This is a genomic window from Niallia sp. Kr1 (assembly GCF_050389805.1).
GTDB lineage: Bacteria > Bacillota > Bacilli > Bacillales > Cytobacillaceae > Bacillus_BD.
In genome coordinates this window covers 1,572,501-1,630,171 of record NZ_CP130945.1, presented here as the reverse complement: position 1 = coordinate 1,630,171, position 57,671 = coordinate 1,572,501, and the positions used below count along the sequence as shown (strand labels likewise).

Sequence of the window (57,671 nt, the reverse complement as noted above, 5' to 3'; positions counted from 1 at the left end):
TTCAATAAAAATAGCAATCTCTTTAATATTTTGTTCGATCGACACTTTCCATTCTACATACGTTTGATTCCATTCATTTTGCAGGTCCGTCATAGATCCATGCTCGTCTGCGATTTCTTGCTGCTGTTTGACCAAGGCTTCTTTCTGTTTTTCTTTTTCTTGCTTCACTCGAATATTTTCTAGATGAAGCGTCTTTTCACGGTAATACGCCTCTAAGGTTTCGAGGTCTTTTTTCAGCTCGCCGATTTTCCGCTTTGTCTTATCCTGCTTTTCTCTAGACTGTAGCTGTACTTCCTTTTCATTTTCCTGTTGAGTCACAATTTCCTGCAATTGCGCTTGCTTAGAAAGGAGTGAATTCTGTTCTTGATTCAAGGTCTTTTCGATATCACTGGAAAGCTCACTTGATAGAAACCGGTCGATTTCTTTTAAAATCCGACGGTAGGATGTTTCTGTTTTTTCCATTTCCATCAAGGTTTCTTTCTTGTCATCAATTCGTTTTTCAATCTCAATTTTCCAATCGTTGAATTGATGTTTATCCCCTAACAGATTTTGTTCGGTTCCATTCAAGATCACAAAGGAGGATGCATGAGGGTCGCTATTAATGTCTTCCCGCTTAAAAATCGGAACGGGACTGTTAAACATTCTTCCAGAAAGAAGCTGCACATTAATTTTTTGCCATTGCTGTCCGCTCACGACTAATCCATAAGGTAAAAGCGGATTTTCCTGTAAGGCTCTAACCATTTCTTCTGCTGGTAAGGATTGGAGAAATTGTGTTCCGTAAAACACATCAATGCCGGTCTTCTCATCAATCCATTCCTTTAATTCCTTCACATCTTTGTTGGCAATCCAAAAAGGCTCATCGTTTAAGGAATGGTCCAACTGAACTTCCCAAAGCTCTTTTTTAATTTGTTCCGCTGACTCTTTATTGTTAGCTAGTAATTCTTCCATTTGAATCGCATATTTAGAGAGAATCGCATGCGTGAACGGTCCTGTCACGTGATCGAGGAACCCCTGAAGCCGATCTACTAGTTTGTCCTCTTTTTGCTGTTGTTTTTCATGGGCTGCCTTTAACCCTTCGCATTTTTCTTCTGAAAATTGAATCGCTTGAAGGACAGTCCCATGTGAAGTGGCCAGTTCATTTTGACGTTCACGTGATTCCTTCATTTTTGCCTGCAACTCTTCTAAGATAGCCTTTTTCTCTTCGATTTGTTTGGAGAGACTACTGATAAAGCCGTCGAAATCATAGGTTAAGCGGTCACCAAATTCTTTAATGAGGGCTTCTTCCTTTGTTTGGAAATGATGGATTTGCGTATAAAGGGAATCAATTTCCGTTCCAAGCTGTGCTATTTCGGTTGTCTTTTGTTTCTCTTGCTTCGCCAACCCGTTTGCTTTTTTCTTTAAATACGCTTGGTAGCCCCAATAGTTTTTTACGACTTCCTGCAAGGCAAGGGCAGACTCCTTCCACAGCTCCCTTGCTTCTTTTTTAATTTCATCCATTCGCTGATTGGTTTGCTCCAATCCACTATTTTGCTCCAATGTCGTCATCTGTTGAGAAAGAGACCGTATCGTTTGTTCGTTCTCATGCCACTCTTTTAATAAAAGCTGAAAGGAAAGATCATCTTTTCGTTCTTGCTTTTCCTTCACAATCTCCTGAAAAGACGTATGTTTTTTTCTTTCTTCTATTAATTTCTTCTCCCAATCTAGTACTTCTCTATGTGCCTTCGCATACTCTAGATTGTCTTTTTGAAAGCGCAAATCTGCTTGTTTTAGCACTAATTGTTCCATTTCTTTTTCTAAACTTAAGAGGGTTTCTTCTTCTGATTTTTTCAAATGCTGTAAAGCACCCAGCAGCTGTCTTCCAGCCTTTATACTGTCGTCCACAATTTCTTTATGCTGTACACCCTTTTCGATATGCTCTTCAAATGGAACAATATCCTCTAAAAATTCCTTATGCGCCTGCTCTCTTTTTAATAGAATTGGCAGATCCTTGGCGATACTAGCCTGACTCTTAAAAATTTCAACTAGATCGTTCTTCTGATGCTCAGTTCGATGCAGAACTTGACTGACTGTCGGTATGATTCGTTTTTGAAAAAGAGAATGATCATCCTCAGCGCCCTCAAAATATTTCCCGACTCCGCCTTCGTCCTTATTGATTTCCTTCATAATATCCCAGTCTTTACGGTTAATTCCGTATGTATCCAAAATCCGATAATGTTTCTTCGTATCTCGGTAAACATCATAACCGTTCCATTTTAAGTAGTCCTTCAAGTTCTCCGTATCAGCAACCTCATCATTTTCATAAAGAGGAATATGCTCAAGCGCGGCCTCTTCTCTACTCTCAAATTCTCTTGTATAAAAGGTAATATTAGGCAAGATTTTCGCTTCTTGCTCCAATGTTTTCCCTTCCGTACCGTTTTCTTCATTCATGGAAATCCGCTGCTCGGCTGAGAACATACCACCCGTAACCAAATGCCTTCGGTCACCACCATCTAATTCCCATTGCATGACCACATGGAAGGTATAAGGAATAAATTGCTCTTTATTATTGAAAAAGAACTGCTGATAATAGCGGTTGTTTTGCTTTCCCCAAGACGTCCCAGGTTTCAAAATTTGGAAGATCGTTTGGAGAAAAACTCCCTTTCCGCCTCCATTCATCATCGAAATCAGACCATTGGTAGAGGTCTCTTCATTATGAAAATTAAACGTCGTATCTTTATATTGCTTTTGCATGCCATCATACTTCAGGCCGACTATTCTAATTCGATGGATCTTCGGCATGCTCATCCTCCTCTATGGTCATCAGTTTTTTAAACATTTCATACCGATCGTAATCATGATACAGATATTCAATCCGCTCAAATAGCTCTTGTTTGGGAATCGCTTTTGGAATATCATCCCGATCCAGTACGACAATCAGCCCTTCCGTTTCTAATATTCGCATTGCACTGGCAATCAAGCCGATTCGAGTCCGACGATTGCCTTTTTTAATCCCGTAATCGTCTGAATCCACCTCCATGTATTTCCAGGTGGTGACGACATCCTTCATATCAATTCGTTCTTCTTCTCCAAAATTCGACTTACTCTTCAACATTGAATCCCAGTTCATGATGCATTCATTTACCTGACGTTCTAATGCATAGTAGCTGATGCCTTCCCGTTTCGTACGGATTTTGGCCGCTTGGTTTTGGTCAATGGCTGCTAAAAAAGCCATGATCACAACACTGATAAGATGAAAATGTTTTTTCGTCTCGACTTGCTTATGCTTGTCTTTCATATGGGTAAAATTGGTCGCAAAAACGGAGCCGGTTGGCTGGACGACCAAGTGAATCCGTTTCGGCGATTCAATGATAAACGTGCCCGATTCATCCGCTAATAAAAGGACCGTCTGTCTTACTTCAGGATCAAAGTAGGTTTGAAAGTGTTCACTGTTTTCGTCGATGACTTTTTCTTTTAAGAGTGAAAAATAAACCGCTGATGCTTTTTTGATACTGTCTGCATTCATTCCTTCTCCTCCTTTATACATATTTTAAATGGGGTTATTTTCATGCGTTGCCAACGGAAAGGCTCCGCTTTATGATCAAATTTCGTATAAATTTTCAATCCTTCAAACATTTGAAATTGAGGGTATTCCTTCATCAATTTATAGAGAAGGATTTCTCGTTCATCACTTAAGGTTTCTTCCTGCCGATGCAGCACTTGTACCTTCAACGGCTTTTTATCAAACATCATCCATAAATCGATCGTTTCGGATTCTTCCACCCACAAATCCTGAACCTCTAATGGCAGCGTTTCTAAATCGACCAGGGAGAACTCTCCGTATGTTTGTAAGTATTGAAACACATAGCTCCATGCCTGAATGACCGAATCCCAATTCGTTATCCGCTTCCTTGTTATTTCTTCTTCTGCCTCTTCTTCGATGACTGGCTCTGTCTGTTGGTGTTCGTCGAATTCCTGTTCACCCCAAATCCAATCTAACGGCAAAATGAATTCATTTTTAGGAGAAAATAATGGTGATAGGACTTTTTCAACGATTTCAAAATCCCTAACGCCCTCCTTCATGAACCAATTTTCATAAAGATGCTCTCGAAACGAAACCAGACTCGTTTCCCAGAACAAGGAGGGGTTCTCTGCTTTCAACTTCATTTCATAAGAAATATTTTGAATAACCAGCTTCGCAAACCGATCGTGCAGCTGCCTTGTATGACCTATCTTTTCTTGAAGTAACATCAATTCCTTCTGAATTTCATCCTCTTCTTCATTTCTTCGTTTCGTTTTTTCAATCATACTGGTGATCGTACGGAAGTGATTTTTTTCTTCTTCAAATTGCTTCTCAATTTCACTACGATTGTCGGCCCGTTGCCATTCTTCTTCAATCAATAAAATTTTGGGATTGTTGATCATTTCCTTTTGAAATGTAAATTCCTTTGCCATTAAGCGGTTGACCCGTGAAATGAGGTTATCGAGGTTTCGAGTGGCTTTTCTAAAATTACCGTTTTTAATGAGCTGCATGCTATAAAGCTGTTCAATCGTAATAGAGAATTCCTCCGCCATTTCTCTACTCATAAAAATCATTTCCTGGGCGATATCTGTTAATTTGTATACAATCGTGCTGCCCATCTCTAAATTGGTATATAATTCATCCATCGTGACATAGCGGAACACTTGCGTCTCCCATGATTGTTTGATTTCATCATAATACAAGGCTTCAAACGGTTTGCTATACTCTTCCTTTCCTTGATAGAGAAGCCCGCTTGTAATCCGTTCAATTTGCTTGTCGTCTGCTAAAAGCTTCATTTGTTTAATAGTATCTTCTACCATGTAGCGAATATCTGTTTTTCTTCGATGATCATCGTCATTTAATTCTCTGTAGAAGATCATGAGTAGCACTTGCATGAGAATCGTTTGAAGATGTGGCTTTAACTCACCTACCTCCATTCCCCTTCCAAGCTCAAACAGTGGATTTAATCGTTGCATTCGCTCGGCGAATCCTTCCCATGATTCATTCACATCCATTTCCTCCATGTTTCAATTGTTAGGACCTCTTGAGGAATCCGTTTATTTTCTTGCCATAACTGTTGTAATAAGACCTGTTCTTCTTCCGTAAACCATTGGAAGAAGCCGTCACGGTATTTAGCATTCTGTGTTTGACCGTGTTTCTGGTCATTCCTTTGGTCAAAGCATTGGAGCATTTTGCGATAAATTTTCAATGCAGGTTGGATACAGCACTCCTGATATTTTTCAATCAAGCGAATAAGAATTCCGTACCCTTCTGCATCCAGATCGCCAGCATAATAGAAAAGATAGTTTTTGGCCGGAAACATTTGGAAGAAAAAGGAAAAACTCTTTTCGATTTTCATTCCTTCCCCATAAATAATCAGCTCAGGTTCGTAATCGAGTTGGTTTTGTTCCAATAGTTTAATAGCCGTATGGAAAAAAGATAGATTCTCGACAATCAAAACCCGCTGAATATCCTTGATTTCTTTCCCCTGTTTCATCCAAAAGACAAACGGCTCTCCGTAATGCGTCATGTTCAGCTTGTCTTCGCTTACCCCAATTCGGGTTAAAAACCCCTTTCCTTCAGGAAATTCGTCACTGTCTAGTAAGAACTTTTCATGACCAAACAGCTCAAGACTTCTTTCTTCGATCGACACCTTTTCGCGATCTTGTCCCGACTTTAGAAATTCATATATATTCTCGATCCGTTGCCATTCCTCTTGGGTCTGCCACTCCGGATGTTTTTCATAATAGGAAAAGTCAAACACATCACTTAACTTCATCATCTCAAGCCGGTCCCACTTGACTTCCTGCATCTTTACATTGACCCAATAAAATAATGGGAGGCTAGGCGTTCGCCCATTGTATTGATGATTTTGAATCGGCGTCAGCAGCCCTTCCTCTTGCAGAACTCCAATGGCTTGATAAAACAACGAATATCCATCCATCTCAAAATAATCATCCACAAGCCTACGTAACTGCAATTCTAAATCATTTATATTAATCTTCCTCTTTTGTTGCGGATGTTGAATATCCTCAATAAACCCTCTTACTCTCGTCTCAATCACATCGATTGTAATCACCTGCTTCTGAAACAGGGGGACGGTTCTCCTGTTTCATTCCTATTTACAATTCTATCATAAGAAAAAAATAATTTATTGAAACACGAGAACCGTCCCCGTGTTTCCCCGTGTTTCGTTTTGTCTATCTATTTATTATAAACTAGTTATATTATTGTTGGATAATGATTTTTACAAAAAAAGTCAGTCCCCCCGCTGCGTTACTGCTTAGCAGACAAGGGGACTGACCCTATTTTATTAATGGCAACGGTTATAGCCAATGTTTCGGGTATTGTCTTTTCGGAAATAGATTATTATACAGCATCGATATAAAAACGAGTAGAATGGATCCAATGACAATTGGTACTAGATAGCCCCAACCTACCTCAAAGTTTATCGCTACTAAAGCACTTGCTGCTGCAGGAGGATGAATGGTATCGGTAAGTGACATGAAAAGTAGTACAACCACTAAAGAGATGACCAGGATAAACAAACTTTTCCCAAAAACGTCCCAAATCACAAGTCCTGTTACAGTGGATAAAATATGCCCCCCAATTACTTGTCTAGGCTGTGATAGCGGTCCCTGATGCGCAATAAATACGAGCACACAGCTTGCCCCTAAAGGACCGATTGCCATCGGATAATGAAAGAACACCGCTAATAAACAGAGAATGCTAACAGCTAGAAATACGCCTGTGGCAGAAATCAGTGAATCCTTATAGTCAAATCTCGTTTCGCTTCTCGTTTCTCCCTTCATTTTATTTAGATATTGAAAGAACCCTTCATAAGAGCTGTTTTTTATATTTTCATTTGATTTTTCTAACGTATTCATTTTCTTCCCCTTATATATCCCCGTTCAATCAAGAGAGGTTTCTACTATATACATATTATATAGTATATAATATAGGAAAACTATGAATATTTAAACACCTTTTTATTAGGATACCAGATTCAAAAACAGGATCCGTCCCCATCACTTTTTATTTTTTAACAAAGTGGAGGATTGATCCCATTACTATTCTTCAAAAATGGTCTAACTACCTTCCTGAATTTTGTTTACCTCTTTAAGCGTATATTTTACTATTTTGTTGAGTTAAACTGTATTTCTCCATTTTGTCTATCATCGATGTCCAAAATTAGGCTGTTATTTAATCCCCTCTCCCCATCAAACAAAGCCGTTTCCCATCTACTGGTCGCTTTTTCATTTTATACTTTAGTAGTATAATAATGTCGAATCCAAAAGACATATAAAAGAGTTGATTCTATGTTTGATTTACTGTTATTGATGATTGAACGCTTAGGCATCATTGTGATGATTGCCTTTATCTTAACAAGACTCTCCTTTTTCAGAAAGATGGCGCTTTCCGATAAACTTAATAAACGTCAACAATTATTCGCCATGATCTTTTTTGGCGTTTTCGGGATCATCGGAACGTATTCCGGCTTTACCTTTAATTCAGATTCCTTATCATTTGAACGGTGGAAAACCGATCTTTTATCCGATGAAGCAATTGCGAACTTTCGAGTAATTGGGGTGGTGATGGCTGGAATATTAGGTGGCTACAAGATCGGGCTTGGTGCCGGAATAATAGCCGGTACCCATCGTTTGTTGCTCGGAGGATATACAGCTTTTAGCTGTGGCATTGCCACGATCATTGCTGGTTTCCTTGCCGGAGTTTTTTACCGAAAAGATAGTAAGTGGTCATTGTCGAAGACGTTTGTAATTACAGCCTTGGCTGAAGTCATTCAAATGATTCTTATCCTACTTGTTTCTAGACCTTTTGACAAAGTGGTCCATTTAGTCGAGATCATTGGTTTACCTATGGTGATTGCCAATGGATTTGGTGGGGCATTGTTTATGTTAATTATTCAAAACGTCTTCCAACAAGAAGAGAAAATCAGTGCGAATCAGGCGCAACTCACTTTACGAATTGCGGGTAAAACACTGGCTCACTTACGAAAAGGCTTGAATGAACGTTCTGCTATCGAAGTATGCGACATTTTACATCGTGAAACCGGTGCGGTTGCGGTTTCCATCACCAATAAAGTTGACATATTAGCTCATGTTGGATTAGGTGATGACCACCATAAACAAAAAAATCCCATTCAAACCGAAATCACAAAAGAGGCCCTTCAAACTGGAAATTTGGTTATGGCTTCCGGAAAAAAGATTCACTGCCAGCAAGAAGACTGTCCACTTCACTCCGTTGTTGTGGCACCTTTAAAACCAGGAGGAACAACGATCGGAACACTGAAGTTTTATTTTCAATCGAAAAGGGAAATCAGTCCTATTGTGAAAGAAACCGTATCGGGTCTAAGCAATCTTTTAAGTAATCAACTTGAACTTGCAGCGGCTCATCAAACGCTTCAATTAGCAAAGGAAGCAGAGATCAAAGCACTTCAAGCTCAAATGAACCCACACTTTTTGTTTAATTCATTAAATACGATTGTTTCCTTAATTCGGACCAATCCCATGAAAGCTCGAAAATTATTGGTATCCCTTTCCCATTTTCTACGACAAAATGTTACCTCCACAACGGTTACAGTGACAACGGTTGAACAAGAATTAAAGCATTTAAAGGCGTTTCTTGATATTGCAGAAACTCGGTTTCAAGATCGATTGTACGTTCATTACAAAATCGATGATACCACCCTACATGCGAAAATTCCGCCATTTACGTTACAGCCGATTGTAGAGAATGCGATGAAGCATGGGTTAAAGAACAAAAAAACAGATTGTCATATAACCATTACAATTCAATCAAAAGAAAACCATATTTCCGTCTCCGTTTCTGATAATGGAATCGGGATCACCTCAGAGCGATTGGATGAAATCGGCAAAGGAATTACCGATTCAGAATCAGGTACTGGTTTGGCCTTATACAATATCAATCAAAGACTTTGCAAGATGTATGGAAAAGATGCCGCACTTATGATTGATAGCATCTACCGTGAAGGGACAAATGTTCATTTTACAATTCCAAAATAATGAATGGGAGGATTCATCATGCAACCAACAATTAGCACCATCGTTGTAGATGACGAACCGTATAACAGAGAAGAACTAATCTACTTACTTCAAGCCTATTCGTCTATCCAAATTGTTGGGGAGGCAGATTCAGGAGAAGCCTGTGTGATGCAAGCCATTCAAAAGCAGCCAGATCTTATCTTTTTGGATGTTGAAATGCCTGCCATGAATGGATTACAGGTAGCTGAGATTTTAAATGAATTAAAAAAGCCTCCTTTAATCGTATTTGCGACTGCTTTTCCTGAATTTGCTGTCCAGGCATTTCGATATGAAGCGATTGATTATCTCTTAAAACCATATGATGAAGACCAACTCCACCAAACAATTCAGCGAATTGAAAAAAGAATATTCCCTACTGATGATGCCGATCGGGATCTCGGGACCGCTAACAAACTTGGCGTCGAAAATGACGGAGAAGTGGTATATTTAGATCCAAATGACATTCTCTATATTTATAGTGAAGAAAAGCGAGTGAATATTGTAACAAGTACACAATCGTTTGAAACGAAAAAAACATTAAAGGATTTGGAATTACGTCTATCCACCTACCCTTTCTTTCGTACGCATAAAAGCTATTTAGTCAATTTACATTATATAACAAGGCTAACACCATGGTTTAACGGAGCATTTAATTTAACGATAAAAGGAAAAGACAAACCCATTCCGGTTAGTAGAAATTATGTAAAAGCTCTTAGAGAGCAACTTGAACTTTAATGAAGTGATTCTATTAGGCACCTATGTTTATTTCAGAAGAGTAACCAAAAATAAATCTATATCAATATAAACCATAGGAATCTGTAAAATTCCTATGGTTTTTTGACGTTATCTTTCAACACGTTAGGGCTGATAAATGACGTTTTGTCCTGTTTTTAAACGTTTTCATTCTATTTATGATTAAATAATCCATGTAATCGTTATCATTATTTAGGAGGTCCTCATATATGTATACCTTTTTGGGTGGAATTGCCCTTTTAATCATTGGATATTTTACTTATGGAAAATTTGTTGAAAAAGTGTTTGGGATTAAAGAAAATCGCCCTACACCAGCATTCTCAAAAAGAGATGATGTTGATTATTTACCACTCAACAAAACAAAAAATTCATTAATTGAATTAATTAGTATTGCAGGGGTCGGTCCTATCTTCGGTCCGATTATGGGTGCTTTATATGGACCTGTTGCTTTTATTTGGATTGTGGTCGGCTGTATTTTTGCAGGAGCTGTTCATGATTATTTAACGGGAATGATTTCCATACGAAATGGTGGAGCACATCTGCCAGCTTTAGTGGGGAAATTTCTCGGTAAACCAATGAAGCATGTAGTTAATATTTTCTCGATTCTTCTTTTACTTCTTGTTGGGACTGTATTCGTCAGTTCATCCGCTACCTTAATTTATGATCTAGCAGGAGGCGCCATCGGTTTAACCGCATTAATTGCAATTGTCTTCGTTTATTATATTTTATCAACGATGCTTCCAATTGATAAAATGATTGGTAAAATTTTCCCTGTATTTGGAGCATTACTTTTACTTGGAACCGTTTCATTAGGAGTCAGCCTTGTATTTAATGGAGCACCTGTACCAGAATTAAGTATTTCGAATATGCATCCAGAAAATACACCCATTTTCCCATTATTATTCTTAGTTATTTCTTGTGGAGCGATCTCTGGTTTCCATGCCACTCAATCACCTATTATCGCTAGAACCACTAGAAACGAAAAAGAAGGCCGTGGCATTTTTTACGGAATGATGATTGGGGAAGGATTAATTGCGATGGTTTGGGCTGCAGCAGCGATGAGCTTGTTTGATGGTCCTGTAACCTTAAATGAACTTATTAATACAATCGGTACAAGTGGAATTGTAAATGAAGTAGCGACCATGATGCTTGGATCTGTTCTTGGTACCGTGCTGGTTCTCTCTGTTATCGTTCTTCCGCTTTCATCTGGAGATACAGCCTTTAGAAGTGCCAGAATGATTATTGCCGATTATATCAACATTCCACAGAAGAAAATTTCCAAACGTTTGTTAATTGCTGTTCCACTATTTTTAGCTTCTGTTCTATTAACAACAGTAGACTTTACGCTATTATGGAATTATTTCTCTTGGGCCAACCAATCGTTAGCGGCGATTTCATTATGGGTCGGCAGCATGTATCTCTTTATTTCAAAGAAAAATTATTGGATTGCGATGATCCCTGGGACTTTCATGACTTACGTGGTTACCGTCTATATCCTTAACGCACCAATTGGATTCAGATTACCATTAAATATCTCCTATCTCATCGGTGCCATTACAACAGTAGGGATTATCCTATTATTCTACAAATACGCTCGTAAAAATCGAGCAAACGAACTATCTTGTGATGAGGACGCCGCTGTATTAGCAAATAAAGTTGCATAATAAACACGGGGACGGTTCTCCTGTTTCACTTCAATAAATAGTGCCAGGCACCTTCCACTTTTTGGAAGGTGCCTGGCACTTATTTTCTATTACATGTATGAGATCGAAACTTTTAAATTGGCATTTCTTTCCCGAATGGCATTTAATAAATCTTGGTCCCTTGTTGATACTTTAAGATCGTAATGAATTTCATCACTTTTACATAAGATGTCTACTTCATTTTTAAATTCAATAAAAAAACAGAATGAGCTTTTTGTTTGGCGCTTTTCCTTTAAGAAGCTATTATGGAACTGGCTACATTAAATGTTTCATAGCTTAACAGGAGAAAGAGAGGCGTTTTTAATGGAGAATGATCTTTTTCAAAAAGAATATGAAACGATTATCGTTGGAGGCGGGTTAGCTGGGCTTACGGCCGCGGCATTGCTCGCAAAGCAAGGCAAAAAGGTTCTTGTCCTTGAACGGGGACGCTTAGGGGGAAGAGCCATTACAATGAATTTAAAGGGTTTTAAATTTAACTTTGGCGCACATGCGATTTACGGTCGTGACACTTCTACGCTAAAAAATATAGAAAAGGAGTTAGATATCCGTATCGGATGGCGTGATTTTAATCCTCAAAAAGCAAAGTATGACATTGGATCCCAATTGACTGATGTTCCAGCCAATATTGTCGGACTATTTCGAACAAGAGTCATGAATAATGCAGATAAGGTTAAATTCACCTTTGAAATCTTTAAAACCTTAATTGGAACAGAAAAAGGTCACCCCCATATTTCAATTAAAAAATGGATGGAGGATAAGCAAGTTGCTGAAGACGTTCAGGAAATGATGTTAACATTAGCTTCCTCTAATTTTTTTACAAGCGAGCCTGAAAAAATTCCATCAGATGTATTTTTTAACTACTACAATCGCTTATTCTCGACGACCAAGCCGGTCACGTATATTGAAGGTGGATGGCAAGCATTGATTGATGAGTTTGTCAGAGTAATTGAAGAAAATGGAGGAGAAATCCGAACAAAAGCCAAGGTCACTAGTGTAAAAACAGTAGAGAATCAAATTGTAGAAGTGGCAACAACCAAAGAAACGTTTAAAGGATCCAACTTTATTTTTTGTATCCCTCCTGCTGAACTAGTTAAAGTATTTGAAGGAACAAAAATTGAACATTTGCTTCAGCATTATGCACATTATGATGCAAGCTATGTGTTTGTATATGATATTGGCCTTAAAACACGGATCGATACGCCTTATACGTATATTTATGATAAAAAGAATAAAATTTTTATTACCGATATTTCCTATTATGATGAATCCTGTGTTCCAGAAGGAGGACAATTGCTTCAAGCCATCGCGTATTTGAAGCAAGACGAATTAGGAAATAAAGAACGAATTGATAAACATCAAGAGAAAATCGAGCAGCTATACGACAAGCATTTTCCAGGCTGGCGTGAGGAATTGACGGTTCCTCGTATTTCTAAACGGGCAAGTGCACAAGAAATTAAATGGACCATGGAGCAGCAAGCGATGCCCATTTTAATCCCAGATTATCGCAATTTATTCTTTGCAGGAGACTGGTGTCAAGCAAAAGGACAATTATCTGAGCTCTCTTTTTCAAGTGCCTATGAAGCTAGTAAACTTGTCCTACAGAAGTAATTTACTGTGAAACCAAACCTTTTATTAGCTATACAAATAGGTACTAGCTTACTTCAAAATAACCGATATAGAAAAAAGAAGCAGATCGCAAGTTATGTTGGATCTGCTTCTTTTCAAGCCACTGACTTTCTCTATTCGTTGCGGAGAATCATTATTCGTTCATTTTCTTTCTCTAGTGCACCGACATTTTTGAATCCGTAACGTTCAAAATATTTCTGTTGCTCATCGTTTTCTACAATAAGTGTGATCGGTGATTGAAGGTGGTTCGATAAATCCATCACCTTTTTCATAATTTTGAACCCTTCTCCTTTTTGAAGGGAATGGATATTCAAGATTTCTAAAACAAAATCAAGTTCTTCCACAAATGGTTTTAATTCCTCATGCGGACGGTTTAATCCAATCACCAGTACCGCTTTTGAATTTTGCTTCAATAATACTAAGCCTTGACCTTTCGGAAGCAGTGCCAAATAAAAGTTAAATTCGGTTTGTTTCAGAATCCACTTCAAGTATTGCTTGGCTTTTTCATCTGCCTTTTGGTCCTTCTCCATTGCAGCTATTTCAGCCATTAACGTGGACCTTGATTGAGGGTGCATCATTTTCACGTTTTGAATAAAAGCGTCATTCTGCAGACTTTCTGCGGATTGTGATGTATTCTTTTCTATAATGTCCAATAGTTTCTTCCCCTTTATTGATTTTGACTCTAGCAAAGTAAATTGTTCCCTTTCACACTATTTCGCTAGAGGATTCATCTTTGTGTAACAACTCATTCCTATTATGTCATAAAATCATATAACCTGAGGAAAAAAGGTCAGTCCTCCTTTGTTTGATGTGTTAGCAAATGGGTAGATTGACCCTTCATTAATTTAGATACATCACTATATTTAATCATTACGACTATACTTTTATCCCCCATTGCAAAGCACCTGTCCATCTCTTTTTCAAAAAAAATTATCCTTACTTTTGAGGTTTTGCCCAAACTAAATAAAGGTACCCTAGCATCCCGCGTTCATGTTTCATAACGTTCAAATCGGATTGTTTAACAATTTCTAAAATATCACGATCTTGATGACATCCTAACGTTTGAACTGCAACCTTATCCAATTTCTTTTGAATCCAAGCTAAGGTTGGGACAGAAAATAACCCATGTTCTAAAAGCAATATCTGTCCATCTTCTTTACACCATTGATTAAAAAGGTTTAACACATGAACTGGATTTTCATAACTGCAAAATGAACCGGATGAAACAATCGTATCAAAAGAATTTTCAGGAAAGTTGAGGCATTCAACATCAGATTCCATAAATGTAGAGTTTACTTCATACTTTTTTGCAGTTTCTTTCGCATGCTCGATCATTTTACTGCTAAAATCAACTCCTGTATACTCGATATCTTGAGGATAGAAGGAAAAATTCATTCCAGCCCCAACTGCCACTTCCAACGTTTTTCCTCTAACTGATTGAAAAATTTGTTTTCTCCATTTATTTTGCTCTTGGTTTTTACGCATTCTCGAATATTTAACCGCTTGTTTATCAAACTTTTTTATTAATTGTCCCTTTTTCATCATTCCATTCACTTCCTACCACTTATCTGTAACACCACTTTTTTTCTAACTAGGATATTAATAGCTCAAAAAGTAGGGATTTCTATAGCCCAAAATTTAGCAGGAAAAGCTCATCAAACTTAATTTACCTCCCCTATTAAACTATCATTTCACTTTTAAGCAGTCGTAAAACGAGTGTAAATTTGACATCCTCCCTAAAATATTAAAATAAGCTCCTCTATAATAAAACGGGAACGGTTCTGATCGTAGGCTAACATTACCCATCCGTCTTGATTGAATATAATTAGCGAAATAGTGAGAGAACCTTCTCCTCGGACTCATTTTTCAAATATTTATAATTTTTTTGTAAATTACATTGAAGTAATCAATAAAGTCAGTTATCATTATAACAAGAACAATTGTTCGTAAAAAATAAGTGGGTGAACATGGATGAAATTGTATTTAGTAAATAGCATTCGAACAAATAATTTTACGGATGCTCAAATGACCGTGAAGATTAAAAAATTATGGGAAGATTCCTCACGCAAAATCGTACTTGGACAAAAGAATGTTTATGGTGTTTATTATGACTATGAGAGTGACTATAAGGGAAATTATTCATTAAGTGTTGCTATCGATGAAAATAATGGGAACCCTTTTATTGAAATCCCATTAAACGAACGTTATGAGATTTTCAGAGTGGATTCAGCAGACGAACAAGGGATTGTTAAAACCTGGAAAAAGATATGGGACCAAGAGGCTTCAGGTTTACTAGAACGAGCTTATACCTACGATTTTGAAAAATATTCTACTAATGGGGAAGTTGAAATTTATATAGCGATTAAATAACCCTAGAGAAAGCCAACCACCTTATATCTTTTATTATATGTTTAAGAATTGTAAATTTTCAAACTAAGTTTCCACACATTGGATTATATAATGGGAGTATGGGTAACAATGAAAATTGGTACAGCCGTTAAATCGTTCCATTTTAAATTTTATTATTGTTTAGATTAAAAATAGAGCCAAGGAGTTGTTTCATGATGGCAATGAGTTTGTCCCCTTATTTAATGATGAATGGAAATGCAAAAGAAGCGATCGAATTTTACGAAAAAGTATTAGGTGCAGAAGTTCTTTTTAATCAGACCTTTGGAGAAATGCCCGAAAACCCTGAATTTCCTATAGCAGAAGAGGCAAAAGAACTTGTGTCACATGCGATGCTAAAAATTGGTGAATCAGAACTCATGTTTTCAGATAATTACCCAGGTCAGGCTAGTCAATCTGGAGATCAAGTCACAATCTGTATCTCAACGGACGACATCGAAAAATCAAAACAAATATTTAATGACTTGAAGCAAGACGGCCAAATAAAAATGCCACTGCAGGACACTTTTTTTAGCCCTGCTTATGGGATCGTTACGGACAAGTTCGGTGTAACCTTTCAAATTTACACAGAGGGACAACATTAAACGTAAAGTTGAACATGCAGAACATGTCCCGACTCGGTTAAAGAAATGGTTGAAACCTTTACCTAAATTAGTTTTTATGCAAGCAAAGTTATTGAAGAACAATGAACAAACCAATCTTTGAATGAAGTGCAAACAGCATTTGGCAGAAAAGAAATTACTGCTCAAATTTTAGTGGGACTCATTAAAATTAAATAGATTGTCCATCTTCGTGGACAAGTTACCGTTCTGATGCGGCAATCAGGAATTCAACCTTTTGGAGTTTATGGACCCCCTAAAGAAGATTGGATTCACTTAGGTGTGGAAAATCCACCACTCTAATACTCTTTTGAATAATAGGAATGGGAAACCCAATTGTATTAGGGTTTCCCTTAATTTTGATCGATTATCAATCGGTCGTTTAACAGAGCCTAGAAATTAGCCTTTCTTAAAATATACAGACCATTTTTTGCGAAACACGAGAACCATCCCCATGTTTCACTGTGCGGTATATCCACCATCTAATACAATGGCCTGACCTGTGACCCCTTTCGCTTTTTCACTTGCTAAAAAGAGTGCATAATCCGCTATTTCCGATACATCTAATAATCTCTTTTGGGGAACTAACGGATACAGGACTTCATCTAATACTTTTTCCACAGGTATTTTCCGTGTTTGAGCAAGGTCGTTAAATTGCCCTCTTACAAGGGGCGTATCTACATACCCTGGGCAAAGCGCATTTACGGTAATCCCATACGATGCGGTTTCTAATGCCGCTACTTTCGTTAAACCCACGACACCATGCTTTGCACTATTGTATGCTGCTTTTCCAGCAAAGCCAATTAACCCATTAATCGATGAGATATTTATAATCCGTCCAAAATGATGTTCTTTCATGATGGGGAGTGCATGTTTGATTGTCAAAAATGAACCAACAAGCATCACTTGTATCATCTGTTGAAACTTTTCAGTTGGAAACTCTTCAATCATCGATACGTACTGTAAGCCTGCATTGTTAATTAAAACATCTAGGCTCCCATAATGTTGTTTTGTCTCGTTAATGGCTCCAATAATATCAGATTCTATAGATACATCACATGAAAGCCCAGCGGCATCAAAACCCTGATCACAAAGCGCCTTAGCTGCTTCTTGGACTTTTTCCGAATTAAGATCAGAAAGGGCAATTTTGGCCCCTTCCCTAGCAAAAGCTTCTGCAATTTTAAATCCGATTCCTTGTGCAGCACCTGTAACAAAGACCACTCTTTCCTTTACCAATACGAAAGAACCTCCTAATATGTTAAATTCCTAATCCAAACGAGAATAGAACAATCGCTAAAATCGTTCCGAGTAAAGGAACTATAACCGTTAAGGCTCCAAGTGCATTATAAGCATCTTGGTGTGACTCCCCACATATCCCTTTGATGGTTGTGACCGCATAACCGTTATGTGGAAGTGTATCGAGCGCACCTGACGAGATCGCAACAGTACGGTGTAATGCTTCTGGATTGACACCCATATCCATATAATGCGGAGCAAGAAGTGGCAAGGCAATGGCCTGACCTCCGGAAGATGATCCTGTCATCCCCGCAATCACACTGACCGCAATCGCTCCACCAATTAAAGGGCTACCTGGAATATTCGTCATCGCATTTACCGCTGTTTCAAAGGCTGGAACCGCTTTAGCAACCCCACCAAAACCTACTACCGCAGCTGTGTTAGCAATAGCGATTAGTGCTCCTGTGGTCCCATCTGAAACGGCATTCCAAAAGGATTTAAAATATTTACGATTTAAGACATAAGTTGCGATACATCCACCTAAAAGAGCGATAATTAAGGCGGATTGCATTAAAGCATCATGGAAAATAAATGAAATCACTAATACGACAAGTAGAGGAATTAAACTCGTGAATGGATTTGGCAGTTCACGATCCTCAGCATCAGCTGGATCATTGTCACGACTAATGAAACGTTCACCCTTTGCCACCGCTTTGGTAATCATTCTCTTTAGCCACCAATAACCAAAAATCATCATAAAGACAGCAACAATTGCACTAACTTCCCAACCTGCATAAGGAGTGGTACCTAAATATTCAATCGGAATCCAGTTTTGAATTTCGGGTGAGCCGGCAGATGTCATCGTAAAGGTTACAGAACCAAAAGCTAATGCAGCCGGAATAAACCGACGCGGAAGATCTGCTTGTTTAAATAAACTTAAAGCCATTGGATAAACACAGAATGCTACCACAAACAAACTAACCCCACCATACGTTAACACTGCACAAGCGATGACAATCGCTAATACCGCTTGTTTCATCCCCAGTTTACCAACGATCCACTGGGACACACTGCTCGCTGCGCCACTATCCTCCATGAGTTTCCCAAAAATGGCTCCTAGTAAGAACATGAGGTACCAAGAGGTCACAAAACCTGTAAATCCAGTCATATAATTTCCAACAAAGTTCGCTTCCCCTTCCCCTACTAATTGCGGAAATAATGGCATTCCACTCAACACAGCAACAAATAAGGCACTTAGTGGTCCCGCAATTAGAAGGTTCATCCCTCTCATTGTTAAGATAATAAGGATGGCTAAACCCCCAACTAAACCAATCATGCTTAACATCGCTTTTCCTCCTCTTTTCGTTAGTAACCGCTTACGGACAACAGACAGAACAGAATATAGAAAAGAAGTCCTACATGACTATTTATATAAGCCAACCTATCATTCTAGAATAAACTTTGAAAAATTTTTAAAAAAATCTAGGGACCTTTCTCATATAAAATATTTAAGCATAATAAAAAATCCCCCTGATGATTCTAAATAGGAGGATTTTCTGGTTACTGAAATTACGTGACTACACGATGTCATTTCTAGCTTTCACCCGCGTTTTACAAATAGGCCACTGTTGGGTCATTACCCAATTCTTCTATAGTAAGAAAATCGAAACGAACTTCTTGCTCTTTCCCTTGAGGACTACATGCGTATACTCCGGCTAGGATAGATGAGTTCTATGGAATATCTACGTGGGCAATTCTAATTTGATTCCACTCTTTTCCATCCCATGAATAATTTACATAACAATTTTGTTCGATTCTCGAGATCTGATAGTACAATTCTACTGTATCTTCACAATCTACATATTGGGTTGACCAATCCGAATATCCTCGGTTGGTGACGACTGCACCTAATTTACTAAATCCATCTGGTATGTATTCCAAAGACGTCTTCACCCATGTATCTTCAGAAAGTCGGATCATTAATCCTGCTTGGTCATACTTATTCCTCGGTGACAACTTCACTTTTGTTGTCATTCTAAAATTTTTATTCGTTGTTGCATAAAGAAAATGTCCATTATCTGCTTGAAAACCATAATGGGTTTTTTGCCAATAATCCGTTTCTTCATCCGTTTCTAAAACAAGTTGAGAAGCGTTTTTGTCCAAAAACCATTTTCTAGGCTCACATCTCCACTGCAACTCGTTACTTAAACGTTCACTTTCAAAATTCTCATTAAGGATCCCATTTTTCTCCATAGATATACCTCTTTCTACATCTTTGGTTCTATTGAAACACTGGACTACTTCACTATGATTTTATGATAATTAAAAATGTTCGATGGGACAGAATAACTGTCCCCGTTTCATTTTGGAACTTCAAATTCAACGGAGTAACTTCCTTTTGTTTTTGACCTTCACATTGTACGGAATGCCACTTGCTTTCTGTAATAAATTCGAAATTCCCTTCTGCATCCTCTGCAAAAGTTTTTGTAAATAGTTCTCCAGCTTTATTACGCAGCGTCATCGTAATCGTTCCCTTCTCGACCTTAACTAAATATTTCAATATAACTGTAGTCGCGTTGGGAAAACGATAATAAAAATATTTACCCCATTAAAATAGCGATATTTAGCTCGACAAGAACGAAAATGATGAGACTGATAACCTACAAAGGTATTCATTCGAAATCGGGGAATTCCTTTTTTTCATAGAATCAAGAAGACCGCAAATATAGTCAGCGTATATATAAACCCAAAAACAATTTTAACCAGTTGTGTATCCAAAAAGCGAACCCCCATACAAGTAGACCCCATTCGATTAATAGAATGGCTGTTTCCTATAAACATTGCCCTAAAAGGGCTTTTCTCTTTATCTCAAAAAATTTACGTAATAGGTTATGATAAAATTTCAGTCTGCGAGAAAACACAGATAAAAGTCCTATTTGAATAAGGCTACTAGGCACCACCTATTTGGAAATCTTCGATTCTTTAAAATGAGTACGGGCTGAATTTCCCACTCCACCATGAATCAATGAATGAACGAAAAGTAGTCATTATATTCATAAATAGATGGATCATCCCCTACCGCTAAGAAGCTGTTCCTTTACTTTTTCGTAATAAACGAGAGTAGTCCTTATCTCATTTTAAGGACTCTTGATCCTGTTTTTCTAAAAAATTTTTGTGCGATTAACTCGATCGTACCGAAACAAATAAAGGAAAGCAAATCAACATACCGTTGATTTGCTTTCCTATTATTTATCTTACTTGTATTCGATCTAGTTTTGGTGCAGAAATGGATCCCTCATAGTTTTTAATATATTCAACCATAGTATCCAGATCTGTCGGACCTGTTACCACGTTAGTCCCTTCTTTAAATACAGTAAACCCATCACCGCCAGTGGCTAAGAAATTGTTCACGGCCACACTGTAGCTTTGTTCAGGATTTAGTGGATTTCCATTCTCATCCGTAATTTCCACAATTCGTTGTCCGATAGGAGCATCTTTCTCCCATATGTAGTTCAAACCAGAGATTTGCAGCATTTTCGGATAGCTTCCACTCCATTGTTGTTCCAATGTATCCTTAATTTGTTGACCCGTCATGTCCATTGTCACGATACTATTTCCAAAAGGTTGAACGTTATAAGCCTCACCCCAAGTGATCTCACCTTGATCCAGATCTGCACGAATTCCTCCTGGATTCATGATTGCAAAATCGGTACCCATGATGGCACGTTGCGAATCTGCAACCACATTGCCAAGAGCCGATTCTCCGCTATCATCTTGTTCTCTTGTTAGGGCTGTATCTGCTTGTCCGATGACTTCATTGACTAATGGAGCAATTTGTTCGCTATAGGATTCTACCATTGCTTTGATTTCAGCATCAGGTTGGATTCCTTCATGGTAAGTCGTTACAATTTCAGCTTCCTTTTTCACAATATCCTTTGTTTTGGGGTCGATCAATAAATCGACATCCGAGAAAGCAGTTCCGTTTGCATAAGATTGTACAATTAACTTATTATCAACGGTTGTATTGGCATAGCCGTGATTATGGGCACCAAAAATGACATCCACTTCATCATCCACATGATTAGCGATTTCTACGACATCTCCAGAAGGATTGGAGCCATCTTGATTAGAAGAAACAGGGTTATGGGCTAATACAACGATTGCCTCGACCCCTTTTTCCTTTAATTCTTGGGCTGCCTTATTAATGGCTTCCACTTCATCAGTAAATTCAACACTTTCAATCCCGCTTGGAAGAACAATACTTTTTGTTTCCGTTGTCACTACCCCAATAAAACCGATTGGCATCCCATTTACCTTTTTAATCACATATGGAGGTAAAATCGGTTCACCTGTTTCTTTATCGACTACATTTGCCGAGGTAAATGGAAAGTTTGCCCCTTCAAAATAGCCTGTTGTTTCATGTTCTCCCCCATATAATAGGCGGTTTAATTCGTCCACCCCTTCGTCAAATTCATGATTTCCGAGTCCACCTACATCAAACCCTACCTTATTTAAAAATTCAATGGTGGGTTCATCTTGTAGCAAGGATGAAACGGGAGCACTTGCTCCAACAGCATCTCCAACTTGAACAAGTAATGTATTTTTATTCTCCTGTTCGTACTTTTTCAAATAAGCGGCTAAATATTCAGCTCCACCTACTTGTTTTCCCCCTACAGTCCGATACACATCCAATTGTCCGTGAAAATCATTAATCCCTAATAATTGAACAGGAATATACCTATTTTCATGGTTTGCATGCTCTGGGGGCGCAGCAGAAACGGTTGTTCCTAGCAGTGATAGTGATAAAACACAAGCTGGAATGATTTTTTTCATTTTTATCATTTTCATAACCTCCTAAATCTATTACTTTTACAATATACTAATAGTGTTAATTTAATAGATAAGGAAGAATAAAAATTGTGTAAATAAAAATAGGTCCTTTTTCGATATGACAAATGACTTATTTGTTCGACTATTGTACTCAAAAATCTTTCATTACTTTCTAACTTTTTTATCGCTTTTTCACTTAGAAAATTTGTAGCATTTATGAATCCAAAATCTAACTTCTATACAAATACGATCCAGTTCCTATTCTATTAATTCATCATGCTAGGAACTGGTATCTTATTTTAAAACAAATATTCCTTCGCCTTCTTACCCCATCACAACGTTTAAATAATTCCCGCAATCATTCCTTATGGCCACTCCCTGTTCCTCTAATTCCTTCCAAATGACCCGATCCAAAGAATAGGGACCTTTTGTCTGAAGGTGATGAATGTCCTGGTCAGTTAATTGTAGGCTATAAAAAGTATCATTGTGATTAATGACAAATTCATATTGTACGCCTTTCATGACCATGACTTCATAGGTTTCATCCCATTCCTTCAGCTGTCTTTCTACTGAGATCGCAACATGTTTTAGAAAATTCTCTGTGCTGTAATTTTTGGCCATGATTCCTCTCGCAAATCCGTTTGTATTCATTTTATCTCTCTCCTTCTTAATTTTTGTTATCAAGGTCAGGCTTTTACTCCAATAAAAAACCCCTTTTAGCCATGGAAGCAAAAGGGGTTTTCGTCCGATTTATCATCCAAAGCAATTGCTTTGCTGGTTGAAGCACCTTACCTTAGCAGGTTGCTGTGACGTCATTGAGCCAGATCTCTTAGCCACTCTTGATAACTATTCATTTATAAATCTATTATAACGGATTCGTGAATGGTCGACAAGTCACAAAGGAATTTGTCACTTTAGGGATGCCTCATATAGTGGCTATTCAACCATTTTTGTGTTTACATATCCAAGTAAAATAATATAACCAATGATCATGATAGAGAATAGTATTTTTTCGCTATTAGGGTAGTTTAAAAAACCTCCAACCAACATAACAATCCCAATCATCAAGCTATAAGAACCAACTATTTTTGCTAATTTATCTTGCTCTTTAACACGTTTTTGATTGAATCCTGATAATATCCAAGTTTGCTTTTTAATTCCTATCAGAAAAGCCAGGACAAACAGAACAATTGCAGTAATTAGTAACGGTTGATTCATTTTTACACCTCTTTGTGTTCATTTTATTTTCTTCTCACGATCAAAGGAACAATATAGTAAGAAAGAACGAATGTGATGGTTAGATAAATCAGTAAATAACTTGTATTGATTGAAAATCTGTTGAGGATTTGTTCTGAAACTAACAAGTAAACAAAAAGCAGAAGGTTTGAAATTGAAAAGGTTTGTAGGGATGCTTGTTTAATGTTGTGATTAACTCTTTCGTCAAATTCAATTTCGTCACTTGTTTCTTGCTTCTTTACTCTGAACCATTTTGCACTTCCTACTCCAATAAGAAGCCCAACTATTATTCCCCATTGTATTTGTCCTGTTATTGTGTACACGATTCCGTAACCGATAACCGAACTAATTAATATAGTTAGAAAATGAAGTTGCATGGACTAATTCCTCCTTTATATGTTATTCCTCTACCCAAAATAATTCATCCAATGAACGTTCTAAATGCTTGCTAATGAGTAAACAAACTTTAATAGTCGGATTATATTTTTGTGCTTCGATTAGACTCATCGTTTGTCTTGTTACCCCAACTAATTTTGCCAATTCTCCTTGAGTTAAATTTTCTTTTTCAATACGGGCAATTTTTACTTTATTTTTTACTGATATCTCCTTCAACCTTTTTATTCACTCCCTTGGATTACACACTTAAATTGTAACATATAATTTACATTATTAAAATATAAATTACTTTTTTCTTTTAATTGAAACACGAGAACCGGCCCCATGTTGCTAGACAAATTTGTTAGATTCAGTAATAATTAGAATTATTTAACAATAAAGGGTGATTTTTATTAATAAAGATAAATTAACAAGAATGATCAAGGAAATCTTGTGGATGGACACGACGAATTACAGTCTACAAAACCTTACATTATCTAACCTAGAAAAGAAAATGAAAGAAGAACATTTCGATAACAACCTGATAAAAGACTTAATTAAAATTTTGGAACAGAGGATAGACAAATTGGGAGAAAAAGAATTTCAAAATTGGCTTTATCATCTCGACTTCAAATGCCCAGAAGAATTTCAAGATGAAAGTGTTACCATCAAGATGTATGAAAACTCTTCTTCTTGGATCGAAGAAGAAATCGTTAAGTTAGAAAAAGAAATAAAACTCTCTTGGGAAGAACAATCTGAAGACCTAGAAGAATTCCATATAAAAGCTAGAAAAGTCCAATTAGTAATTAGACATCGGTTATACGAGGTTGTTTTAGCCTTATTGTAATCTCAATAACTCAAAGAAATTCATTGATTCGTAAAAAACAGGGTCAGTCTTTCCTGCTTGACTGTTTAAGCAAACAAGGAGACTGACCCTTATAGATATAACTTATATATTCTACTCAAGAAAAACTTCTTATCATTTGAATCGTCGCTTGTTTCTACAAAATGAAACAGCAAGAACCGTCCCCGTGTTTATCCTCCTACAATCGTTCCACCGTTGACGTGGAGGGTTTGTCCACTGACATAAGCAGAATCATCTGAGGCCAGATAAACATAGGTAGGCGCTAATTCGTATGGTTGTCCTGCTCTTCCCATTGGTGTATTTGAGCCGAACGTGGCAACCTGATCGGCTGGAAACGTGGAGGGAATCAGCGGTGTCCAAATCGGTCCCGGGGCTACCGCATTGACTCGGATTCCTTGAGAGGCAAGTGACATGGCCAGTGAGCGCGTAAAGGAAACAACCGCCCCTTTTGTTGCGGAATAATCAATCAACTGTTCATTCCCCTTATAGGCTGTAATGGAAGCTGTATTAATGATAGAAGCCCCTTCTTTCAAATTAGGTAATACCTGTTGGGTCATGTAGAAAAAGGAAAAAATATTAGTCCGGAACGTTTTCTCCAGCTGTGCAGATGTGATATCTAATAGACTCTTTTGCGGATGCTGCTCAGCCGCATTATTAACGAGAATTTCTAAGTGACCGAACTCTGACTGTATTTTACCGACAACATCTTTACAAAAATCTTCATTGCCGATATCCCCGGCATACAATAGGCATTTACGCCCTTCCTTCTCAATCAGTCGCTTTGTTTCATCGGCATCCTCATGTTCGTCTAAATACACAATCGCAACATCCGCCCCTTCTTTCGCAAATAAAAGGGCAACAGCCTTTCCAATCCCACTATCTCCACCCGTAATGATCGCTGTTTTACCAGCAAGTTTTCCACTCGCTTTGTATGTAGGGCTTTGTGAAATGGGACGGGGATTCATTTCTGTTTCGACTCCAGGCTGCTTGTTTTGATGTTGTGCGGGAAACGTTGGCTTTTTTTGATTTTGACTGCTACTCATTCCTAACTACCTCCAAGTGATCAATTCACCTATTAGTTTTAGAAATAAGGCTTAAAATTATTAGCTTGAAACACGAGAACCGTCCCCTCGTTTCACCTTTTTTGTAAACGATACAAATCCATCGTTTTATATCCTTGGGACAACACGTCTACCATTTGTGCCTGCCGATTTTCCCTAGTGACTTGTTGCTTTGCGGAAAAGATATAACGTGCCCAATCTCTCCGATATCCAGGTGTTAGCCCTTGATAGAATTTTAGCTCATTCGGATGATCTGCTAACAGCTTTTCTACATCAGGAACTTGATTTTCGTAATCCGCTACACATTGGCTTGAGGCTGTGGACTTTTTCATTTTTCGTTTTTCCCGCTTTAAACCAACGACCGTAAAGACGTCATCCATCCCGACCATCCTCGAAAATTTGATTTCACTATCTTTTACATACCCATCTTTGTCAACTTTCAATGTTGGAAAGATTTCATCTCGATGTATAAAGGTTTCATACCGCTTATTCCCTTTTTTCGGATAAGCAAAGAACAAGTATCCTTTTTCAAGTAGCAGCTCTTCATCTATCACTTTTTTCGTAAACTCTACCATCTCGTCAATCGTTTCAATAAAAATAAAAATGGCATCATGATTGCCTGTTAACTTTGTTTGATATCCCTGAAATAAATCAAAATCATTCGGTTCATTCAAAACGGGTAGATTTTTATATTTAATAAGGTTTAATTTATCAATTATGGTCATCCTTTTCTCCTTTTTATCATTTATAGTATAATTTCCTATTCATCTCTTCTAACCTTAATTCTACTGTTCCTTCTTATAGATCGTAAAGAGATTAAAATGATTTGTGCCCCGTTAAATTTGATACAGAATAAGGTGGGCACATATGAATACACTACGAATACTTATCACTTTTGAATGGTGTGAACTTTTTCATATTTCGATAGTATTTATTGTTATATTATTAATGATAGAGTTTAATTTCTAAAACCGATAAGGAGGAAATGAAAATGGAATCAACGAGAGAGGAAAAGACCATGCGTCTACATGATCTTCTTCAAGATGCCTTAAAACCTATGATAGAGAAAATAGAAACATTAGAAGAAGAACTAAAAGTCTTACGTGAAGGGCAAGAAAAAATTCTAAAACGATTAGCTGAAAAGACAGAATCATAAGTATAGGTCAAATATGAAACCTATATTAAAGAGTCCAATTTCAAGGGTTCGCACACAAATGAAATTGGACTTTTTACGTTTTCTCAAGACTTCCTATTATAGGATTCATCTCATCCAATTCCAAACCCACTTTCTCCTCTTTTCCCCCCTTTTCTTCCTTCATTTTCCCTGAATAAAGCAATTACAAATATTTGCACTTTTAAAAGATATCTCTGACATAAATACGAAAAAAAGATTAATACTAATGCAAGGAAGTCATTGCATTGGGGATCGAATGGAGGAAATTATGGCACAAAAAGAAAGTATATTAAAAAAAGGAAATAAATCATCTCTTATTGCAGCAATTGTTAATACAATTATTGCCACCATTAAAGGAACGGCTTACTTTATTACGGGAAATGTCGCGATGTTTGCAGAGACGATGCATTCTCTAGGAGACGCCGCCAACCAATTTTTCGTTTTCATCGGAAGTGCGTTAAGTAAAAAAGCGCCGACAGACCGTTATCCAAATGGATTCGGTCGGCTTGTCAATTTAGTTTTATTGGGAGCGGTTATTATCGTCGGGATCATGAGTTACGAAACGATTAAAGAAGGATATCTTCATATTCTCCACCCGGTCGAATCAACGGGAATTCTCATTAATCTTTCCGTCCTAGCAGCAGCCGTTCTATTAGAGTCATATGTTCTTTATAAAGCCATGAAAGAAGTGCTCCATGAAACTCATGTTGAGGCTAAAGGACTTGCAATTGTTGGTAAAAGTTTTAGTAGTTTAAACCGAGCGAAGCCTGCGACAAAACTGGTTTTTATGGAAGATTTAGTCGCTACATTTGGTGGAATCATTGCGATTATTGGAATATTGCTTTCCTATTTTGCAGGATGGCATGCCGCGGAAGGGATCGCTTCTATTATAATTGGGGTCATGATGTTTTATGTAGTTGGAAGAGTATTTTTAGATAATGCAAGGGGTGCCCTTGGTGAAACAGATGACGATTTGGAAGCCGAAATTGCCCAATATATCTTCCAAAACCCAGAGATTAGGGACATTCAAACGTTATTTGCCATAAAAGAAGGGGAAGACTTTCATATCGAGATGAAACTGGAAATTGATCCTTCACTAACCGTAGCTCAAGCAGACGATATAAAAGATCGCCTTAGAGGTCAAATCCTCCAAATCAAAGGGGTCACCCATGTCATCATTGAATTTGATGAAGACGATGGCAAGCAAACCTGGGAAAATTCCCTCATTTCCGGAGGTTCATCATGAATTGGACTCATTAAATAAATGAAGGTGCTAGGGACCGTCCAGAAATCCGGATGATCCCTAGCACCTTCATTTTAGCCGTGATATAATTGGCTTCTCAATAGATCATGGGGTGAGTATATGGATCAACCATTAACCGAGTTTCAAATTTCGCTGAAGAATATTCAATTTTTATCTCCAAGAATGAATCAAGGTTTGCAGTTTATTTTTGTTATTAACGGGGAGTTGACGGTGGAAACCGATCGTCGTTTTTTTGTCCTAAAAGAACAAGATTTGCTCCTCATTAATCGAAATCAACTTTATCAAGCACAAGGAAATGGAACCAATTGTGTATTAATGTTAACGATATCAGATTCTTTTATGGATCAGTACTATTCCACTTATCGAAACAGTCGATTTGATTTATTTTCTCAAGATATCGACATGGGCAGAGAAACCATGCTGGATCAAATGAGAAAGTGGCTTGTTGAATTAATGATTGCTTATAGCCGAAAAGAAGAGAGCTATCAAATAGAAATTCATCGATTCCTATGTGATATTTTACTAATCTTAATCCGCCGCTTTAAGCAAAAAGGCAGCCCCATTGAAAAAATGGATACAAACGATATTCGCTTGACGAAGATGATTGAATATATGGAAAGAAATTATCAACAAGTGATTACGCTAGACGAGATGGCCAAAAAGTTCTACCTATCGACCGGATATTTATCTCGTTATTTTAAACAAAAGATGGGCATGGGGTTTAGCCGTTATTTAATGAACATCCGCCTAAAGCACAGTGTGAAAGATTTGCTTTATACCAATGAAACGATTTTACAAATTTCGATGAAAAATGGATTTGCTAATACAAAGTCTTTTACCAATCTTTTTAAAGAAATGTATGGTATGACCCCTCATGTCTATCGCGAAACTCATCGCGAAGAACAAATCAATTCGTTTGAAAGTTTTTCGATTGAGGATGCCGAAGCCTTTATCCAGTCACCTGAAATTTTGGCCAATTTAGGAAGTATTCTGACTAAACACGATCAATCCTACAGCAATTCAGAGTCGCGTTTTGAGGAATTGCGATTAGATGTTTCAAAGTCCATTGATCGAAAAATATCCCGCCCATGTCATGTATTAATTATTCGCGAATTAAAAGAGCTGCTCAAGGATGGCGTACGATCTCAAATCCTGATGACTAAAGAAGAAATGGGTCTTGATTATGTCGGGATCAGCCATTTATTAAGTGGAAAAACGATTACAGAAGAGGTTGAAACCGATGAAGAAATTGCAACAAGTTCGCCTTACTTTAAATCGGATGTTGCTTTACATTTTATGAAAAAGAATGGACTTTCTCTTTTTATTCGAATCGAATATCAAGAAATTTCGACGAATGAGGAGGTTTATTTTCAAAAGCTGTATGGCTTTATGAAGCATTGTTTACAAGTATATGGACCCTCCTATGTAAAAAAATGGCACTTTCTCTTTTATGAACCTTATTATACCGCCGCTAAAGCGTCAGAACTAAGACGCGTGTATTTAAAAATGTATCATTTATTAAAAAAACTTGTTCACGATATACATGTGGGTGTATATTTACCATTCTCCTTTAAAGAAGAGAAAACCAGTGATCCTCATAAATGGATATTAACGGACGGAGATCATATTGATTTCATTGGCTATCATTCCAATCAAAATGAAATCGTGGATTTTCAGAATTGGAGTGATGATCGTTTTTTCTTAACGAAAGATTATTTAAAAGAAAAAACGAAAAAGATTCAATCCTTTCTTAAAAAGCATCATATGGAAAAACCGCTTCATTTGAATTCGTGGAATACCCTTTCTGGAAATACTCGTTTCACAAACGGAACTTTTTTTCGTGGCGCATTAGTGTTGAAAAGCGTTTTGGATGTAGCAAATGACGTTGAGTCGGTAGGCTTTTGGATAAATACTTCCCTACATGAAGGCCAAGGGCAAAAAATTCGTATGGAGGGTTTAGAATTATTTCATTATTTCAATGGGAAACGTCCTGCCTTTTTTGCAATGGTGTTTGCAAATAAACTAGATGGGACCATTATTGCTAAAGGTCCAGATTATCTTTTGACCAAAAATGATCGAGGCTACCAATTAGTGCTCATGAACTGTAAAACCGTGAATCCTTACTATTCCATCGAAGATGCTTTTCTACAAAAATTAAATAAAGAAATTTTTGTGCGGATTACAGGGTTAGAGAGCGGTGAATATCAGATTCGTAAACATACATTTGATAAGGATCATGGGGCGTTATATACAAAATGGTGGGATTTAAATAGTAGGCATGGAATGGATTGGGAGATTATCGAATACATTAATCGATCAAGTCACCCGGAATTAGAGCTATTTGATGAAACGATTGAAAATGAATGGTCTTTTTATACTTATTTAACCATCAATGCGATTCATTTTTTCGATATTCGAAAAGCGATCCTTTAAAAAAGTCATTGTAGCGATGTAGCTGCATTGGCTTTTTTATATTTTGGGGAGAAATGTCAAAAAACAACCTTCCTTTTTTGACATTCATCTTCGTTAGTTAAATATTTCACTTTGTGAAAGAGAAAGATGAACGAATAATGACTCACGATTTTAAGGAATGAATCTTATAATCAACTTATAGCAAACTAGATAGTAGGAAGTGAAGGAGGAAGGATTAAGAGAAACCACTGAAAAGTTCTCGTGGGTAACAGTATACCAGACCATGCATTCATCTAATTATTTTTTAAAATTCACGTTGTCGTAAATGATTTAAAAAGATCACGACAATACTAGTACTACAGCTGTTTAACTTTACTGAAGAAAAAGAGGAGGTTTTTTGTTTTGGAAACAAGTTATAAAGGCACAGACAAAATGATCATAGGAATTGTATTTGGTGTTATTACCTTCTGGTTATTTGCACAAGCTATGGTCAATGTCGTTCCAGCTGTTCAAGAAGATTTAGGAATTTCGCTTGGAACGTTAAATATTGCCATCAGTTTAACGGCTTTATTCTCAGGAATGTTTATTGTGGCTGCCGGTGGGCTTGCCGATAAAATTGGGCGTAAAAAGATTGCTAATATTGGTTTTATCTTAAGTATCATTGGTTCCCTTTGCCTCGTTTTCGCTCAAGGCTCTGCATTGCTCATTATTGGTCGTGTGATTCAAGGTCTTTCAGCAGCATGTATCATGCCTTCAACCATTGCTCTCATGAAAGCCTATTTTGAAGGAGCTGAACGCCAACGTGCACTCAGTTTCTGGTCCATTGGTTCTTGGGGCGGATCAGGGGTTGCCTCGTTTGCAGGTGGTACAATCGCAACCTATTTAGGTTGGAGATGGATTTTTATTTTTTCAATTGTCTTTGCTATCATTGGGTTGTTTTTATTAAAAGACACACCAGAAAGCAAACAAGAATCTGCAGGTCGTTTTAAATTTGACTACGCAGGCTTAGCTATCTTTATCGTTACCATGCTTGCTTTAAATGTATTTATTAGTTATGGGGCCGACTTTGGATGGACAAGCCCGCTAACTCTTGGTTTACTAGCTGTTACCATTGTTGGTTTAATTGCTTTCATTCAAGTTGAGAGAAAGAAAGACATCGTACTGATTGACTTTGCTGTTTTCAAAAACAAACCTTACACAGGTGCAACGATTTCCAATTTCTTATTGAATGGAATTGCAGGGACACTCGTTGTTGCCAATACGTACGTACAAGTCGGTCGCGGATTTTCTTCTTTCCAATCAGGGATGCTTTCTCTAGGCTATTTAGTTGCCGTACTTGCCATGATTCGTGTTGGAGAGAAAATTTTACAAAAAGTAGGAGCAAAATCACCTATGGTTTGGGGTTCCCTTATCACAACCGTTGGGGTAGCCATGATGGGATTAACGTTCTTACCTGATCTTACGTATACAATCGTCGTCTTCATTGGATTTGCCCTATTTGGTCTAGGTCTTGGAATTTATGCAACTCCATCAACTGATACCTCTGTATCAAATGCGCCTGCTGACAAAGTCGGTGAAGCTGCAGGAGTATATAAAATGGCCAGCTCTCTTGGAAGTGCATTCGGTGTAGCTATTTCAGCAACCGTGTACGGAGCCATTGCAGCAAATGGAAATCTTGAAGCAGCCGCTTCTACTGGAATTGTCGTAAACGTTATTTTCGGAATCCTTGCTATACTATCCATTATCTTTTTAGTACCAAGCGATGCCGGAAAATCCTCAAATACTGTCAAAAAAGAAACCATTAGCAACAAAAGACAGCAGATTGCTGAATAATGAAAAGAAACACGGGGACGGTTCTCCGTGTTTCATGTTAAATCCTTTGAAACGTGGGGACGGTTCTCGCGTTTCACATTAAATACTGAAGGGATGACAAGATGATGAGAAGCCAATTAATGGAAATGTTAGAATCTCGTAAGGATGAAATCATTGAAATCCGCAGACATCTACATGAAAATCCTGAGCTTTCTTTTAAAGAAGAAAAAACCTCACAATATATTTTAGATTTTTATAAAGACAAGGACGTAGAAGTTCAATCAAATGTCGGAAATGGATACGGAATTGTCGTGACAATCAAAGGTGGCAAACCCGGTAAAAACATTGGGTTGCGTGCCGATTTTGATGCACTCCCAATCGTCGAAGAAACCGATGTCCCTTTTAAATCTAAAAATGAAGGCGTTATGCATGCGTGTGGTCATGATGGTCATACAGCCTATTTGTTAGTGTTAGCAGACTGCTTGATTCAATTAAAAGATGAAATCCCAGGTACGATCAAAATTATTCACCAGCATGCGGAAGAAGTACCACCAGGCGGGGCCAAAAGTATCGTAGAATCTGGCGTACTTGACGATTTAGATCATGTCTTTGGTATCCATATATTGCCTATCGGTCCAGCTGGAATGGTTGGATATCATGCGGGATATACGTTTAACGGTCGTGCTTATATGAAATTAAAAATTCAAGGTCGCGGCGGACACGGTTCTTCCCCTCATCTAGCAAATGATGCCATTGTAGCGGGGGCGCATTTTGTGACAGCTGCTCAAACCATTATTAGCCGTCGCTTAAGTCCTTTTGATATTGGAGTTATTACCATTGGGTCTTTTGATGGAAAAGGAACGTTCAATGTCATTAAAGACAGCGTAGAGCTTGAAGGCGATATTCGTTATATGACCGTTGAAACAAAAGAAAAGATTGAAAAAGAAGTGAAACGGATTTCCAAAGGAATTGAAGAAGAATTTGGTGTAACATGTGAATTAACGTATGAGAATGATTATCCACCTTTATATAATGATCCTGAGTTAACAGAACAAGTTGCCGAAATTCTTAAAAATGCGAATGATCCAGCCATTAAAGAAGTGAAAGAAAGTCCAGCGATGTCGCCATCTGAAGACTTTGCTTATTATGCGGAAAAATTCCCATCCTGCTTCTTCTTTATTGGTTGTACACCAAAAGGAGAAAAGGATCCATATTTTAATCATCACCCTAAATTTGATATCGACGAAGACTCCCTTCTCGTTGCTGCAAAAGCAGTCGGACATGTTGTTTGCGGTTTTTATGGAATAGAATAGCACAAATAAGGTCAGTCCCCCACTGCTTTGATACTGTAGCAGACAGGAGGATGACCTTTTTTTAATATGTATTTAATTTTCTTATCGGTTCTCCCTCTAAGTAAGCTTGAATATCTTCTACAGCTTGCTTATAAAAGTAGTCATATTACGATGATTATTTTAGGTCTTTACCAACCATATCACTTGGTATGTTGAAAAAAAAGTGCAGGCATTATCCGATGGATTAATACCTGCCACTCTCACTCTCTTTGAGCTACGCGTATAAATTTCGGGGTGGATGCTCCCCCTTCAGCATGTTCTTACTGGTTCAATCTGGAGTCATTCTCTTTTTATCCGCTTATCTTTTTAAGAGCAGATGTTCATTGCCTTTCTTAGTGGGACACGGGACCTGTCCCTTTGTCCCTGTTACCTTGGAGTTTTTTATTCTCCTTTTTAAGATGCTCATTTTCTATTTTAAGTTCATCTACAGCTTTCTCTAAAGTTTCCATTTTTCTTACATCATCTAGGGACTTCCTTAAGTGTACTAAGCGGAGATCGATGTCCTTGATGGACTGCTCCATACTTTGTTTTTCTAATTGTTTCTCATATAAAGTATGTTTTAATTCACCAATCTCATCGTTTAAGGTTTTAACCTTACGTCCTAGTGTTGTTACATCATCTCGAGTAGACTTTTTTACTCCCTTTTGTAACTCAAAGCCTTGCTTCTGCAAATACCTTAAAAACTCAGACTGAATCCACCGTAGTTCCGTTTGATTAAAGACATGTTTTCCTTGTAACTTCCCATTGCGCATTGGTACTACTCCTATACGGATATAGGATTTTTTTTCATCACTAATTACAATCGCATAGGCAATGTTCTGACTTCCATATCGCATCGAGAACCAGCTATAGCTCTCTTCAAAAAAGCGCTTTTGATCATTTGAAGGCAATTGATCAAAGAAATTCTGATCAGACGTAATCAATAACTCGTTGACAAGGACGGCATCCTTCCTTATTTTTCTTGCATCGTTTTTTTGACTTTCAATGATCTCTTGCGCTCGTCTGTAATAGTCTATTCTCCCATCATTCACTAAATCATACATGAACTGATTCTGTTTCCAATCGATCTGGCTTTCTCTCAGTTTTAAAAATTGATTATCTTTTAAATCATGCGATTTCATTTTCCTCATGAAGCAAATAATCTCACTCATACTTATCCACCACTTTAACTCTTCAATATGTCGTGTTAAAAGAGTGAAGGGATAGAATACCTACGCTAATCTATAAATCTATGGGGTATGGGAATTTTTTAAAAATGACCCTTAATAAAAAAGCGTTGGTTAAAATACCAATCTTTCTACCTTTCGATTCTAATCCCTCTCCGTTCAATTTCCTTTCTTAATAAAAGGATAAAGTCCTTATCTAACTTCTGTTCGACGGCTTTATCATAAGCCTCTACTAATTTTTCATTGCTTACACTCGAAAACATATCAAACTCCTATCAGTGGAATGGCATCCTATCCCTCCACCAATTTCCATTATAAGCTATATAAGATAATAAATAACTATAAAAAGTTTTGTAAATGTTACCAATATTGCTTAGCTTTTTGGGGAAAATAAAATATATTACCTTTTTTTGAAAGGAGCCTACTTATTTTGGAATCAAAACAATCCTCAGAGTTAAGCACCTATATTAGTAAAATTCTTCGGAGTAACTTTGGTAAAGGACCGGAGTCTGTATATGTTTCGATCAGTGATACCTTTATTACCTTTTATATCAGAAATTTTCTATCCCCTACAGAAAAGGTTTTAATGGCACAAAAGCAAGAAGAAATCGTTCAACAGACAAGAGATTTGGTCATGCAAACATTGGTCCCTGAAATAAAAGCCTACATAGAAATTGTGACGGGGATGGAAATCCGGGAGTTTTATTTTGATTGGGGACTTCATAATAAATCAGCGATGTTTACAGGAATATCTACAGATTCAACTCGTACGGAAAAGGCTGTAATGGAAGATTATTTGGGAAAAGAAGACATTCATCGTGAAATTGTAAACTTGAGCAGAGAATCCGAAAAGATACCCGAAGAAATCTATTCTTGCAAATTAAATCCACGTACATTACTTGTCATTCGAAATGGAATATTGGTCAGAATTGAAAAACAATTAATTAGACAAGGAATGAGAGAACATCTCACCTTAGCCAAAAGAGCCGTTGAAAAAGAACTCTTACATAATAACAACCATTTTGAACAGATTTTACAAACAAAAGTGATGGATATTTATGTTGACTGGGACTTTGACTTAGACAAAAGTGTCATCGTTTTCATTACAAACCCCACTCAATAAGAGGTACCTGCACAAAATAAGGTGCCAGGCACCATCCAATTTTTGGAAGGTACCTGGCACTTCTTTTTAAACCTCTCACATTCCCCTCTTCCCTTTCCCCATAAACGTTCTACGACAAATCTAGCGTAAAATATTTTATATCAGACTTAAGTTTTATAATTAAGTAAAACCTTATTAAAAATCATGACTATTAGACTAGTCGTTTCTCCACCAAACGTCAGGATGTACCCCTTTCTGTGTTAATTTTACAAAATTCTATCTATTAATTTACATTAGATTGATAGATTTGAAGTGTTCATTCTATTTAATAAGGAAAGGAAGAGGAAAAACGTGGAGAGACAACTGAGATTGAAAAAGTTTTTGGCGATTGTATTAGCGCTTGTTCTAGTGATTTCGAACTTTAGTAGCGCTCTATCAATTTTGCCAGTACACGCGGAATCTAGCATTTCTCTATCAAATGGTAAAATTGAAAAGCAATCGACGGTGAATATTGCACCTGGTGTTCAACAGACCCAACTTGATGTGAGTACAGAAAAAGGTCCATTGAAAATGTACAATTTGGATATTGATCCTACGAATGACTTTGTTGAATTTGAAGCAGGTCTTTCCCAAGGGAAATTGGCTGGCTTTCAAACTGTAAGAAAACAAGCAGACGCCATCAGTAAGCCTGGATATGAGGTAGTTGGTGGAATTAATGGTGATTTTTACAATACATCTAATGGAATTCCAATCGAGGCCGTGATCCATAATGGAGAAATAATAAGAAGTGGTGGCGGTAGAAATGTCGTAGGAATTTTAAAGAATGGGGAAGTAAAAATTGGCGTGCCAAAGATCCAAATTGAAATGGATATCACTCCACAACTTACTGAGTCACAGCCAGCTTCAGTAGAACAACAAGCAGCAGCTACTCAAACTGCTCCAGTTATAGAGAATGAAACTCAAACAGAAGAGGAACCTGCTTCTACTAAGACTACAACAGAGGCAACAAACGAAAACGAAGCTGCTTCAACTGAATCGTCGTCAGAAACGAAAAATAAAAATGAAACCGATTCTTCTGAATCAACATCAGAAACGACAGACAGTAAGGAAGCAGAAGTTGACGAAACCCCTGCTCAAGAAACCATACAGCCGGATGAACTCTTAGAAGAAACAAAGAGTATTGAAGAACCAACACAATCAGAAACAACTGAAGAACAAAAAAACGAACTAGAAGCGACTGAACCAGCTGCAGAAGAACCAAAAGCTGAACAGGCCGACGGTATTTCTGCAAAAGCAGCTACTACAAACGAACCTACTTTAAATGTGCAAGCTGTACAAAATATGAAAATTAACAGCATCAATCGAGAACGAAGTGCCAATGATATTGTTTTATTTACCCCTTTTTATGACGCATCTACATTTACAAATAACAATGGAACAGAGGTCATTTTAGAGGGTGCCACCGATGTTCTAAAACCGAAAGGCGAAGTAACGGCAACGGTTAAAGAAATTCGCAAAGATCAAGGAAACTCCCCACTAGCCCAAGGACAAATGGTGTTATCTGGTGCAGGAACTGGGAAAGCAGCATTAGAACAACTTCAACCGGGCGATACCGTAACGATTCGTACAACCGTTGATGCCCCATGGGACAGTCTAGAAGAAGCCATTGGCGGTAATCATCATCTGGTACGTAATGGACAGGCTGTCGTTTCATCTGATCCATATGTTCATCCAAGAACAGCTGTCGGAATTAAAGCAGATGGATCCGTCTTTTTCACTGTGATTGATGGAAGACAACCGGGCTTTAGTGAAGGAGTTAGCCTAACGGACCTTGGTCAGATCATGAAGGACATGGGAGCTGTTGAAGCCCTTAACCTTGATGGTGGAGGTTCAGCAACATTTGTCGCACGTCAGCCAGGCGATGCTGTATTAAGTGTGGTCAACACCCCTTCTGATGGTGGCGAAAGAAATGTGGCCAACTCCTTATTGGTTGTCAGCACCGCTCCAAAAGGAACCTTGAACCATCTTACGGTTTTACCGGATAAAACCAATATTTTAACAGGAAGTCATTCAACTTTCGAAGTAAAGGGACAAGACGAATATTATCATCCTGCTGAAATCACTGGAAATGTGACATGGACCGCTGATCAAAGTCTGGGTCAATTTGATGAAAACAATGTATTCACTGCAGGTAACACAGCAGGTTCAGGATCTATAACCGCTTCTATTAATGGCATTGAAGGAAAAGCAACAGTCAACGTCGTGGACCATCTTGACAACATCACCCTCTCCCAAACACAGTTAGCCCTTGGTCAAGGGGAAACCGCGAAAATCACCGCAACAGGGTATGTAAATGGTGAAAAAGTGACCGTAGATGAAACAGCATTTACCTACAGTGTCGAAGGGGATATCGGTACAATCGATGAAAAAGGAAACTTCAAAGCCACCGATGGTACGGCGTCTGGGGTCATAAAGGTGTCATTCGGTGAACTGGTGGAGGAAATCAAAGTTGATGTTGGGAAGCCTCCGGTTATTTTAGAAGACTTTGAAGACGGAATTGCAGGCTGGTCCAAATCTGGAGCTCGTTACAACAGCATCAATATCAGCGCTGCCACGGATCCTGTTCGTTTTGGTGAGAAATCATTGCGGATTGATTATGACTTTGTCGGTCAAAAAGGAACATCGGGTGTCTATGCATGGCCTACAGAAGATATTATTATTGAAGGCTATCCCGATAAAATCGGCATGTGGTTCTACGGGGCCGGCGACGGACACTGGATTCGCGCCCAAATGCGTGACGGAAATAATGCCGCATTCCCAGTTGATTTCACGGGATCCAATCCAGGGGCTGACTGGACAGGCTGGAAGTATATTGAAGCCGAAATTCCGAAAGGCAAGACCACACCGCTTAAATTAGACCTTGCTGTGCGGGTTATGCAAACAAGTGACTCTAAGAAAAATGCAGGCACTGTGTATGTCGATAACATTCGTGCCGTATATGGGAAAACAAACGATGATTTAACCAATCCAACCTTAACCGAGGCTTTCCCGGCAGACGGTCAGGAAACCCCTGCTTTCCAACCAACAATCTCTGTGATCGCAAAAGATAATAAAGGTGGAACAGGAATTGATCCTTCTAAAATTATAATGACGCTTGATGGAGAACTTGTTTCACATACGTATGATGAAGAAACGGGAAAAATCAGCTATATACCGGAATCCTTTTTAGCTGGTGGATATCATACGGTTACGGTTCAAGTGAAAGATGGTTTTGAAAATCCTGCCAAATTGACATGGAGCTTCTTCATCACAGCCGGTTCTCACTATACCATCGAAGGACCCGAACATGTCTATGCAGGTGGAGAATTTACGCTAGATCTTACAGGTAAAGGATTAAAAGACTTAACGAAAACAAAGGCCATTTTAACCTTTGATCCAACAGCCTTACAAGTAATCGATCAAGATCAGGATGCTGAGGGAATTCAAATCAAATCTGGCGGAAATCTAAAACCTGAGAACATCGAGACGTTAACAGTGGATAATGCCAAAGGGGAAATAACACTCCAGTTACAAAACCTTGATGGAAATATGACTTTAAAAGCTACCGATTTACTTGCAAGTATTCCATTTAAAGTAAGTAACTCTGCTTCTGAAACCCTTAGAGTATCCCTTGTTGATGGGGAATTTACGTATGTTCGAGGTGATGTGAAAAATGTTTTCCATCAACCTTATGAAGTAGATGTACGCTATAAATACTCACTAGATGTTGAAGGCATTTCAGTCGGCTCAAATACGAAGCTAACAGTTAAGGATGAAGCTGGTCAACCAGTTAAAGATGTAAACATTCATCTATTAGCCCCTTCTGATTTAACAAAAGTCGGAACGGTAAAAGAGGACTCTGTTTCGATTCATAAAACAGAAGATTCAGCTTCCGAAGAAATCGATGTACTGAATAAAGATCAAAAAGTATGGGTGTTTTCTCAAGAAGCAGAAATGACTGAAATTTATTTACCAAATGGTGGAAGAGGCTTTGTGAATGCCGAGCTACTTGACATCCGTTCTGTTCCTACCCCACTAGGAACAACCGATGAAAATGGAGAAGTTTCAAGTGATCTCATTGCGTTATCTCAGCTTTCCCTTCAACTACAAGCAGAAAAAGCTGGTGAAGTCAGTGCTGTGAAAGACGTACAAATCGTTCCAGTCATCGGAGGTAAGAAACCAGAACATGTGAAACTTTCATGGAAACAAAACCCAGAAGACTCACAATCGATTACATGGAGAACCCATCCAGCTACGAAAGGAACGGTCGTTCAATACGGAAAAGCACATCCTAAAAAGGATTTTGAAGACATTAAAGTAACAACAGTAGAAGGTTCCTCTCATTTGCTAACAGACAAAGCTGGTGAAATGCGAATTCATGAAGTGACGCTTGAGGACTTAAAGCAGAAAACCACTTATTTGTATCGTGTTGGTGATGGTACGGACGAAGGCTGGTCAGAAGTCTATTCATTCACAACAGAGGCAAAGAAAGATCAACCATTTACTTTTCTTTATACGACAGATTCACAAGCACACAATGCTGCCGGAAACCAAATTTATGGCGAACTTTTACACAATGCGTTGAACGAATATCCTGAATCCCGCTTTATTTTACACGGTGGCGATATCGTTGATGACGCAGCGTTGATGAACCAATGGGAAGGTTTCTTCGATGCTACAGATGGCATTTTTGCGAAAACTCCATTCCATGCCGTACTTGGTAATCATGATGTTTATGGTGAGGGAGAAAACTACTTTAAGTCATTCTTTGAAAATCCAGAAAATGGTCCAGAGGGTCAGAAAGAATGGGTGTATTCCTTCGACTATGGCGATGTCCATTTTGCCATGTTAAATTCTGAAACCGATTCGGATGGCCTGAAGGCTCAAACAGAATGGTTAAAGCAAGATATGGCAAAAACCGATAAAAAGTGGAAGGTGGTTATGTTCCACCGTGCACCTTATGAAAGTAATCCACTCCGTGGAACAGATGCAACAAGAGCCCATTTTGCACCTGTGATTGAAGAGCTCGGCATTGATTTAGCCTTAGTTGGCCATGATCATGCTTATGCAAGAACACATGCAATGAAAGATGGACAACCCGTTCAACCTGGAGAAGGAACGGTCTATGTCATCGGCGGTTCCTCAGGTCCAAAATTCTACCCTGAAGAACACTACGACTACTTCGACTACGTCTACGGTGAAGACAAACAAATCTACACAGCCGTTCACGTAGAAAGAAACAAACTAATCATCGAAGCTAAAACCATCGATGGAGAAGTTGTAGATCGTTTTGAGTTGAAATAGAAAAACAGGGTCAGCCCCTACTGCGTTTATACTTTAGCAGACTGGGACTGACCCCTTTACATGTTTTTACCTACTGATGAATCGCTGTTTTGTATGTCAATCGCTGTCTTCGTTCTCGTTCCCCTCTCTGCTACTAGAATCGCTGAATATAAAACCAATACGATTCCTAACATCTGCCAGCCCTGAAGGCTTTCCCCTAGAAAAAGAACTCCTGTTAAGACAGCAACGATTGGTTCCATTGTTGCTAAAATGGAGGCTTTACTTGCTTCTAAATGCTTGAGTCCAAAAGTGTATAAAAGATAAGCTGTAACCGTAGCGACTAACGCTAACAATATAGATGATACCCAGACATCCCCATATTGAAATCGATCGGTCTTTTTTAAAATATCACTCGTTAATAACATAAAAATACTAGTATAAAAAAACGTGTATGTGGTTATGGTTAATGCTGAATACCGTTTACTTACCGGTTTGCTAAAGATACTATATAACGCATAACAAAATCCAGATAGAATCCCCATGAACAAAACGCTTAAAGGGATGCTTTCTTGACCAAGTGGCAGCAACCCCACAACAAATGCACACCCGATGATGGCAAGTGAGAGTGCCAGTCCCTTACGAATCGTCAAGGGTTCTTTAAAAAAGAGTCTAGAAAGAACTATTACAAACAAAGGACCTGTGTATAAAAGGGTCACCGCAAGAGATAAACTCGATTGAGAAAAAGCTTCAAAGTAAAAATAATTAAAGAAGGCGATACTAAAAATTCCAGCACCAGCAAAAAAAAGATGATCTTTCAATCTGGTACGTAATTGATCCCGACAACATAAGGTCATAAATAAAAATAAGAAAACAAAGGTAAAAATTCCTCGAATGGCCACAACGTCCCAAGCCGTAAAGCCTCGATCATATAATGGAGCGATAAATAACCCAATTAATCCCCAGCATGCTGCACCAGCAATGGTCATAGTGTAAACTTTTATATTTGATGTTTTCTCCATTTTATACACCTCGTATATAGTCAGCATACATTCAATATTGAATGAGAAGCTGTATTTAAGACCTTGATAAAGCTTTACACCATTCCATTTTTTTTGAAAATAATATAGTAAAACCGTTCTTTTATATGATCCTATTACATTTTAATTATCTGAATGTTTAGTTTCACGGAATAATAGGTAAATTATATACATTGCACATTATACTATACTCATTTTTAACCGTTCCTAAAAACATAGACATTTATAGACATTCTATAAAATAATCTGTTCAAGAGGAAAAACTCTTGCACGTAAGACGAACAGTTTTTCTTACGAATCACGTTGGAGAGTCACACTCCAAAACAAGAATGGAAACATCCATCTAAATAAGTTTTACACTCTAGTAGATTTCAACGTTTCCGTCACATGCCCATGACGATGCCCTTATTGGCGCAACGTACGTAAATGGATACAGGAGTTTGTTCTCGCTGTACTCTTGTCAGGCTGTTAGCCTCGCTATAGAAAAAAAGCCTAAAAGTGACGAGAACGGAAGTACGTGGTCCCTTTATTCCTTACAGGTATCAGGGAAGCGTTGCCCCCGTTCCAACCTAGTTAACGATCTGCTTTTAATAGTTCAATTTTGTCTTGGAACGCATAATTTCTTTTTATATATTGGGTGAGGCTCATCCATTTTCTATAATTAGATTTTTCTTTGTCAAACGTCTTTGGAAGTCCTAATACCGTATCGTATCTTGGTTGTTCTGTCCGGAAGCGAAAGGATTTTCTCGCAATCATGCAGGCCGCGGAACCGTGTGAACTAAGACCATAACGAGCCATAAACTTCATATGGCCAATTTGACTTGTATAAGCAGGATGGATCAAGACGATACCTACACCAAGTTTTTTTGCTTTTGATTGGATCAACTCTTGAAATTGAGCATAAGCGAATCCAGATAACATACGTGCATATTTTTTATTCTTTTCCCCTAATGCAACTCTTTTCTTGGAGAAGTTTAAGTTTTCAATCACTACTTGTTTTCCGTTTTCTTTTGCATATAGTAAGACACTTTGAATGGCATCACTCAATGAAGCTGAAACCTGCTCTTTTCTTCTGTCATACATGGGACAGGAAATCTTCCATTCTCGTAATGGATTCCCAAAACGATCAATTTCACACGCGGTTAAAAAGCCTGCATTTAAATCAATTCCGATGGCCCCTCCAAGATTAGAGGTCTCAATTTCGGATGTATCTCTGTCTACTGTTGCGTAAAGATACCATCCTTTTTTCTTTCGTACAAAACGGTAGGTGACTGCTTTAAAATATTTTTGTGTTTTACCACCTTTTGTGATCCCGGTATACGCTTTCTTGGCTTCATCTAAAAAGGGTTGTCCATAGGGAAACAACACATCGGGAATACAAATATACTTCCCGTATTTTTCCTCAAAATAACGGGCAACACGTAAACGAAGTTCATTCTTTGTATTGTAGGAAGCACTTTGATTTCCAAACGTTTCGTCTTTCGAGCCAACGACGAGAAATTGAGCGCTCCGTGCGCATTGCCACTCATGTTTCCATTCTTCATGGGATGTGTATCCGTTCTCTTCTAGATGAAATTGCTTGTGAAATAGTTTCTTCGAGCCAAAACAAATCCTTACCCGATTAACCTCTATGTCACATGTTAACTTTTCTCGTTTCTGTTGGAGATTTCGTAATTTCCGCTTCTTTTGGTGGAGGACAAACTTGATGTTTTGATATCTTTTGACGGTGTTCTCAAAACGAGGATTTGTTGGACTCAGGTTTTGAATCTTTTCCAACCATGTCTCTTTTTGTTTATGCTTTTTATCAATGGACTTCTCTACTTCAGCGATCTTAACCGTTAATTGTTCCATTCGGAAATTGGTGTTTTCTTTGACTGAATCAATTTTTCCTTCCAATTGAATCCGAAGAGAATTAAATTGTCTTGCCGTGATTCCATGCTGTTTCGAAAAGGAAGATTTAATCGAAGAGACGGTTTGTTTTTTTACATATAATTGCACAAACAGTTTACGTTCTAGTATGCCAAAAAACTTACCGAATTCCTGGAGGTAGTCTTCTGGACACAAACCGTTATTCAGAAGGACGCTCCTCAACTTTGTCTGGTAAGTTTGTAACATCGTGAATAGCCCCTTTCACTTTGTCTTGGTGATGACATTTTTACGACTTCTGCTTCCGTATAATTTACCAAAAAATGAATCAATTAACTTTATTTCTTTCAATCCTGTGCTTAAACGATTTGAAACGTTTCCTTTCCATTTATATGGTTATTGGAACATATGTTCTACTTAAAATATACAAAATTTTATATAATTTGTCAATCATTTTAGAAATATACATTTGATTAATAAAAAAGCAAAAATGTTCCTCCGTTTTAGCTTATTAAAATGAATGAAAGGATAACCTTTCCTAGGTTATTTTTCATAAGGAGTTATCAATTTAAAGGCATCATCCCAATATTCCTATATTTTCATTACTATATATAAATAAAACATTTGTCTATAAATGTCTCGAAATATACAAACAGTTTTAAACCCTCAAGACAAAAAGAGAGCTTCCCCCGCTGTGTTTATACAGTAGCAGACTTTAAGATTGCCCTTTTTGTTATCGTTTTAATAGAAATCGATCTTATTAAGTATTATAATAGAAAATGCAAATAATGATAAATTTTTTAAATAATAGGAGGGCATTTTTATCAACAACTTGAAAACCATTTTTATCGATATCACCCATTCTGTATTCAATAATGACACTAAAGCCACGATGTATATAACGAAAGACTTCCACAGTAAAAGCTACATGATTTCCATTCCTGTTATTACTTTTAGTTTTATCATAAGAGAAGAAAATGCAAACAACGACTATGAAATGCTAAGAGTAAGATTACCCTATAAAGAACCCATTATTTACGTAGATAAACTAATACATGACATAAAAGGAGGAATTGAAAAAATGAATGAAAATCTTGTTCGGTAAAATATTCTTAAATTTCACTCAACCATTCAAAAAGAGGTCTGATCCCAGCTGTACCAACACTTTAACAGTCTAGGGATCTGACCCCTTTTATTGTCAAATTAATTTCGAACCTTGCACTTGTTCCCAAACCTGTTTCATAGCGAGATATTCTAAGTGATCATCTAAAGGGACCATCCAATCAAGGGTGGGTTCTGCGCCATATCGATATTCCAAAGCCTTTTGAATTAAATAGTCAGCTATAGTTGGATTTTTTGGAAGGATGGGACCATGCAAATAGGTGCCAATAATGTTTTTATAGAATAATCCCTCTTCCTTATCTACCTCATTATTTCCAAAGCCTTTTTCTACCTTTCCCAGTGTTGGATAGCCATGATAGGTCCTTCCTGCATGGTTTTCAAACCCAACGATTTCCCCAAACAGCGGGGAGCGTATTAACGCATTGCCCACGAGTCTTGGATATTTGGCGACCGTATAAAAATCTAAAATGCCTAAACCTTCCATTTCATTGCCGACCGAATCAATATATTGATTCCCCAAAAATTGATATCCACCACAAATCATTAGTCCGGGGACGCCGTTCTCAATTTTTTCTTTTAATCCGTCTTTCATTTTTTTGAGTTCACGGGTAACGAGTGCCTGCTCTCGATCACTTCCCCCGCCAATTAAAAATAAATCCATTTCTTCTAATGAACATTCATCCATTCTTCTAATTTCTTTTATGACTAAATGAATGCCGCGCCAATCACATCTCTTTGCCAAACATAGTGCATTCCCACGATCACCATAGAGATTCAGTTTATCTGGAAAAAAATGAAACATAGTCAATGATTTAAACGGGCGTGAAAGATCATTGTTTCTCAAGCCTATCTCCCCTATCCGTGTCTTAAGCGTTTGACTAACGCCTTTCTAGTTGGTCCTAGCGCCGTGTAGTTTGGAACGATATAACTATTCACATGTTTGTTCAATAATTCTTCGACAGCCTGATTGATATTTTTAATAATCTCAATCTTATCTTGTGGAAATCCTGTATATTTGATGCGCACCGCCATATCTTCCGCACGTAATCCACTGCAAATCACTCGTTCAGTTAGACTAGGATTAATTTTTTCGTAATCCGCATCCCAAATCCATGAAACATCCTGCCCGTCATTGTCTGTATCGTTTAATACCAATAAATATTGTTTTCTATCCAGATTTCCATTCGATTCAGACAAACTCACATTGACCCCCGCTGGATTTTTAGCCAAATTTAAGATGACTGGTTTTTCTTTGTGATGAAACCCTTCCATTCTGCCATTTTCGATTTGAAAAGTAGATAAAGCCCTTTGAATTTGTTCGGAAGATACCCCTAATTCAATGGCTAAACTAATCGCTGCTAATGTATTCATTGCATTATAGGAGCCTAAAATGGGAATAGAAAAATCACCATGATTCGTTTTTAACGATAAACCTTTATCCATGTCCAAATGGTTTAGCTCATATTTTGGGTTTTTGCGTTTAAAACCACATTCACAATGATAATAACCTAGTTGTCCATAATGATAATGATCATATCGAAGTGGTCCATCGCATTGAGGACAATAAGTCGATTCGGTTACATTATGGTTCTCAAAAGAGAATGCATTTTTGTCAATACCAAAATATTCGCAGTCCAAACCAATTTGCCCCAACCTGCTTGTAAAGGGATCATCTGCATTAAGGATTAGCTTAGCTGAGGTTTGACTTAAAATCCCACAAATTTTATTAACCAAAGCATCAATTTCACCAAAACGGTCGAGCTGATCACGGAAGAAATTGGTAAAGACCATTAAATCGAACCGAATTTCTTTGGAGACTCTTGCAATAGACCCTTCATCAATTTCAATAATGGCCATATCCGCTTTTTTTCTCATTACAAACTTTTCGTGGTTGATAAAAGCTGTCGTAATCCCTGAAATCATATTGGAACCTTCAGCATTATGTATGATATGATATCCGTTTTCTTTTAAGATATGGCCAATGATTTGAGAAGTAGTGGTTTTCCCATTGGTCCCACTAATTAAAACGATTTTCTCCGTTTTACTAGCTAATTTCCTTAAAATATTGGGATCGATTTTTCTCGCTACGACCCCAGGGATGTTACTCCCGCTTTTATTAAGCAATCGACTCGCCTTTTGAGTCATCTTTGCCGCTAAAACTGTAGGCATGACTGGCACGGTTTTTTCCTCTCCTTACATGCATTGACAAATTAGGATGAATAGAACAACAACGCTCTTAATTTTACTTTACTAGGCTAATAAAATTCATGTTAGGATCAACTTCATAAATTTTCCATTTCACGGTTAAACCGTTATTCATTTCTTAGTTATCTTAAATATAAAAAACCGATTTCTTATAAATAGTAGAAATCGGTTAAGCTATGATATTTCAGAAAGAAAATTGTCTAGCACTTAATTATTATACATGCTGATTAAACGAATAAGTTGTAGCAGCCCAATGCGCAGAACTGGTTTGATGCCTTCCCTTCCACTCCAATTTTTTAAATTGCTTTCCAATCAAGTTATTAAAAAATCCGTGTCCAACCAAAACGACATAGTGATGCTCGTTTGCACATTGAATTAAAAACGTTGCAGCCTTCTCAGCCCTTTTAGTAGCATCTTTCAAAGACTCGCACCCACGTGTATACCCACAGAACCATAACACTCGTAACATGACCGCCCAAATATTTGCATGTAACTTTAATCCCCCGAATTTAGCTAAAGGAGTAGGTAGTTCTATTTCACGAAAAATAGGATCTGAAATCGTTGGTAAATGGGGATTTAAATAATTCGCAGACTCAATCGCCCTTTTCAAATCACTAGTAACAATCATAGTTGCTTGATCTAATTTTTCAAGAGTGTTTGGAGGATAGGTTTTCTCTTCAAACACCCCATGACAATCATATTTTTCAACCCAATTTTTAAACTCTTGACAAGTGATAGGCTTATTTTCAACCCATAAAGATTTACCATGTCTTATTAATGTGATTTCCATATAAAACTCCTATTAATTACTGATTGTAACTCCTTCCATAAAATGGAAGGTGCCTGGCACCCCATTACACAACAGATTTCTTTTGTCTAAACAATAACCTTTCAAAATCCTTAGCTGGAACAGGTCGGCTGAAAAGATAGCCTTGACCCTCGTTGCAGCTTAGATTTTTCAAATAGCTTAATTGTTCTTGTGTTTCAATGCCTTCCGCAACCACACGAACTTGTAAATACGCGGCCATATTAATAATCATGTCAATAATCGCTTCACCACGGCTGCTTATCTCTGCAACAAAGGAACGATCGATTTTCAAACGATCAATCGGAAAATCTCGTAAATAGGCCAATGATGAATACCCTGTGCCAAAGTCATCTATGGATAAGGAAACGCCTATTCTTTTCAGTTGATGAAGGATTGGAATCGTTAACTCCGGTGTTTGCATCGAGCTTTCCGTAATTTCCAGATCCAAATCAGATGGCTGCAATCCCGTATCATCTAAAATATGATTCACCATGCCCACGATATCCTTTTTAAACAAAACAGAGGAAATATTTACTCCCATTTTCACATTTGAAAATCCCGCAATCTTCCATTTCTTATTTTGTTTGCACGCTTCTTCTAATACCCATTCTGTCATGGGAATAATTAATCCTGTTTCTTCAGCTAACGGGATGAACTCTGAAGGTGAAACCATCCCTTTTGTCGGGTGATTCCAGCGAATGAGCGCCTCTGCACCTGTAATTTGACCAGATGGTAAATGGATTTTAGGCTGATAAAAAAGAACAAACTCATTTTCCTTCACCGCATGCCTTAAATCGCTTTCCAAATTCATTCTTTTTGATATATGTCGAGAGGTACCGGATGGATAAAATTGGTATCCGTTAACTCCGTGTTCTTTCGCTAGATACATCGCACTATCCGCTTTCTTCAACAACGTACTCGCATCTAAAGCATCTTCAGGATAAAGACTGACCCCAAGACTGGCCGTAATATAAAGCCTTCGTTGCTGTAAATAAAACGGTTGTAAAAATAAGGTAAGGATGTGTTGAACAAACTCCTCTACTTCATGTTTGGTTTGATTTTTGAGAACGATGATAAATTCATCTCCTCCAAATCGATACAAATCCGCTTGATGAGTCAAGTGTTCCTGCAAACGATTCGCTACATCAATCAACAATTGATCGCCAGCCATGTGACTTAACGTATCATTGATATATTTAAATCGGTTTAAATCAATAAAAATCAAAGCCAATTGATCATTCTTCCTACTTTGAGCAATCCATTGAATGATTTCCTCTCTGAAGCAGCGTCGATTACGTAAGCCTGTTAATTCATCATGGTAGGCATTAAATAAAATTTGCTCCCCAATTTCCTTTTGTTTCGAGATATCCTGCCGAATTGACATATATTGATAAGGCTTGCCATTGGCATCAACAAAAGGAACAATGGTCGTTTTCACCCAATAATAAGTTCCATCTTTAGCTCGATTTCTAAATTCCCCGTACCAGACCTTTCCATTTTGAATGGTTTCCCACATTTCCCGAACATGTGCTTTCGAATGATATCCAGAATTTATAATCCTGTGATCCTTTCCAATCAATTCTTCCCTAGTGCATTTTGATATCTCACAAAACTTATGGTTCACGTACGAAATTTTCCCCTTATGATCGGTCGTGGCTACAATGGATGATTCATCCAAGGCAAACTTAAAGTCGGCTAACTCCTTGATCGTGGTATCTAATTCAAGCTCTTTTAGCTTCGAAAAAGTAATTTCTTGCCCTAACATTAAAATAGCCTTACGACTTCCATCCTGATGATAAAAGGGAATTTTATAAACTTTTACGATTTGATATATCCCGCCTTTATTTAAGAATTCCCATTCAAACTCCGTTACGGTCCTTTTACTCCACGTTTCTTCATCTGAAACAATACAGTCCTCAAATATTTCTTTAAACCGAGGAAGCCTTTTCGCTAACTCCTGATCTTTTTTGCCGATCAATTCCCCTAGTGGCATATCCAATAAATGGTGAATGGCTTCATTGGCATCTACCCAATAGCCATCACCGTCTTTTAAACAGGCATATTCCATAATCGCCGTTAGAATTTTACTCAATTCATTCTCATTGATTTTATATTTTTCAATTAACCCCTTCATTACATCCCCTACCCAAATGAAATTCCCCTTCTTCTTCATCCAAATGCTTTTTATAAACCATTTTAGTTAGGTTGACATGACATTGGGTATTTTCATCGTTGCATGCTCTATCTCAGTCAAGGTGTAGACCCATAATCTTTGAAACCACTAAATGGTATAAAGAAATTTATCTATCAATCTAGCTATCTTTGATTATTAAAATATTTAATATTATTGAATAAAATTTAAATTATTAATATTGTACTATATTCATTTTTTTCAATCAATTATTTTATTAAAATAATACTGTTTTGAAATAATTAAGCTGAAAAACGAGAAGACCCAAAAAAGGGCTTTGGTCTCTTTATTAAAAATAAAATAGCACGGATTGTTTATGCCCAAAAATTGTCAAATTATGTTATTATTAGATAAACAAACTTAAAACTATTTAAATTATAATTGGGTTATTAAAAGAGTGAAGATAAGGTATAGAAACCGAACTTATACAACACTCGCTAGTAAGACTTTTTTTTTATGTCTATCATGCAAATTTTGTCGTGATCTGATTCTATTTGTAGAAATCTATAATCTTGCAATATGGGGGTAATGAAGTGTTTAGGGGAAAAAAATTAAACACTAGAGGAAAAACGGCGCTTTTGTTTCTAGTTGCAATTATCGTCATTCTGATACCGGGAATCGTCGTGAATGATGGACAGAAAGCAGCGAAGGTAAATGAATCTACTATCGATCCTTCATTGGAATTGGTATCCTTTCCGTCAGAGCCGGTAACTGCATTTGCTGATTCTCCGTTAAGTCAATCCATTATGGAAAAAGATCGTGAACATAGAGAAGCTGCGCGAATAGAAGCCGTCGATAAGCAAAACCAGCTTGATCTACAGGAAAATACGATCTATCTTACTTTTGATGACGGACCTTCAAAGCTGTCAAACCAATTATTGGACATCTTAGACGCGTATGGGATGAAAGCAACCTTTTTTATGTTAGGTCCAAACATAAAGGAATACCCAGAAGTGGTGAAACGGAAGCAAAAAGAAGGTCACGGACTTGCGCTACATAGCATGACACATGATGTAGGAAAACTCTACAGTAGTCAGACAGCCCCTTCAGAAGAAATGAAACAGAACCAAGAAATATTGAAAAGCGTCACAGGAATAACCTCTAACATCGTCCGACTTCCTTATGGCAGTATTCCTTACTTAACAGAAGGGATGCGCTATGAACTTGACCAAAATGGCTTTATCGTTTGGGATTGGAACGTAGACAGTCGTGACTGGGAATTCAATAATCATCGATATGTGAACCATACCATCTGGGCTATACAAAAAATGAAACAAAAAGGCGAGACCCCGGTTGTTCTTCTTCATGATAAACCCGAGACAGTCAAATTTTTACCAAAACTATTATCCTATCTTCAAAAGCAAGGATATCAAACGAAAGTATTAACAAGCGATATGCCGCCATTAACCTTTCAATGTAATGGTCGCTGTCTTCCAATCTCCGGTTTAACTGTAGGAGGGTAACAGGATTTGAATCGATTACTAGCATTTATATTTATTTTAGGTTTGATGGTTTTTCTATTAGGCTGTCAATCCGATCAGAAACAGACTGCAAAGATACAGAAAACATTAGTAGAATCTGCCTCATTTGAACATCATTTCACCGCTAATCTATCTGACTTAAATGAAACGAGAAAATCGGCACAATCCATCTATGTGGAACTGATTAGCCTCGATATCAATGACCAAAACCAAATTCACCAACAGATAGATAAAGCCCAATCCTACACGAAAGAACAGCAGAAACTCTTAGAAGAAGCCACAGAAAACTTCCAAAAGGCTTATCAAATGGTGGTCACCCTTGAGGAACCGATTCAAAAAATGAAAGACAAGAAACTAAAAAAACAAGCATCCAAACTCATCACCATGATGAACGAAAGAAAGAATGTAATAGATTCCTTTTTTGAAAACTATCATAAAAACATTGAAACACAAAACACATTCTATCAACAACTTGCAGACGAAAACTATCACTTAAAAAACCTAAATGAACTGATTCATGAAATCAACAATCGCACTCAAAGCATGGAAGCAATCATTCAGGAATTTAATCAATCCACTCAACAATACATTGATCTGGAAAAGAAAATACTTAATCACTAGGAGTCGCTCCATCTGAAAAGGTGCCAGGCACCTTCCATTTTTTGGAAGGTGTTTTTTGTATCGTTTATCCCAAATAATATCGCTCTCTTTGTAAATAATATGTTTGATAAGTTCCCAACTTATTTTGCTTCGACTCTATCCCAAAATTCAAAAAGGAGTCATGACATGTCAAATTTAGAACCAGTAGAATATGAAACAGGAACGATGATTCGGGATTATGACATCATTGACATTAAGTCCACACCACTCGGGTTTCAAGTCCTTCTAGATGTCAATCTAGACAGCGGCTATTCTCTATCTCGTACAACAATGGAAATTACTCACGAGGATTTAGCCGGATATGAAACCGATCATGTAGAAGAAGCAATCAAATGTGCTCTCGGATTCTTCGAGCATTCATTAGATTGAGAAAACAGAAGATACGGAGCACACATAAAAGAACAAGCACATTCAGTTGCTTGTTCTTTTAAATGTGCTTATAAAGTCTGTTCCAAGTAAAAAACCTAGGAAAAAGCGCTACTTCATATAAATTTGATTTGAAAAGCTGGCACTCTTGTACTATTATCGATTTTCTCATCCTCTTTTTTGATGATGAATATAAAAATATCCCCTATAAATATACTTCGCCTGCCTGGCAACACCCCTACCCTCATAGGGAAATGCCCAAACTACCATCGGCACTGAAAAGCTTATTTTTTCGTAATGGGAACAGGTTTGACTTTCTTACCATTGTTACTAGAACTATACATTGCATAAAAGTCCCTTCTGACCTACGATGAGCTTTCATTATGCTTCCTTGAATCATCTTTCATGCAGGAACAGTTACAAATGTATATATATTTCCATAATTTATTTGCAAAGACGACAAGCAACTTCCAACTTCTGAACAATACTCATCATTATCTTATGAATAAAATAACGACAAAGGAAATACTAAGATTACTTGTTAAATGTAGGAGGGTATAAAATTGACTACGTCCGAAAACATGCTATCTATTTTTGCCTTAGGTGGTATTAATGAAATTGGTAAAAATATGTATGCCATCGAATATTCAAATGATATTATCGTCATCGATTGTGGTGGGAAATTTCCAGATGAAACTTTATTCGGTATTGATTTAATTATTCCTGATGTTACCTACTTAGAAGAAAATAAAGAAAAAATACGTGCTTTAATCGTGACACATGGACATGAAGATCATATCGGTGGGATCCCTTATTTCTTAAGAAAATTAAATGTGCCGATTTATGCAACTCGTTTTACCCTTGGTTTAATTGAATTAAAATTAGATGAACATCGACTTACAAGCGATACAACACTTATTCCGATTGACTCAGATTCAACTCTAGAATTAGGGAGTATTCAGGTTACATTTTTTAAAGTCAGTCATAGTATCCCGGATTGTCTTGGAGTCGTATTTCACACACCAGAAGGGACTGTTGTTCATACAGGGGACTTTAAATTTGATTTAACACCTGCCAATAATCAACAATACTCTGATATTCATAAAATGGCTCAAATAGGAGAACAAGGTGTCTTAGTTCTAATATCAGAAAGTACAAATGCAGAACGAAAAGGGTTAACACCATCCGAAAGCATCGTAAGTGACCATCTGAACGAAGCCTTTACAAAGGCCGAAGGGAAAATATTTGTCTCCACCTTTGCTTCCAATGTAAATCGTATTCAACAAGTGGTAGAGGCTTCTATTAAGACCCGACGAAAGATAGCACTTTTAGGACGGAGTATGGTAAACGTGGTATCTGTTGCTATTGAACGGGGTTACTTACATATTCCTGATGGAATGCTTATTCATGCGAATGAAGTAGAAAACTTAGATGCTGAACGGGTTGTGATCCTTTGTACTGGAAGTCAAGGGGAGCCCATGGCAGCTCTTGCCCGTTTAGCTAATGGAAGTTATCGGGATGTTTCTGTTTATCCAGGAGATACCGTTATTTTGGCGGCAGGACCGATCCCTGGAAACGAAAAAGATGTTTCGCGTATCGTCGATAACTTATTCCAACTTGGTGCAAACGTCATTTATGGTTCAGGAAGCTCCACAGGAATGCATGTTTCTGGTCATGGCTATCAAGAAGATTTAAAACTTATGCTCACCTTGATGAAACCCAAATACTTTATTCCAATTCATGGCGAACATAGAATGCTACACCACCACCGTTTACTAGCAGAATCCGTTGGTGTTGAAGCGGGTAACACCTTCATCATAAATAATGGAGATGTTGTCGATGTTTCAAACTCCATTGCACGTCAAACTAGAACCATACCTTCTGGAAACACATTTGTAGATGGACTAGGTATTGGCGATGTTGGAAGTATCGTATTACGAGATAGAAAACAACTGTCCGAGGATGGGATGTTGGTCATTGTGATCACTCTAAGTAAAGCAGATAAAACCATTATTACTGGACCAGATACCATTTCCCGAGGATTCGTTTATGCACGTGAATCTGAGGATCTCTTGAAAGAAGTTAATCGATTAGTGACAAAAGCCGTTACTGATTTACAGGCAGCCAACATACACCGTTGGAATACCATAAAGCAAAATATTAAAAAGTCGGTAGGTCAGTACTTATATACCCACACAAAGAAAAAGCCAATGATTCTTCCAATTATCATTGAAGTTTAATTGGTACTGATTATAGGTATAGTCAGTAATTTTGTATGTATGGAGAAAAAGGGAGTTTTAAACACTTATTCTGGTGGTTCGATTTATGCCCTATCTATATGTACTTTTGGTTTGAGTCCACATAATATTTAATATCTGCGAAACCAAAAGAAAACCCCTATAAAAAGGGGTTTTCTTATATTGCCTGGCAACGTCCTACTCTCACAGGGGCAAAGCCCCAACTACCATCGGCGCTGAGAAACTTAACTTCCGTGTTCGGGATGGGAACGGGTGTGACCTTCTCGCCATTGTTACCAGACTATTTTGTTGAAGGATTGTTCCTTCAAAACTAGATAATGCTGACATTCATCAAAGTTTAGTGTCTAGCTTCGGCTCCTAGCTTTTCGGCCGCTTCGATCCGTTTCTTCAAATCCAAAACCAGGATTTGTAGAACCGGCTCTCCACCGTCTTTCAAAGCTGGACAGTCGCCCGGCCCACAGGATGTGGGTCATGCAGGCGTTGCCACAGGACGTGGCGCCTTTAGCCAGCGTTCATTAATGTTGTGGTTAAGTCCTCGACCGATTAGTATTTGTCAGCTCCACATGTCACCATGCTTCCACCTCAAACCTATCAACCTGATCATCTTTCAGGGGTCTTACTAGTTTAACACTATGGGAAATCTCATCTTGAGGGGGGCTTCATGCTTAGATGCTTTCAGCACTTATCCCTTCCGCACATAGCTACCCAGCGATGCTCTTGGCAGAACAACTGGTACACCAGCGGTGCGTCCATCCCGGTCCTCTCGTACTAAGGACAGCTCCTCTCAAATTTCCTACGCCCACGACGGATAGGGACCGAACTGTCTCACGACGTTCTGAACCCAGCTCGCGTACCGCTTTAATGGGCGAACAGCCCAACCCTTGGGACCGACTACAGCCCCAGGATGCGATGAGCCGACATCGAGGTGCCAAACCTCCCCGTCGATGTGGACTCTTGGGGGAGATAAGCCTGTTATCCCCGGGGTAGCTTTTATCCGTTGAGCGATGGCCCTTCCATGCGGAACCACCGGATCACTAAGCCCGACTTTCGTCCCTGCTCGACTTGTAGGTCTCGCAGTCAAGCTCCCTTGTGCCTTTACACTCTACGAATGATTTCCAACCATTCTGAGGGAACCTTTGGGCGCCTCCGTTACTCTTTAGGAGGCGACCGCCCCAGTCAAACTGCCCACCTGACACTGTCTCCCAGCCCGATAAGGGCTGCGGGTTAGAATGTCAATACAGCCAGGGTAGTATCCCACCGATGCCTCCACCGAAGCTGGCGCTCCGGCTTCCAAGGCTCCTACCTATTCTGTACAAGCTGTACCAAAATTCAATATCAGGCTACAGTAAAGCTCCACGGGGTCTTTCCGTCCTGTCGCGGGTAACCTGCATCTTCACAGGTACTATAATTTCACCGAGTCTCTCGTTGAGACAGTGCCCAGATCGTTACGCCTTTCGTGCGGGTCGGAACTTACCCGACAAGGAATTTCGCTACCTTAGGACCGTTATAGTTACGGCCGCCGTTTACTGGGGCTTCAATTCAAAGCTTCGCGCTTAGCGCTAACCTCTCCTCTTAACCTTCCAGCACCGGGCAGGCGTCAGCCCCTATACTTCGCCTTGCGGCTTCGCAGAGACCTGTGTTTTTGCTAAACAGTCGCCTGGGCCTATTCACTGCGGCTTCTCAGGGCTTTAACACCCTAAAAAGCACCCCTTCTCCCGAAGTTACGGGGTCATTTTGCCGAGTTCCTTAACGAGAGTTCTCTCGCTCACCTTAGGATTCTCTCCTTGACTACCTGTGTCGGTTTGCGGTACGGGCACCTAATCCTCGCTAGAGGCTTTTCTTGGCAGTGTGGAATCAGGAACTTCGGTACTCTATTTCCCTCGCCATCACAGCTCAGCCTTCACGCAGGTGGGATTTTCCTCACCTGCAGCCTAACTGCTTGGACGCGCATATCCAACAGCGCGCTTACCCTATCCTCCTGCGTCCCCCCATCACTCAAACGGATTTTGGTGGTACAGGAATATCAACCTGTTGTCCATCGCCTACGCTTTTCAGCCTCGGCTTAGGTCCCGACTAACCCTGAGCGGACGAGCCTTCCTCAGGAAACCTTAGTCAATCGGTGGATGAGATTCTCACTCATCTTTCGCTACTCATACCGGCATTCTCACTTCTAAGCGCTCCACAAGTCCTTCCGGTCTTGCTTCAACGCCCTTAGAACGCTCTCCTACCACGGACATCGTAGATGTCCATCCACAGCTTCGGTGATACGTTTAGCCCCGGTACATTTTCGGCGCAGAGTCACTCGACCAGTGAGCTATTACGC

45 protein-coding genes, 2 rRNA genes, 1 pseudogene and 1 riboswitch (2 of these 49 cut by a window edge) are annotated in these 57,671 nt (G+C 38.2%); of the genes and pseudogenes, 20 read left to right on the top strand and 28 right to left on the bottom strand.

Annotated elements, in window-relative coordinates; genetic code table 11:
- The 5 genes from Q5760_RS08135 to Q5760_RS08115 form a co-directional block, all read right to left on the bottom strand.
- Nucleotides 1-2,778, bottom strand: the 5' portion of a protein-coding gene (locus tag Q5760_RS08135) for a hypothetical protein (RefSeq protein WP_428911691.1). It extends 1,674 nt beyond the left edge of the window; only the first 2,778 of its 4,452 coding nucleotides appear in the window; it begins with the start codon at nt 2,776-2,778; the stop codon falls past the left edge of the window.
- Nucleotides 2,756-3,502, bottom strand: a complete 747-nt coding sequence (locus Q5760_RS08130) for a DUF6063 family protein (RefSeq protein ID WP_428911690.1) — start codon at nt 3,500-3,502, stop codon at nt 2,756-2,758. The genes Q5760_RS08135 and Q5760_RS08130 overlap by 23 nt, the downstream gene beginning before the upstream one ends.
- Nucleotides 3,499-5,013, bottom strand: coding sequence for a hypothetical protein (locus tag Q5760_RS08125; protein WP_428912527.1), 1,515 nt, complete (start codon nt 5,011-5,013; stop codon nt 3,499-3,501). Before Q5760_RS08125 ends, Q5760_RS08130 begins: the two co-directional genes overlap by 4 nt.
- Nucleotides 5,004-6,077, bottom strand: a complete 1,074-nt coding sequence (locus tag Q5760_RS08120; protein ID WP_428911689.1) for a Wadjet anti-phage system protein JetD domain-containing protein — start codon at nt 6,075-6,077, stop codon at nt 5,004-5,006. The genes Q5760_RS08125 and Q5760_RS08120 overlap by 10 nt, the downstream gene beginning before the upstream one ends.
- A 247-nt stretch (nt 6,078-6,324) precedes the next feature.
- A complete protein-coding gene (locus tag Q5760_RS08115) occupies nt 6,325-6,885 on the bottom strand; it encodes an HPP family protein (RefSeq protein WP_428911688.1) in 561 nt (186 codons plus the stop codon).
- Nucleotides 6,886-7,317: 432 nt separating this feature from the next.
- On the opposite strand from Q5760_RS08115, the gene Q5760_RS08110 reads away from it, so the two are divergent.
- From Q5760_RS08110 to Q5760_RS08095, 4 genes are all read left to right on the top strand, one after another.
- Complete coding sequence (locus Q5760_RS08110; RefSeq protein WP_428911687.1) at nt 7,318-9,042, top strand: LytS/YhcK type 5TM receptor domain-containing protein; 1,725 nt, start codon at nt 7,318-7,320, stop codon at nt 9,040-9,042.
- Nucleotides 9,043-9,060: 18 nt separating this feature from the next.
- Nucleotides 9,061-9,795: a LytR/AlgR family response regulator transcription factor gene (locus Q5760_RS08105; RefSeq protein WP_428911686.1), complete on the top strand. Its 735-nt coding sequence runs from the start codon at nt 9,061-9,063 to the stop codon at nt 9,793-9,795.
- Nucleotides 9,796-10,022: 227 nt separating this feature from the next.
- Complete coding sequence (locus Q5760_RS08100) at nt 10,023-11,477, top strand: carbon starvation CstA family protein (protein WP_428911685.1); 1,455 nt, start codon at nt 10,023-10,025, stop codon at nt 11,475-11,477.
- Nucleotides 11,478-11,819: 342 nt separating this feature from the next.
- The gene (locus tag Q5760_RS08095) at nt 11,820-13,124 is read left to right on the top strand and encodes an FAD-dependent oxidoreductase (RefSeq protein WP_428912526.1); all 1,305 of its coding nucleotides are present in this window, start codon (nt 11,820-11,822) and stop codon (nt 13,122-13,124) included.
- Nucleotides 13,125-13,255: 131 nt separating this feature from the next.
- Here the strand turns inward: Q5760_RS08095 and Q5760_RS08090 are convergent, their stop codons facing one another.
- Nucleotides 13,256-13,795: a hypothetical protein gene (locus tag Q5760_RS08090; RefSeq protein ID WP_428911684.1), complete on the bottom strand. Its 540-nt coding sequence runs from the start codon at nt 13,793-13,795 to the stop codon at nt 13,256-13,258.
- Between the two features lie 283 nt (nt 13,796-14,078).
- Complete coding sequence (locus Q5760_RS08085; protein WP_428911683.1) at nt 14,079-14,687, bottom strand: class I SAM-dependent methyltransferase; 609 nt, start codon at nt 14,685-14,687, stop codon at nt 14,079-14,081.
- Between the two features lie 426 nt (nt 14,688-15,113).
- Between Q5760_RS08085 and Q5760_RS08080 the strand changes: the two genes are divergently transcribed.
- The 3 genes and pseudogenes from Q5760_RS08080 to Q5760_RS08070 form a co-directional block, all read left to right on the top strand.
- Complete coding sequence (locus tag Q5760_RS08080) at nt 15,114-15,512, top strand: GyrI-like domain-containing protein (RefSeq protein WP_428911682.1); 399 nt, start codon at nt 15,114-15,116, stop codon at nt 15,510-15,512.
- 194 nt (nt 15,513-15,706) lie between these two features.
- Nucleotides 15,707-16,132 (top strand): VOC family protein, encoded by a 426-nt coding sequence (locus tag Q5760_RS08075; protein WP_428911681.1) that lies wholly within the window; start codon nt 15,707-15,709, stop codon nt 16,130-16,132.
- Between the two features lie 27 nt (nt 16,133-16,159).
- Nucleotides 16,160-16,450 (top strand): annotated as a pseudogene (locus Q5760_RS08070) (DinB family protein); the annotation flags it as partial.
- A 156-nt stretch (nt 16,451-16,606) separates the two neighbouring features.
- Here Q5760_RS08070 and Q5760_RS08065 read toward each other — a convergent pair.
- From Q5760_RS08065 to Q5760_RS08025, 9 genes are all read right to left on the bottom strand, one after another.
- Nucleotides 16,607-17,383 carry a 3-hydroxybutyrate dehydrogenase gene (locus Q5760_RS08065; protein WP_428911680.1) on the bottom strand — a complete coding sequence of 259 codons (777 nt, stop codon included), beginning with the start codon at nt 17,381-17,383 and terminating at the stop codon, nt 16,607-16,609.
- Nucleotides 17,384-17,405: 22 nt separating this feature from the next.
- Complete coding sequence (locus Q5760_RS08060) at nt 17,406-18,728, bottom strand: GntP family permease (RefSeq protein WP_428911679.1); 1,323 nt, start codon at nt 18,726-18,728, stop codon at nt 17,406-17,408.
- A gap of 386 nt (nt 18,729-19,114) precedes the next feature.
- Nucleotides 19,115-19,636, bottom strand: a complete 522-nt coding sequence (locus Q5760_RS08055; protein ID WP_428911678.1) for a DUF1349 domain-containing protein — start codon at nt 19,634-19,636, stop codon at nt 19,115-19,117.
- A 52-nt stretch (nt 19,637-19,688) separates the two neighbouring features.
- Complete coding sequence (locus Q5760_RS08050; RefSeq protein ID WP_428911677.1) at nt 19,689-19,943, bottom strand: hypothetical protein; 255 nt, start codon at nt 19,941-19,943, stop codon at nt 19,689-19,691.
- 689 nt (nt 19,944-20,632) lie between these two features.
- Complete coding sequence (locus tag Q5760_RS08045) at nt 20,633-22,225, bottom strand: bifunctional metallophosphatase/5'-nucleotidase (RefSeq protein WP_428911676.1); 1,593 nt, start codon at nt 22,223-22,225, stop codon at nt 20,633-20,635.
- A 312-nt stretch (nt 22,226-22,537) separates the two neighbouring features.
- On the bottom strand, nt 22,538-22,864 hold the full coding sequence (locus tag Q5760_RS08040; RefSeq protein ID WP_428911675.1) for a hypothetical protein: 327 nt from the start codon (nt 22,862-22,864) through the stop codon (nt 22,538-22,540).
- 96 nt (nt 22,865-22,960) lie between these two features.
- Nucleotides 22,961-23,062, bottom strand: a riboswitch (SAM riboswitch).
- A gap of 87 nt (nt 23,063-23,149) precedes the next feature.
- A complete protein-coding gene (locus Q5760_RS08035; protein WP_428911674.1) occupies nt 23,150-23,431 on the bottom strand; it encodes a DUF3784 domain-containing protein in 282 nt (93 codons plus the stop codon).
- A 23-nt stretch (nt 23,432-23,454) separates the two neighbouring features.
- Entirely contained in the window at nt 23,455-23,826 is a 372-nt protein-coding gene (locus Q5760_RS08030; protein ID WP_428911673.1) for a hypothetical protein, read from the bottom strand.
- A 22-nt stretch (nt 23,827-23,848) separates the two neighbouring features.
- The gene (locus Q5760_RS08025) at nt 23,849-24,061 is read right to left on the bottom strand and encodes a helix-turn-helix transcriptional regulator (RefSeq protein ID WP_428911672.1); all 213 of its coding nucleotides are present in this window, start codon (nt 24,059-24,061) and stop codon (nt 23,849-23,851) included.
- A gap of 199 nt (nt 24,062-24,260) precedes the next feature.
- On the opposite strand from Q5760_RS08025, the gene Q5760_RS08020 reads away from it, so the two are divergent.
- Nucleotides 24,261-24,671, top strand: a complete 411-nt coding sequence (locus Q5760_RS08020; RefSeq protein WP_428911671.1) for a hypothetical protein — start codon at nt 24,261-24,263, stop codon at nt 24,669-24,671.
- Nucleotides 24,672-24,859: 188 nt separating this feature from the next.
- Here Q5760_RS08020 and Q5760_RS08015 read toward each other — a convergent pair whose 3' ends face one another.
- The gene (locus Q5760_RS08015; RefSeq protein WP_428911670.1) at nt 24,860-25,732 is read right to left on the bottom strand and encodes an SDR family oxidoreductase; all 873 of its coding nucleotides are present in this window, start codon (nt 25,730-25,732) and stop codon (nt 24,860-24,862) included.
- Nucleotides 25,733-25,824: 92 nt separating this feature from the next.
- Nucleotides 25,825-26,475, bottom strand: coding sequence for a YdeI/OmpD-associated family protein (locus tag Q5760_RS08010; protein ID WP_428911669.1), 651 nt, complete (start codon nt 26,473-26,475; stop codon nt 25,825-25,827).
- A 266-nt stretch (nt 26,476-26,741) separates the two neighbouring features.
- Between Q5760_RS08010 and Q5760_RS08005 the strand changes: the two genes are divergently transcribed.
- The 5 genes from Q5760_RS08005 (at nt 26,742) to Q5760_RS07985 (ending at nt 33,725) form a co-directional block, all read left to right on the top strand.
- Nucleotides 26,742-26,906, top strand: coding sequence for a hypothetical protein (locus Q5760_RS08005; protein WP_428911668.1), 165 nt, complete (start codon nt 26,742-26,744; stop codon nt 26,904-26,906).
- 286 nt (nt 26,907-27,192) lie between these two features.
- A complete protein-coding gene (locus Q5760_RS08000; protein ID WP_428911667.1) occupies nt 27,193-28,170 on the top strand; it encodes a cation diffusion facilitator family transporter in 978 nt (325 codons plus the stop codon).
- A 117-nt stretch (nt 28,171-28,287) separates the two neighbouring features.
- Nucleotides 28,288-30,621 (top strand): helix-turn-helix domain-containing protein, encoded by a 2,334-nt coding sequence (locus Q5760_RS07995; RefSeq protein WP_428911666.1) that lies wholly within the window; start codon nt 28,288-28,290, stop codon nt 30,619-30,621.
- A gap of 411 nt (nt 30,622-31,032) precedes the next feature.
- Nucleotides 31,033-32,433, top strand: coding sequence for an MFS transporter (locus Q5760_RS07990; RefSeq protein ID WP_428912525.1), 1,401 nt, complete (start codon nt 31,033-31,035; stop codon nt 32,431-32,433).
- Between the two features lie 104 nt (nt 32,434-32,537).
- The gene (locus Q5760_RS07985; RefSeq protein WP_428911665.1) at nt 32,538-33,725 is read left to right on the top strand and encodes a M20 family metallopeptidase; all 1,188 of its coding nucleotides are present in this window, start codon (nt 32,538-32,540) and stop codon (nt 33,723-33,725) included.
- 371 nt (nt 33,726-34,096) lie between these two features.
- On the opposite strand, the gene mobV is transcribed toward Q5760_RS07985, so the two are convergent.
- Both mobV and Q5760_RS07975 read right to left on the bottom strand, forming a co-directional pair.
- Nucleotides 34,097-34,915, bottom strand: coding sequence for a MobV family relaxase (gene mobV / locus Q5760_RS07980; RefSeq protein WP_428911664.1), 819 nt, complete (start codon nt 34,913-34,915; stop codon nt 34,097-34,099).
- A 146-nt stretch (nt 34,916-35,061) separates the two neighbouring features.
- The gene (locus Q5760_RS07975) at nt 35,062-35,193 is read right to left on the bottom strand and encodes a sporulation histidine kinase inhibitor Sda (RefSeq protein WP_428911663.1); all 132 of its coding nucleotides are present in this window, start codon (nt 35,191-35,193) and stop codon (nt 35,062-35,064) included.
- Nucleotides 35,194-35,360: 167 nt separating this feature from the next.
- Here Q5760_RS07975 and Q5760_RS07970 point away from each other — a divergent pair, with 167 nt between their 5' ends.
- A complete protein-coding gene (locus Q5760_RS07970; RefSeq protein WP_428911662.1) occupies nt 35,361-36,053 on the top strand; it encodes a Na-translocating system protein MpsC family protein in 693 nt (230 codons plus the stop codon).
- A gap of 330 nt (nt 36,054-36,383) precedes the next feature.
- Complete coding sequence (locus Q5760_RS07965) at nt 36,384-41,375, top strand: phosphodiester glycosidase family protein (protein WP_428911661.1); 4,992 nt, start codon at nt 36,384-36,386, stop codon at nt 41,373-41,375.
- A 56-nt stretch (nt 41,376-41,431) separates the two neighbouring features.
- Here the strand turns inward: Q5760_RS07965 and Q5760_RS07960 are convergent, their stop codons facing one another.
- Both Q5760_RS07960 and Q5760_RS07955 read right to left on the bottom strand, forming a co-directional pair.
- The gene (locus Q5760_RS07960; protein WP_428911660.1) at nt 41,432-42,373 is read right to left on the bottom strand and encodes a DMT family transporter; all 942 of its coding nucleotides are present in this window, start codon (nt 42,371-42,373) and stop codon (nt 41,432-41,434) included.
- Between the two features lie 591 nt (nt 42,374-42,964).
- Nucleotides 42,965-44,506, bottom strand: coding sequence for an IS200/IS605 family accessory protein TnpB-related protein (locus tag Q5760_RS07955; protein WP_428911659.1), 1,542 nt, complete (start codon nt 44,504-44,506; stop codon nt 42,965-42,967).
- Nucleotides 44,507-45,089: 583 nt separating this feature from the next.
- Between Q5760_RS07955 and Q5760_RS07950 the strand changes: the two genes are divergently transcribed.
- Nucleotides 45,090-45,362: a hypothetical protein gene (locus Q5760_RS07950; RefSeq protein ID WP_428911658.1), complete on the top strand. Its 273-nt coding sequence runs from the start codon at nt 45,090-45,092 to the stop codon at nt 45,360-45,362.
- 93 nt (nt 45,363-45,455) lie between these two features.
- On the opposite strand, the gene Q5760_RS07945 is transcribed toward Q5760_RS07950, so the two are convergent.
- From Q5760_RS07945 to Q5760_RS07930, 4 genes are all read right to left on the bottom strand, one after another.
- Nucleotides 45,456-46,223, bottom strand: a complete 768-nt coding sequence (locus tag Q5760_RS07945) for a type 1 glutamine amidotransferase (RefSeq protein ID WP_428911657.1) — start codon at nt 46,221-46,223, stop codon at nt 45,456-45,458.
- Between the two features lie 11 nt (nt 46,224-46,234).
- Entirely contained in the window at nt 46,235-47,548 is a 1,314-nt protein-coding gene (locus Q5760_RS07940) for a MurT ligase domain-containing protein (protein ID WP_428911656.1), read from the bottom strand.
- 250 nt (nt 47,549-47,798) lie between these two features.
- Entirely contained in the window at nt 47,799-48,374 is a 576-nt protein-coding gene (locus Q5760_RS07935) for a histidine phosphatase family protein (RefSeq protein ID WP_428911655.1), read from the bottom strand.
- Nucleotides 48,375-48,438: 64 nt separating this feature from the next.
- Entirely contained in the window at nt 48,439-50,565 is a 2,127-nt protein-coding gene (locus Q5760_RS07930) for an EAL domain-containing protein (RefSeq protein WP_428911654.1), read from the bottom strand.
- 551 nt (nt 50,566-51,116) lie between these two features.
- On the opposite strand from Q5760_RS07930, the gene Q5760_RS07925 reads away from it, so the two are divergent.
- The 4 genes from Q5760_RS07925 (at nt 51,117) to Q5760_RS07910 (ending at nt 55,330) form a co-directional block, all read left to right on the top strand.
- Complete coding sequence (locus Q5760_RS07925; RefSeq protein ID WP_428911653.1) at nt 51,117-52,046, top strand: polysaccharide deacetylase family protein; 930 nt, start codon at nt 51,117-51,119, stop codon at nt 52,044-52,046.
- Between the two features lie 6 nt (nt 52,047-52,052).
- A complete protein-coding gene (locus tag Q5760_RS07920) occupies nt 52,053-52,685 on the top strand; it encodes a YkyA family protein (RefSeq protein ID WP_428911652.1) in 633 nt (210 codons plus the stop codon).
- 165 nt (nt 52,686-52,850) lie between these two features.
- Nucleotides 52,851-53,093, top strand: a complete 243-nt coding sequence (locus Q5760_RS07915) for a hypothetical protein (RefSeq protein WP_428911651.1) — start codon at nt 52,851-52,853, stop codon at nt 53,091-53,093.
- Nucleotides 53,094-53,671: 578 nt separating this feature from the next.
- Nucleotides 53,672-55,330 (top strand): ribonuclease J, encoded by a 1,659-nt coding sequence (locus Q5760_RS07910; RefSeq protein ID WP_428912524.1) that lies wholly within the window; start codon nt 53,672-53,674, stop codon nt 55,328-55,330.
- Between the two features lie 182 nt (nt 55,331-55,512).
- Here the strand turns inward: Q5760_RS07910 and rrf are convergent.
- Nucleotides 55,513-55,628, bottom strand: a 5S ribosomal RNA gene (rrf, locus tag Q5760_RS07905).
- 243 nt (nt 55,629-55,871) lie between these two features.
- Nucleotides 55,872-57,671, bottom strand: a 23S ribosomal RNA gene (locus Q5760_RS07900); it runs 1,137 nt beyond the window's last position.

Coding starts and splice junctions, on each gene's coding strand:
- Q5760_RS08100 (WP_428911685.1), top strand. CDS start 10,023: ATGTATACCTTTTTGGGTGGAATTGCCCTTTTAATCATTGGATATTTT.
- Q5760_RS08075 (WP_428911681.1), top strand. CDS start 15,707: ATGGCAATGAGTTTGTCCCCTTATTTAATGATGAATGGAAATGCAAAA.
- Q5760_RS07985 (WP_428911665.1), top strand. CDS start 32,538: ATGAGAAGCCAATTAATGGAAATGTTAGAATCTCGTAAGGATGAAATC.
- Q5760_RS08020 (WP_428911671.1), top strand. CDS start 24,261: ATGATCAAGGAAATCTTGTGGATGGACACGACGAATTACAGTCTACAA.
- mobV (WP_428911664.1), bottom strand. CDS start 34,915: ATGAGTGAGATTATTTGCTTCATGAGGAAAATGAAATCGCATGATTTA.
- Q5760_RS08040 (WP_428911675.1), bottom strand. CDS start 22,864: ATGAATACAAACGGATTTGCGAGAGGAATCATGGCCAAAAATTACAGC.
- Q5760_RS08010 (WP_428911669.1), bottom strand. CDS start 26,475: ATGACCATAATTGATAAATTAAACCTTATTAAATATAAAAATCTACCC.
- Q5760_RS07990 (WP_428912525.1), top strand. CDS start 31,033: ATGATCATAGGAATTGTATTTGGTGTTATTACCTTCTGGTTATTTGCA.
- Q5760_RS07935 (WP_428911655.1), bottom strand. CDS start 48,374: ATGGAAATCACATTAATAAGACATGGTAAATCTTTATGGGTTGAAAAT.
- Q5760_RS08125 (WP_428912527.1), bottom strand. CDS start 5,013: ATGGATGTGAATGAATCATGGGAAGGATTCGCCGAGCGAATGCAACGA.
- Q5760_RS08095 (WP_428912526.1), top strand. CDS start 11,820: ATGGAGAATGATCTTTTTCAAAAAGAATATGAAACGATTATCGTTGGA.
- Q5760_RS08110 (WP_428911687.1), top strand. CDS start 7,318: ATGTTTGATTTACTGTTATTGATGATTGAACGCTTAGGCATCATTGTG.
- Q5760_RS07910 (WP_428912524.1), top strand. CDS start 53,672: ATGCTATCTATTTTTGCCTTAGGTGGTATTAATGAAATTGGTAAAAAT.
- Q5760_RS08130 (WP_428911690.1), bottom strand. CDS start 3,502: ATGAATGCAGACAGTATCAAAAAAGCATCAGCGGTTTATTTTTCACTC.
- Q5760_RS08030 (WP_428911673.1), bottom strand. CDS start 23,826: ATGCAACTTCATTTTCTAACTATATTAATTAGTTCGGTTATCGGTTAC.
- Q5760_RS07955 (WP_428911659.1), bottom strand. CDS start 44,506: ATGTTACAAACTTACCAGACAAAGTTGAGGAGCGTCCTTCTGAATAAC.
- Q5760_RS07995 (WP_428911666.1), top strand. CDS start 28,288: ATGGATCAACCATTAACCGAGTTTCAAATTTCGCTGAAGAATATTCAA.
- Q5760_RS08055 (WP_428911678.1), bottom strand. CDS start 19,636: ATGGAGAAAAATGGGATCCTTAATGAGAATTTTGAAAGTGAACGTTTA.
- Q5760_RS08035 (WP_428911674.1), bottom strand. CDS start 23,431: ATGAATCAACCGTTACTAATTACTGCAATTGTTCTGTTTGTCCTGGCT.
- Q5760_RS08080 (WP_428911682.1), top strand. CDS start 15,114: ATGAAATTGTATTTAGTAAATAGCATTCGAACAAATAATTTTACGGAT.
- Q5760_RS08015 (WP_428911670.1), bottom strand. CDS start 25,732: ATGAGTAGCAGTCAAAATCAAAAAAAGCCAACGTTTCCCGCACAACAT.
- Q5760_RS08000 (WP_428911667.1), top strand. CDS start 27,193: ATGGCACAAAAAGAAAGTATATTAAAAAAAGGAAATAAATCATCTCTT.
- Q5760_RS08115 (WP_428911688.1), bottom strand. CDS start 6,885: ATGAATACGTTAGAAAAATCAAATGAAAATATAAAAAACAGCTCTTAT.
- Q5760_RS08060 (WP_428911679.1), bottom strand. CDS start 18,728: ATGTTAAGCATGATTGGTTTAGTTGGGGGTTTAGCCATCCTTATTATC.
- Q5760_RS07940 (WP_428911656.1), bottom strand. CDS start 47,548: ATGCCTACAGTTTTAGCGGCAAAGATGACTCAAAAGGCGAGTCGATTG.
- Q5760_RS07915 (WP_428911651.1), top strand. CDS start 52,851: ATGTCAAATTTAGAACCAGTAGAATATGAAACAGGAACGATGATTCGG.
- Q5760_RS07975 (WP_428911663.1), bottom strand. CDS start 35,193: ATGTTTTCGAGTGTAAGCAATGAAAAATTAGTAGAGGCTTATGATAAA.
- Q5760_RS08045 (WP_428911676.1), bottom strand. CDS start 22,225: ATGATAAAAATGAAAAAAATCATTCCAGCTTGTGTTTTATCACTATCA.
- Q5760_RS08005 (WP_428911668.1), top strand. CDS start 26,742: ATGGAATCAACGAGAGAGGAAAAGACCATGCGTCTACATGATCTTCTT.
- Q5760_RS08105 (WP_428911686.1), top strand. CDS start 9,061: ATGCAACCAACAATTAGCACCATCGTTGTAGATGACGAACCGTATAAC.
- Q5760_RS07930 (WP_428911654.1), bottom strand. CDS start 50,565: ATGAAGAAGAAGGGGAATTTCATTTGGGTAGGGGATGTAATGAAGGGG.
- Q5760_RS07960 (WP_428911660.1), bottom strand. CDS start 42,373: ATGGAGAAAACATCAAATATAAAAGTTTACACTATGACCATTGCTGGT.
- Q5760_RS08085 (WP_428911683.1), bottom strand. CDS start 14,687: ATGATGAAAAAGGGACAATTAATAAAAAAGTTTGATAAACAAGCGGTT.